Origin of the sequence: Streptomyces rubiginosohelvolus (assembly GCF_014649875.1) — a bacterium.
Lineage (GTDB): Bacteria > Actinomycetota > Actinomycetes > Streptomycetales > Streptomycetaceae > Streptomyces > Streptomyces rubiginosohelvolus.
In genome coordinates this window covers 18,818-76,488 of the sequence record NZ_BMTW01000007.1, presented here as the reverse complement: position 1 = coordinate 76,488, position 57,671 = coordinate 18,818, and the positions used below count along the sequence as shown (strand labels likewise).

Sequence of the window (57,671 nt, the reverse complement as noted above, 5' to 3'; positions counted from 1 at the left end):
GCCCACCCGAGCGCCGCCCCCACGCCCCCGCCCGCCCGGCCCACGGGGCCCGCACCCGCGCCCCGTAACCGCCTCTTCCGGCACCCGCACTCCCAGGTCCTGGACTGGGTGCGGGCGAACCCCGACGACCCGCGCCGCCCGGTCATCGAGTCCCGGATCGCGGAGCGGCCCGCCGCCGTCTGGTTCGCCGCCCACAACCCCGTCGAGATAGCCGGGCAGGTCCGTGCGGTCACCCGGGGCGCGGCCGCCGCGGGCAGGACCCCGGTGCTCGTCCCGTACGCGATACCCGACCGGGACTGCGGCGGCGCGTCCCGGGGCGGCGCCCCGGACCTCGCGGCGTACGACGCGTGGATACGGGAGTTCGCCCAGGGGCTCGGCGCGGGGGCGGCGATCGTGATCCTGGAACCGGACGCCATCGCCCTCTCCGACTGCCTCACCGCCCCCGAACGCGCCGCCCGCTTCGCCTCACTGGCCCGCGCCGGCCGCACCCTGCGCACCGCCAACCCGCGGGCCCGGGTCTACTTCGACGGCGGCCACTCGGGCTGGCACACCCCCGCGAAACAGGCCGCCGCGCTGCGGGCCGCCGGAGCGGCCACCAACGGCGACGGCATCTTCACCAACGTGGCCAACTTCCACCGCACCGCGGACGAGACCGCCTACGCCCGCCGGGTCCTCGCCGCACTCGGCGGCCCGGCCGGCCTCGGCGCGGTGGTCGACACCAGCCGCAACGGCAACGGCGCGCCCGCCGCCGGTAAGTGGTGCGACCCGGCGGGCCGGGCGCTGGGGCAGCCCCCGACGACGCGCACCGGTGAGTCCCGGATCGACGCGTACCTGTGGGTGAAGCTGCCGGGGGAGTCGGACGGCTGCTCGGGCGCGGCGGGTTCCTTCACGCCGGAGTACGCCTATGCCCTGGCGACCGGGTGAGCCTCCGTACGGCCTGATCCCGGGCCGCCAGGCCCGCCTCAGCCCTTCTCGGGCCCCGGCTTCTCGTCGTACGCCGACGTCCCGGCGTCCAGCAGTGGTTCCTCGGTCTTGAGGTGGGCCGGGGCGAAGGCCCGCAGCACGTGGTAGCCGGTGATCACGACGAGCGTGCCGAGCGCGATGCCGCTGAGCTCGAAGTTGTCGGTGATCTTCAGGCTGACCCCGCCGACGCCGATGATGATGCCCGCGGCGGCCGGCACGAGGTTGAGCGGATTGCGCAGGTCCACCCGGCCGTTGAGCCAGATCTGCGCGCCGAGCAGGCCGATCATCCCGTACAGGATCACGGTGATCCCGCCGAGCACCCCGCCCGGGATCGCGGCGACGACCGCGCCGAACTTGGGGCACAGGCCGAAGAGCAGGGCGAAGCAGGCGGCGGCCCAGTAGGCGGCCGTGGAGTAGACGCGGGTGGCGGCCATCACGCCGATGTTCTCGGAGTACGTGGTGTTGGGCGGCCCGCCCACGGCGGTGGAGAGCATGGAGGCCGCGCCGTCCGCCGCGATGGCGGTGCCGAGCTTGTCGTCCAGCGGGTCGCCGGTCATCTCGCCGACGGCCTTGACGTGCCCGGCGTTCTCCGCGACCAGCGCGATCACCACGGGCAGCGCCACCAGGATCGCCGACCACTCGAAGGCGGGCGCGTGGAAGGACGGCAGCCCGATCCAGTCGGCCTGGCCGACGGCCGAGAGGTCCAGGCGCCAGTGGTCGACGGCCTCCGCCCCGCCGGCCGGGGAGTGGATCTTCCCGAAGACCAGGTCCAGCACCCAGGACAGCACGTACCCGAAGACCAGCCCCAGGAAGATCGCGATCCGGGAGAGGAAGCCGCGCAGGCACACCACGGCGAGGCCGGTGAACAGCATCACCGCCAGCGCCGTCCACTGGTCCTGCGGCCAGTACGTCGAGGCGGTCACCGGCGCCAGGTTGAAGCCGATCAGCATCACGACCGCGCCCGTCACCACCGGCGGCATCGCCGCGTGGATGATCCGCGCACCGAACCGCTGCACGGCCAGACCCACCAGGAACAGGGCCGCGCCGACCACCAGCACCGCGCCCGTCACGGTCGCGCTGTCCCCGCCGCTCGCCCGGATCGTGGCCGCGACGCCGACGAAGGAGAGCGAGCAGCCCAGATAGCTGGGCACCCGGCCCTTGGTCGCCAGCAGGAAGATCGCGGTCGCGACACCGGACATCATGATCGCGAGGTTCGGGTCCAGGCCCATCAGGACCGGGGCGACGAACGACGCTCCGAACATCGCGACGACGTGCTGGGCGCCGAGCCCGAACGTACGGGGCCAGGTGAGCCGTTCGTCGGGGCGGACCACCGCCCCGGGCGCGGGGGTCTTCCCGTCGCCGTGCAAGGTCCAGCGCACGCCGAGGCTCATGGTTGCTCCCTGAAGGTCTGCTCGGTGTGCCGACCGGTCTGCGAGCCGGGGTTCGGTGTTCACCTGCGGAAAAGATCAGCGCCATGGTAATGGTGCGCCCGGTGGCGGCCGCGCGGAGGTCACCCACCGCGCGTGCCGCCGAGTCAGGCCCGTACGTGAGCGGTCTCCTCGTCGCGTACGCCGTTCCCGTCGCGTATGCCGCTTCCGTCCCGCCCCGCGTCAGCTCCCGTGCAGTCGCGCGGCTCCGCGTCAGCTTCCGGCCGCGCTCTTCGTCGTCGTACTCTCGCCGACCGCCGAGCCGGTGACCTTCCGGTCGGCCGACCGGAGCACCCCCGCGCCCAGCACCAGTCCGAAGGCCAGCACCGTCACCACGCCGAACGACACCACCAGCGAGGTCGCCTCGGCCAGCGAGCCGATCGCCGAGGGGGCGATCAGACCGGAGGTGTACGTGATGGTGGCGACGCCCGCGATGGCCTGGCTCGGGTTCGGCCCGCTGCGCCCCGCCGCGGCGAAGGCCAGCGGGACCACGACCGCCACGCCGAGGCCCAGCAGCCCGAAGCCGCACATCGCGGCCGCGGGGGAGGGCGAGAACACGACCAGCAGCCCGCCCGCGGTGGCCATCACTCCGCCGGTCCGCACCGTGCGGACCGCGCCGAACCGGTCGACGATCCGGTCCCCTGCGATCCTGGCCACCGCCATCATCAGGGCGAACGCCGTGGTGGACGCGGCCGCGAGACCGTCCGAACTGTCCAGGACGTCCCGCAGGTAGACCGCCGACCAGTCCAGGCTGGCCCCCTCGGCGAACACCGCGCAGAACCCGACCGCCCCGATGATCAGCGCCGACTTCGGCGGCAGCGTGAACCGCGGCGGAGGCTCCTCGTCCGGGCTGCTCTGGATGTCGAGGACGTCCCGGCAGGCGATCAGGCCCAGCGCCGTGAGTACCAGGGCCGCGACGAGATGGTGCGTCCGGGCGTCGGTCGCGGTGTGGGCCGCGACCGTGCCCGCCGCCGAGCCGACCAGCGCGCCCACGCTCCACATGCCGTGCAGCCCCGACATGATCGACTTGTCGAGACGGTTCTCCACCTCGACGCCCAGCGCGTTCATGGCCACGTCGGACATCCCCGCCGTCGCCCCGTAGACGAACAGCGCGGCGCAGAGGGTGAGCAGGTTCGGTGCCAGCGCGGGCAGGATCAGCGCCAGCGTCCACAGTGCCAGCAACCCCCGCAGCGCGGTCCGGGCGCCGAAGCGGTGGCTGATCCGGCCCGCCAGCGGCATCGCGATCGACGCGCCGATCGCCGGGAAGGCCAGCGCCAGGCCGAGCTGACCCGCGCTCACCCCGGCGTGGTCCTGGATCCACGGCACCCGGGTCGCGAAGCTGCCGGTCACCGCCCCGTGGACGGTGAAGACCGCGGCGACGGCGATCCGCGCCCGTTTCACCTGCTGTGTGCTGTAGACCGTGACGGTCGAGTCCTTCGTCATGCCGTCGAGCCCCTCCCCTGGGAATCCTCGGACGCCGGCCGTTCCGGCGCATCCGGCGCTTCCGCGCGACGATGCGTGGCGTAAACTATCAGGAACCCTGCCTGATAAATAGTCGTTTCTCATCGGCCCGGAAGCGGCCGGAAAGCGGCGGGGCGGCCATCTGGAAGGATCCCGGTATGCCCGCATCTCCGAGCACGGCTCGGGCCATCAACGACCGGCTCGCCCTGCGGCTGCTCCAGCAGGACGGCCCGCTGACGGCCACCCAGCTCAAGACGCTGACCGGACTCTCCCGGCCCACCGTCGCCGACCTCGTCGAACGGCTCCGCGGCGCCGGTCTGATCGAGGTCGTCGGCGAGTCCGGAGCCGTCCGCCGCGGCCCCAACGCCAAGCTGTACGGGATCGTCGCCGACCGGGCCCATCTCGCCGCCCTCGACGTGCGCCTCGGCAGCGTCAGCGTGGTCGTCACCGATCTGCTGGGGGCGACGCTCGCCGAGGACTCGCTGCCCATCGGCAGCGACACCGGCACCGGACCGGCCGTTGAGCGGGCCGCCGGCCTCCTGGAGCGCACCGCCCGCGCGGCCGGGTCCGTTCCCCTGCACAGCGTCGGCATCGGTGCCCCGGGCCTGATCGACCCGGCCACCGGCGAACTCCGCGACAGCTCCGGCCTGCCCGCCTGGCACCGGGGCCTGGTCCGGGAACTCCAGCGACGGCTCCCGGCCACCGTCCTGGTGGAGAACGAGACCAACCTCGCGGCCGTCGCGGAGCACCGGGAGGGCGCCGCCCACGACCGGGAGACCTTCGTCCTGCTCTGGCTCGGCCAAGGGATCGGGGCCGCCGTGATGCTGGACGGCAAGCTGCGTCAGGGGGCGTCCGGCGGCGCGGGGGAGATCGGCTTCCTTCCGGTCCCCGGGGTGAGCGGGCTGCCCTCGGCGGTCAACTGCGAGGGCGGATTCCACTCCCTGGCCGGCTCCGGCGCGCTGTGCGAACTCGCCGCCGCGCACGGACTCGTGGACCGCGGGACCGTGACCGAGGGCCAGGAGGAGGCGGCCGCCGTGGACGCCGTGCGGGCCGCTCTGGAGGCGGGGGAGGCGGGCGAGCCCTTCCTGAAGGAGGTCGCCGACCGCCTCGCCCTCGGGTCCGCCGCCGTCGTCTCGGTGCTCGACCCCGGCTGTGTACTGCTCGCGGGTGCCGTCGGCCATGCGGGCGGGGCCGCCCTCGCCGCCCGGGTCGAGGAGCGGCTGGCCACGATGTCGCCGCTGCGCACCGAGGTCCGCGCCGGTTCGCTGGGCGACGGGGCCGTGCTGCGCGGTGCGCTGCTCACCGCCCGGGACGCGGCGCAGGACGCGCTGTTCGCCCCGGAGGGCTGACGCCCAGGAACTCGGCTCAGGCCGGGTGCCGGTGGCGGCGGTCGAGGAACTCCTCGAACGTCACGGTTCCCCCGGCGTGTTCGGGTGCCAGATGGTCACCGCGCCGGTAGCCCGCGTACGCCTGGCCCGCCAGCCGGACCGGCACCACCCGCCGCCTGCGCCCGGTGGCTCGCAGGTACGCCCCGGCGAGGTCGGTCAGCGTACGGACCTCGGGGCCGCCCAGGTCGGGCACCCGGCCCGCCGGTCCGGCGAGCGCCAGGGCGGCCAGCCGGCCGGCGACCTCGCCGCTGTCGACGGGCTGGAGCGACACCCCGGCGGGCACCGGCAGGACGGGCAGCCTGGCCGCGCCGGACAGGATGCGCAGGGCCAGGTCGTGGAACTGCGTGGTCCGCAGGATCGTCGCGCCGAGCCCGGAGTCCTCGATCATCCGCTCGACCCTGTGCTTGACCGTGTAGTAGCCCAGTGGCAGCCGGTCCACGCCCACGATCGAGATGTAGACGAGGTGCGGCGTCCCGGCCCGCTTTGCCGCGTTGATGAGGAAGCCGGCCGCCCGGTCGTCGCCGCCGCGCGGGGTGGAGGCACAGTGGACGATCACGTCCGCGTCCTCGACCGCCGCGTCCAGGCCCTGGCCGTCGCGCAGATCGACGGCGTACGAGGGGGAGCGGCGGCTGAGCCCCCGGACGTCGGCCCCTTCCGTGCGGAGCCGCTCTGCGACCTGCCGGCCGAGGGTTCCGGTGGCGCCGGTGACCAGAATCGTCGTCATGGGGCCAGCCTGCCAGAGCGCGGTCCGGCCCGGCGGCGACCGGAGGAGAACCGCAGGGCCCGGCGTGAGCGGGAAGAGCCGCTCACGCCGGGCCGGACGCTACGGGAAGGATCAGCAGGCGCCGAGGTCCTTCCAGACGCCCCACTCACCGGTGGTGCCGGGCTTCTCGCCCTTCGTCCACCAGGACGCCTTCCACTGACGGCCGTCCTGGCTGACGGTGGAGCCGCCGCCGTACTCGGTGGCCGCGTTCCACGCCGGGGCCGTGCAACTGCCGCCCGGCTGCGTCGGGGTCGGGGTGGGCGTCGGGCCGGTCGGGGTCGGGGTCGGCGTCGGGTTGGTCCCGGTGCCGGGCTCGACCACCGTGGTGCCGCGGGCCAGGTCACCGGCGAGGGAGTAGGACTTCCCGCCGAAGGTCACGGTCCAGTTCGACGGGGTGGAGGTGGGCAGGTAGTAGACGAAGTCCAGCTCGACCGAGGCGCCGGGGGCCAGGCTCTGCCAGGCCGGGAGCTTCAGCGAGACGCGGTTGTAGTCGCCCTTCAGGCCGCCGATGTTGTTGGCCGCCGTGTGGTCGCTGCGGATGATCGTCGTGCCGAAGCCGGACTGGTCCTTGGCGTTGGCCGGGGCGGAGGTGGAGTAGTCGAACTGGAACTCCGTACCGCCGGGCAGCGTGGCCTGGGTCCGGTTGGTGATCTTCAGCTTGGGGCTGATCGGGTAGTTGGAGTCGCCCAGCGGGAACTGCCCGAAGGAGACGTCGATGTTGAGCGCCTCGGCCGGCAGGGCGGTCGTGGCGCGCTTCGCGCCGTACGGGGTGGCCGACTTGAACGCGTCGTACATCGCGGTCGTCAGCGTGGAGCCCGTCTCGTACTGGCCCTTCGCCGCGTTCCACTGGTAGTCGCCCGCCAGCTCCCAGATCATCGTGCCGCCGATGCCCTTGTCCACGACGTAGTCGGCCTTGGCCTTCACCGACTGCTCGTCCTCGGTGGAGAGGAACACCTTCTTCTCGGCGTTCCACAGCCACGGCGCGACCAGCGTGGAGTCGTACTTACGGGCGTACGTGCCGGTCAGCTTGGTGTTCGCGGGGAAGCCGTAGTCGGTGACGTAATCCCCGACGATGCCCTTCTCCAGGTTCTTCGCGTGCCACATCGGGTTGGAACCGGCGGGCGATTCCTTGCCGTTGGTGTCCTTGTCGTGCCACAGGTTGTCGATGCCGACCGCGCCGTCACCGCACTTGGTCAGCCCCGCGCCGGCCGGGCAGTCGGTCGTGGCCGCCTTGCCCCACAGGCCGTCGGTGCCGCCCTGCACGTTCTTGAAGCCGCGGGTGTAGTACGGCAGGCCGATGTTGATGCGGCCGGCCGGCATCGAGCCGCGGAAGTAGTGGTAGGCCCAGTCGGTGTTGAGGTAGCCGAGGCCGCCGTACTGCGAGGTGGTGTAGACGCCCGCCTGCGCCAGCTCGTTGTCCTTGCCGTCGTCGAACAGCGAGGCGTTGGGCCCGACGTACTCGTTCCAGGCGCCGTGCAGGTCGTAGGACATGATGTTGACGTAGTCCAGGTACTTCTGCATCTGGTACGTCTCCATGCCCCGCAGCAGATAGCCGGAGGAGGGGGCGGCGACGGTCAGCAGGTAGTGCTTGCCGTCGGCCTCGCCCGCGCGGTCGAGCTTCTCGCGCAGCGTCTTCATCAGGGCGTCGTAACCCTTGACCAGGCCCGCGCGGCGGCCGTTGGCCAGCGTGTGGTCCAGCGGGTTGCCCGCGTCCTTCATCGTGGTGGCGTACTCGTAGTCGATGTCGACGCCGTTGAAGCCGTACTTCTTGATGAAGGAGACGGCCGAGTCGGCGAAGGTGTTGATGCCCGCCTGGTTGACCGAGCCGTCGGCGTTGGTCGCCATCGAGTAGAAGCCGCCCGAGTCGACGCGCTTGCCGTCGGGGCCGAAGTAGCCGCCGGTCTCGGCCCAACCGCCCACGGAGACCAGGGTCTTCACGTTCGGGTGCTGCTTCTTGTACTTCGTCAGCAGGTTGAAGTGCCCCTTGTAGGGGAGCGTCGGGTCCATCTCCGCGCCTGCGACACCGGGCCAGGTCATTCCGGTGGAGGCGTTGTCGGCGCTGTCCGGGCCGACCGAGAGCTTGTTGGAGCCGTCGACGTGCGCGAAGGCGTAGTTGAGGTGCGTGACCTTGTCCCACGGGATGTCCGGGACGAGGTAGGCGTCCTTGCCGTCCTTGCCGGTACGCCAGTTGGTGAAGTAGCCGATGACGCGCCGCTGGTGGTCGGCGCCCATCTTCTCGCGTCCGTCGGCGTCGTAGACGGAGCAGTACGGGACGTTGACGCCGGGGGTCTGGTAAAGCCCGTCGGGGCGACAGGAGTTCTGGTCGGCGGCGGCCGAGGGGCCTGCGGCGAGCGAACTCAGCAGCAGCCCGGCGACGGCGGCGCCGGCGGCGAGGAGCGTGGCTCTCGCTCGGGTGGGGGACAGCATGTGGTCGTTCCTCCTGGGGAGGTCGGCAGAACACAACTGGCGAAAAGGGGGTGGGTCTGTCGGGGTCCCGGTGTGCGCCCACCGTGGGACCGAACCTCGGAGGTGACGCAGAGATTAAGAGGACTAGACCAGTGCGTCAATAGGTATGGACCTTTAAGGCTCAACTTCGTGAATGACTACGTTGTCGCGTTCGTCCCGACGGGAACGCGCCACGCTTTCCGTGACGCGGCGTGACGCGATCCGCGAATCCTGTGACCCAGCCCACAGTGCTCACCTGCATGGCCGAGAGACGTCCGTGGCAGACTGGTTCCGTACCAGTAGCAGCGCACTCCGGGGTCGGTGCAATTCCGAACCGGCGGTTACAGTCCGCGACCCGTCCGCAGCCAGCGGCCGGTTGACCAGGTGAAATTCCTGGACCGACGGTTAAAGTCCGGATGGGAGGCAGTGCGCGGCGGTTTGTCATCGGTACGCCGCCGTCGGCGGGCGCATGGCCGGGAATCTCCCGGGACGCCATGCGTTCCTGGCGTTTCCCGTCCTCGGGTTCGCGGCGTTCTCGCTGGTGATCCGCTTTCTCTGTCGTCATCGACAGGCCCCGGAGTCCGTGCCCGAAGAGGCAGGAGGACCCGGTGGACACCGCAGCCGACATCACCGCCATGCGCCGAGCGATCGCGCTCGCCCCCCGCGGTCTCGGCTCCACCAGCCCCAATCCGGTCGTCGGATGTGTGATCACCGACGCCGCCGGAGCCGTGGCCGGTGAAGGCTTCCATCAGCGCGCCGGAGGGCCGCACGCCGAGGTCCACGCCCTGCGCGCGGCCGGCGACCGGGCCCGCGGCGGCACCGCCTACGTCACCCTCGAACCCTGTAACCACACCGGCCGCACCGGCCCCTGCGCCCAGGCACTCCTCGACGCCGGGATCAGCCGTGTCGTGTACGCGGTCGGCGACCCGAACCCGCAGGCCACGGGCGGCGCCGACACCCTGCGCGCGGCCGGTGTCCAGGTGGAGCAGGGACTCCTCACCGACGAGGCCGAGGCGGGCAACGCCGCCTGGCTGACCTCGGTGCGCCTCGGGCGGCCGTACGTCCTGTGGAAGTACGCCGCGACCCTCGACGGCCGCATCGCCGCCGCCGACGCCACCAGCCGCTGGATCACCTCGTCCCAGGCCCGCGCCGACGTGCACCGGCTGCGCGCCGAGGCCGACGCCGTGCTCGTCGGCTCCGGCACCGCCCGCACCGACGACCCCCAGCTGGGCGTACGCGGCATCGACGGCGCCACCCAGCCGCTGCGGGTCGTCGTCGACACGAACGCCACCGCCGTGAAGCCCGGCGCCCGGGTCCTGGACGCCACCGCGCCCACCCTGGTCGCCGTCGCCGACGACGCCCAGGCCGGTCACCTCCCCGAGGCCGCCGTCCTGCGGCTGCCCCGCGCCGCCACCGGCCCCGGCCTCGACCTCGACGCCCTCCTCGAAGCCCTGCACACCCGGGGCGTCCGCTCCGTACTCCTCGAAGGCGGCCCCACCCTCGCGGGCGCCTTCGTCGCCGCCGGAAAGGTCGACAAGGTCGTCGGCTATCTCGCCCCGGTCCTGCTCGGCGCGGGCCCCGCCGCCCTCGCCGACGCCGGAATCTCCACCATCTCCCAGGCGTTGCGCCTCGATGTGACCGAGACCGTGCCGATCGGCCCCGATCTGCGGGTCACCGCCGTCCCCGCCCCTGCTCGGAAGGGAAACTGAGTGTTCACCGGAATTGTCGAAGAACTGGGTGAGGTCACCGCCGTCGAGCAGCTGGCCGACGCCTCCCGCTTCCGGCTGCGCGGCCCCCTCGTCACCGAGGGCGCGAAGCACGGCGACTCCATCGCGGTGAACGGCGTCTGCCTCACCGTCGTGGACACCGGCGACGGTGAGTTCACCGCCGACGTGATGGCCGAGACGCTGAAGCGCTCCAGCCTCGGCGCGCTCGCCCCCGGCTCCCGGGTCAACCTGGAGCGCCCGATGGCGCTCGGCGGCCGGCTCGGCGGACACCTCGTCCAGGGCCATGTGGACGGCACCGGCACCATCCTGGAGCGCACCCCCTCCGAGCACTGGGAGATCGTCAAGGTCTCCCTGCCGCCCGAGCTGACCCGGTACGTCGTGGAGAAGGGCTCCATCACCGTCGACGGCGTCAGCCTGACCGTGGTGGACGCGGCGGCCGACTTCTTCACCATCAGCCTCATCCCCACCACCCTCGCCCTGACCACGCTCGGCCACAAGCAGCCCGGTGACCCGGTCAACCTGGAAGTGGACGTCATCGCCAAGTACGTCGAGCGGATGCTCGGCGACCGGGCCGGACAGGACCCGCGATGAACGCCGCGTCCTGGCTCAACTCCGAGGCCTTCACCGTGTTCGGCCAGCACATCAAGTGGTCGGACATGATCGGCAACATCATCGGCCTGATCGCCCTGGCCCTCGGCTGGCGGCGCTCCATCTGGACCTGGCCCGCCCAACTGCTCTCCGGCGCCATCCTCCTGGTCGCCTTCGCCTCCGCACACCTCTCCGGCAGCGCGGGCAAGCAGCTGGTCGTCATCGTCGTCGCCCTGTGGGGCTGGTGGTCCTGGAACCGGGGCAGGCAGCAGGCCCAGGACGGCTCCATCGCCGTCCGCTTCGCCACCTGGCGCGAGCGCGGCGTGCTGATCGGCGCCGCCGCCATCGGCACCCTCGCCGTGGGCGGCCTGTTCACCGCCTTCCCGTCGCTCTCCTGGGACCCGTGGCCGGACGCGTACATCTTCGTCGGCACCGTCGTCGCGATGTACGCCCAGGCCAAGGGCATGGTCGAGTTCTGGTTCGCCTGGCTGCTGGTCGACCTGGTCGGCGTCCCGCTGAACTTCGCCAACGGCTTCGCCTTCTCCGGCTTCGTCTACATCATCTACGGCGCCCTCGTCCTGTGGGGCATGCGCGACTGGTGGCTGCGTACGCGGACACCCGCTCTGGAAGGAGCCACGGCATGACTGCTCAGCCCACCTGGCTGCACCCCGACCACGACCCGCTCCCCGAGAACCTCTCCCTGGACCCGGTCGAGCAGGCCATCCGTGACATCGCCGCCGGCCGGCCCGTCGTCGTCGTGGACGACGAGGACCGCGAGAACGAGGGCGACCTCGTCATCGCCGCCGAGAAGGCCACCCCCGAGATCGTCGCCTTCATGATGAGCGAGTGCCGCGGCCTGATCTGCGCGCCCATGGAGAGCGACGAGCTGGAACGCCTCGAACTCCCGCAGATGGTCGAGGACAACACCGAGTCGATGCAGACCGCCTTCACGGTCTCCGTCGACGCCTCCGCCGCCCACGGCGTCACCACGGGCATCTCCGCCGCCGACCGCGCCACCACCCTGCGGATGCTCGCGGGCGGCGTCGCGGGACCCGGCGACTTCGTCCGGCCCGGCCACATCTTCCCGCTGCGCGCCCGCTCCGGCGGCGTCCTCGTCCGCAACGGCCACACCGAGGCCGCCGTCGACCTCGCCCGGCTCGCCGGACTGCGCCCCGCCGGGGCCATCGTCGAGATCGCAGGCGAGGACGGGGTGATGCTCCGGCTGCCCGAGCTGGTCCCCTTCGCCCGCAAGCACGGCCTGACGATCATCTCCATCGAGGACCTGATCGCCTACCGCCGCAGCAACGAGCCGACCGTCCGCCGCGAGGCGCAGACCCGGCTGCCCACCGCGTTCGGCGACTTCACCGCGTACGGCTACCGCTCCATCGCCGACGGCGTCGAGCACGTCGCCCTGGTCCACGGCGACATCGGCGACGGCGAGGACGTCCTCGTCCGCATCCACTCCGAGTGCCTGACCGGCGACATCTTCCAGTCCCAGCGCTGCGACTGCGGCCCCCAGTTGCACGCCTCCATGCGGCGCATCACGGAAGCGGGCCGGGGCGTCGTCGTCTACCTCCGCGGCCACGAGGGACGCGGCATCGGCCTGCTCTCCAAGCTCCGCGCGTACGAACTCCAGGAGCGCGGCGTCGACACCCTCGACGCCAACCTGGAGCTCGGCCTGCCCGCCGACGCCCGCGACTACGCGGCGGGCGCCCGGATCCTCAAGGACCTCGGCGTCACCAGCCTGCGGCTGATGACCAACAACCCCGAGAAGACCGCGGCCGTCGTCCGCCACGGACTCGCCGTCACCGGCCGCGAGCCCATGCCCGTCCAGGCGGGCGAGCACAATCTGCGCTACCTGCGCACCAAGCGCGACCGTATGGGCCACGATCTGCCGTGGCTCGACGGAACCCCGGCGTCGACCTGCGCCAACCAGTAACGAACACCTCGTCACCAGCAACAGGAGAAACATGAGCGGCAAGGGTGCACCCGAACTGTCCGTACGCAACTGCGGCGACCTGCGCGTGGCCGTGATCGCGGCCCAGTGGCACGAGAAGGTCATGGACGGACTCGTCGACGGCGCGCTGCGCGCCCTGCACGAGCTGGGCATCGACGAGCCGACCCTGCTCCGGGTCCCCGGCTCCTTCGAGCTGCCCGTCGTCGCCAAGGTGCTCGCCGGACGCGGCTACGACGCGATCGTCGCCCTCGGCGTGGTCATCCGCGGCGGCACCCCACACTTCGAGTACGTCTCCCAGGGCGTCACCCTCGGCCTCACCCAGGTCACCGTGGACACCGGTGTTCCCGTCGGCTTCGGCGTACTGACCTGCGACACCGAGGAGCAGGCGCTCGACCGGGCCGGCCTCGAAGGGTCCAACGAGGACAAGGGGCACGAAGCGGTCACCGCGGCCGTCGCCACCGCGGCCACGCTGCGGACCGTCAGCGAACCCTGGCGCTGAGTGCGCCCCGGCGACCCCGTATTCTGAGGACCATCATGGCCAACAAAACCTTCGAAGAGCTCTTCACCGAGCTCCAGCTCAAGGCCGCCGAGGGCGACCCCGCGACCTCCCGCACCGCCGAACTGGTGGACAAGGGCGTCCATGCCATCGGCAAGAAGGTCGTCGAGGAGGCCGCCGAGGTCTGGATGGCCGCCGAGTACGAGGGCAAGGAAGCCGCCGCCGAGGAGATCTCCCAGCTGCTGTACCACGTCCAGGTGATGATGGTCGCCCGCGGGATCTCGCTCGACGACGTCTACGCCCATCTCTGAGCACACCCCGCCCGTCCCACAACCCCTTCGCACAAAGGAAACCTGACCTCATGCTGCGCATCGCCGTCCCCAACAAGGGTGCAATCTCCGGGCCTGCGATGGCGATGCTCCATGAGGCGGGCTACCGGCAGCGCAAGGAGTCGAAGGAACTGGTCCTCGTCGACCCGACGAACGAGGTCGAGTTCTTCTACCTGCGGCCGCGCGACATCGCGATCTACGTCAGTTCCGGCAAGCTGGACATCGGCATCACCGGACGCGACCTGCTGCTGGACTCGGGGGCGGACGCCGAGGAGATCCTCCAGCTCGGCTTCGCCCGCTCCACCTTCCGCTACGCCACGAAGCCCGGCACGGCCACCGGCCCCAAGGACTTCACCGGCATGACGATCGCCACGTCCTACGAGGGCATCGTCGCCAAGCACCTGGCCGACGAGGGCGTCGACGCCTCCGTCGTGCACCTCGACGGCGCCGTCGAGACCGCCATCGAGCTCGGCGTCGCCCAGATCATCGCCGACGTCGTCGAGACCGGCACCAGCATGCGCAACGCGGGCCTGGAGATCATCGGCGAGCCGATCATGAAGTCGGAAGCCGTGGTGATCCGCCGCACCGGCGCCCCCGCCGACGACCCCAAGGTGCAGCAGTTCCTCCGCCGCCTCCAGGGCGTCCTGGTCGCCCGGTCCTACGTGATGATGGACTACGACTGCCGCGTCGAGCACCTGGAGCGCGCCGTCGCCCTCACCCCGGGCCTGGAGTCGCCGACCATCTCCCCGCTGCACCACGAGGGCTGGGTCGCCGTCCGCTCCATGGTCGCCGCCAAGGAGGCCCAGCGGATCATGGACGACCTGTACGAGCTCGGCGCCCGCGCCATCCTCACCACGGCCATCCACGCCTGCCGCCTCTGACGGCCCCGGCCGCCCGCACCTCCCGAGAGAAGACCCCGATGTCCGCGCCCAGGCCCGAACTCCCCACCCTGCCGGTCACCTTCCGGCCCACCCTCACCCGGGTGGTCCTGCTGAGCGTGGGCCTGGCGATGTTCCTCGTCATCACCGTCGTCGCGCTGATGCTGGAGCGGCTCAACCCGGGGGAGCGGGCCAGCTTCGTCTTCGTCGCCGCGCTGTTCTTCGGCGTCCTGGCCCTGCTCAGCAGGCCCCGGGTCGCCGCCGACGACACCGGGGTCACCGTCGTCAACCTCACCCGGACCCGCAGGCTGGCCTGGGAGGAGATCCTCCGCGTCAACCTGCGCTCCGGCGACCCCTGGGTCTTCCTCGACCTCAGCGACGGCACCAGCCTGCCCGCCCTCGGCATCCAGCCCGGTCTGGCCAAGGAGCAGGCCATCCGCGACGCCCGCGCCCTGCGCTCCCTCGCCGAGGCGCGCGGCGGCGGCGACGACACTCCCGCCGGCGGCTGAGCCGCTGCCCGGCACGGGGCCTTCTTGTCTACTCTGGTGGGCGGCGGCGCCCCGTGCGCCCCGCCCCGCCCGTACCACGGCCCCACCGGGCCCGCGGGGTTCTTCCTGCGACCCAAGGAGTGACTCCCTCCAGCAATGGACGGATCGTCCGGTAGTACCTGCGCCGCCCCTTCCTCGGAGGCGGCGGCCTCATGACCACCCCCCTGCTGCTCCTCGCGGCGGCCTTCCTCCTCATCCTCGCCAACGGCTTCTTCGTGGCAGCCGAATTCGGGCTCGTCACCGTGGACCGGCCGGACGCCGAACGAGCCGCCGCCGAGGGCGACCGACGGGCCCGTACCGTCGTCCGCGCCCTGCGCGAACTCTCCTTCCAGCTCTCCGGCACCCAGCTCGGCATCACCATCACCTCCCTGGTGGTGGGCATGCTCGCCGAACCGGCCCTCGCCCAGCTGCTCGCCGGACCGCTCACGGCCACCGGACTGCCCGCGGGGGCCGTCTCCGGTGTCGCGGTCGCCGTCGGGATGCTGCTGGCCTCCGCCGTCCAGATGATCGTCGGTGAACTCGTGCCGAAGAACTGGGCGGTCTCCCGGCCGCTCCAGGTGGCCCGCTTCGTCGCCGGACCGCAGGCCCGCTTCGCGGCCCTCCTGCGACCGGCCATCACCCTCCTCAACGCCCTGGCCAACCGGCTGGTCCGCCTCTTCGGGGTCGAGCCCACCGACGAACTGGCCTCCGCCCGCACCCCGGGCGAACTGGTCTCCCTCGCCCGGCACTCCGCCGAGGCCGGGGCCCTGGAACAGGACACCGCCGACCTCTTCGTCCGGACCCTCTCGCTGGCCGGACTCACCGCCCAGCACGTCATGACCCCCCGGGTGAAGGTCAGCGCCCTGCACTCCTCCGCCACCGCCGAGGACGTCCTCAACCTCACCCGCGCCACCGGCCTCTCCCGCTTCCCGGTCTACCGGGACCGCATCGACGAGGTCATCGGCATGGTCCACCTCAAGGACGCCCTCGCCGTCCCCGCCCACGAGCGCCTGCGCACCCCGGCCGGCCGGATCGCCGTCGCCCCGCTCCTGGTGCCCGGCACCCTGCCGGTGGAACACCTGCTGCGGCGGCTGCGCCACGAACAGCCGATAGCCGTGGTCGTCGACGAGTACGGCGGCACCGCCGGTGTCGTCACGCTGGAGGACATCATCGAGGAGCTCGTCGGCGAGGTCCGCGACGAGCACGACGCCGAAGGGGACGGCCGCCCCGAGCTGACCGCCGCCACCGCCGAGGACGGCCGCCCCGCGTGGGACGCCGAGGGCAGCTGCCGGGTCCACACCCTGCGCCGCAGCGGCCTGGACGTCCCCGACGGACCGTACGAGACCGTCGCCGGGCTCGTCGCGGAACTCCTCGGCCGCATCCCCGCCCCCGGCGACCGGGCCGAACTCCCCGGCTGGCGGATCACCGTCCGCCAGGTCGGCCACAACCGCGCCGAACGCGTCCGGTTCACCCGGACGGGCGACCCGCTGCCGGAACCGGCCGCACCGGGGCTGCTGGAGGCCGCGCGATGAGCCTGCTCCAACTCCTCCTCGCCGCCCTCCTCGTGCTGGCGAACGGCTTCTTCGTCGGCGCGGAGTTCGCCCTTGTCTCGGTCCGCCGCAGCCAGATCGAACCGCTGGCCGCGAAGGGGTCCGGCCGGGCCCGCACCGTCCTGCACGGCCTGGAGAACCTGCCGCAGATGATGGCCGCCGCCCAGTTCGGCATCACCGTCTGCTCGCTCACCCTCGGAGCCGTCGCCGAGCCGACCGTCGCCCACCTCCTGGAGCCGGTCTTCCACGCGGCGCACGTCCCCGACGGGCTCGTCCACCCCCTCGGCTTCGCCCTCGCGCTGCTGTCCGTGGTCGTCCTGCACCTGGTCATCGGCGAGATGGTCCCGAAGAACCTCGCGATGGCGGCGCCCGAGCGGACCGCGCTGTGGCTGAGCCCCGGCCTGGTCGCCTTCGCCCGGCTCTGCCGCCCGGTCACCACCGCGCTCGGCGCCTGCGCCGGTCTGGTGCTGCGGCTCTTCGGCGTCGAGCCGAAGGACGAGGTGGAGGCCGTCTTCACCAGTCAGCAGCTCAACCGGCTGGTCGAGGACTCCGGACAGGCCGGCCTCCTCGGACCGGAGGCGGCGACGCGCCTGGAGGACGCCCTCGAACTGGGCAGCAGGCCCGTCGCGGACGTCCTGCTGGAGCGGGCGTCCCTGGTCACCGTCGACCCGTCGGTGACCCCGCGCCGGATCGAGGAGCTGACGGTACGCACCGGCTTCTCCCGCTTCCCGGTCTGCGCTGAGGGCGGCGGCCCCTTCATGGGCTACCTCCACGTCAAGGACGTCCTGGAGCTGGAGGACGCCGACCGCGCGGTCCCGCAGCAGATCTGGCGTCCGATGGCGACCGTACGGGCCGAACTCCCGCTGGACGACGCCCTGACCGTGATGCGCCGCGCCGCGACGCACCTGGCCCAGGTCGCCGACGGATCGGGCCGGGTCCTCGGCCTGGTCGCGATGGAGGACGTGCTGGAGACGCTGGTGGGGGAGGTACGCGACCCGGCCCACCGGGTGGTGTCCGTGCCCCGCCGTACGGTGGACGTCCCCGGGACACCGGGACGGCCGCCTTCCGGGGCCCTGGTGCACTGAGACGGCCTTCGTGCGCTGAGCCGGTGTGAGGGCCGGGCCGGGAGCGAACGCTCCCGGCCCGGCCCTCACACCGCGCCCGGCTCCTGCTTGCCCCGGCCCACCGCACCGCGCCCCGACAGCACTTCGCCGTAGGCCTGCATCAGATCCGCCAGCCGCAGCGTCGACAGGTCCTCCCGGGTCAGCTCGCCCGCGTAGCCGGAGAGCCGCAGATCACGGTAGGCGCAGCTCTTCTCGTACAGCGTCCGCAGGAAACGGCCGTTGCCCAGCTCGTCGATCCACCCCTGGTCCACCACATGGCCGCTGATGGAGCGCAGCTCGTCCACCGCCTCCTCGTCCCACACGTCGTCGTTCTCAGCGGCCAGGACACTGCCGATCGCGGTGAGTTCGAGCGGCCGGTAGCTGGGGAAGTCGACCCGGGTGGTGAACCGGGAGGAGAGCCCCGGGTTGGTGGCGAGCAGCCGGTCCATGCCCTCCGGATACCCCGCGAGGATGACGACGAGATGGTCCCGGTTGTCCTCGGCCCGCTTGAGGAGCACCTGCAACGCCTCGTCGCCGTACGCGTCGCCCTTGCTGTAACCGGAGTTGGCCAGGCTGTACGCCTCGTCGACGAACAGCACCCCGCCGAGCGCCGAGTCGATCAGCTCGTTCGCCTTCACCGCCGTCTGGCCCAGGAACTCCCCGACCAGATCCGAGCGCTGGGCCTCGACCAGATGATCGCCGCCGAGCAGCCCGAGGGCGTAGAAGACCCGGCCCAGGATGCGGGCCACCGTGGTCTTGCCGGTGCCGGAGGGCCCGGAGAAGACGAAGTGGCGCTTCGGCGGCTGCACGGGCAGCCCCTGCTCGGCCCGCAGCCGGGCCATGTTCAACTGCGCCGACAGCGCCTTGACCTGCCGCTTGACCGGCTCCAGGCCGACCATCCGCTCCAGCTGCGCCAGCGCCTCGGCCAGCAGGACCGGATCGCTGGGCCCGGCCGGGAAGGGCGGCGGCTTGCGGGTCCTGGTGCGCCGGGCCCCCTCGACGGGAACGGGCGGACCGGGGAGCGGATCGTCGCCGAGCAGCCCCGCCTCGCTCACCGGCCAGGACTCGCGCCCGTCCGCCAGATCGGTGCCGAGCAGCGCGTCGCCCTCCGGCTGGGCCTCCGCCCCCGCGCCCCCGGAACCGGTCAGGGACACGGCGGCCAGATCCGCCGACTCGTCGAACCCGTCGCCCTCCACGAGCGCCGCCAGCCGGGCGGAGGTGTCCATGAACGCCGGGTCCACCCGGTGCACCGCCCGGTACAGCGGCAGGGCGGCGGCGCTGCGGCCGGTGCCCTCATGGGCCCGCGCCAGCCAGTACCGCAGCTCCTTGCGCTGCGGCTGCTCGCTGCGACAGCGCATCAGCGCGGCCGACAGCAGCGGCTCCGCCTGCCCGAACATCTCCAGCCGCACCCGGGCCATCCCGCCGAACAGACCCGCCTCGATGCCCAGCATCGGATCGTCGACGAGCTGCTCGGTGCAGCGCACCAACTGCTCCCAGTCCTTGACCAGATACGAGCGGCAGGCGTGCAGGAACCGCACCTGCGGGTCCGTGTCCACCGGCGGCAGACCGGCCAACGCCCGGTCCAGCTCGGGCACATGGCGTCCGTCCAGCCAGTGCGAGGCGTGCGCCAGCAGCAGATCGCGCGGGCTCTCCAGCACCGGCTGCACCCACCAGCCCAGCCAGTACCAGGAGTTGAGCGTACGGCGGTGGCGGGCGCGCTGCTCGCCGAAGCGGTCGCGGTGCCGGTACATGCGTAACAGGGCCGTGGTGGTGTCGATGCGCAGCGCGTGGAGGCCGAGCCAGCCGTCCGCCATGCCGGGATCGAACCGCACCGCGGCTCTGAACTCCTCCTCGGCCTGCGGGTAGGCGCCCATCGTGTAGGCGTCCAGGCCACGCAGCCAGGCGAGGTCGGCGGGGGCTCCAGCGCCCTGTGTGCCGATGTCCATCAGGTCCCCCACAAACCGTGCCCCCAGGATGTCCCGCCCGCACAGCATGCCCACCTGAGCGTGCTGAATCACGGCGTGGAGGAAGGGAATTGACCACACCGAGGTGCATCGTACCCGCGCACAGGGGGAGTGACGGCGCAACGGCCGACCCTCAGGGGTGGTCACCGAGGGTGAGTGGATCGCTCTGTGTAGTCGCCGGAGCGGTGCGGCGAGCACAGAGCGAAGCCCCCGATCACGGGGGAACAACCGGGGGCTTCGCGTCTGCGGGGGCTCCGAAAAGCCGCACAATGAGAACGTAAGACCAGTAAGGCCCGCCGGTCAAGCGGAGTTGAGGCTCTTCTGAGCTGATTTCCGACTGCTCAGTATGGTGCGGCACCCTGGCTACGGTATGTGACGTTCCGGTTCGCTCCCGCTGTCGCCCGGGGCCCCGGCAGCCACGCGTACCCCTCGGGCAACTGGCGTACCAGCGCGTCGGCGTACGGCCGGGAGGGGTCGCCCGCGAAGTGCCGTTCCTCGGCGAGCGTCCATCCGTCCCAGAACCCGGTGAGCCCGGCCCCGTCCCGGCGCCGACCCCGCTCCCAGGACGTCTCCCGGTCCAGCTCCATCCAGCACAGCGCCGCCAGCCACGGCCGCACCTCCCGGCGTCCCGCACCGACCCCCTCCACCAGCACCACCGGGGCCGGCTCCAGGGCCCGCGCCGGCCCGAAGCGGCGCTCCGTCCAGTCGTACGGGGCATAGCGGGCGCGCTCGCCGCGCGAGAGCGGCAGGAGCACCTGTTCCCGCAGCCGCCCCGTCCAGCCGAACAGCTCCTCGTGCGTGGCGAGATCGTCCAGATGGAGGACCGGAGCACCGCCCAGCGCCGTCGCGAGGCGGGCGGCGAAGGTGCTCTTGCCCGAACCGGCGTGTCCGTCGACCGCGACGAGCCGGACCGGTCCGCAGGAGGGGGGCAGTGCGGCGAGGTCATCGGCGTGGCGGGCCAGGTCGTCCATGGCCCCAGGGTACGTTCCGGCACGCGGGCACCGGGGAACCGCCGCAGGTCATGCCAGTGGTCCAGACCCATATTGGTTCGGCGGCGACCGCCGAACCGCTGGCCCGATCCGCCCCGGAGCCGGGATAGTTGGCGAACCGCACGGCATCCCCACCGCACCGAACCGCACGGCATCCGCAGACCACCTTCCGCATCCGACCGGGGGTCACGACCATGACCAGTCCGACTTCGCGCAGAACCGTTCTGACCGCCGCGCTCGGCGCGGCGGCGTCCGCCGGCACGGTGGCCGCCTCCGCCGCGCCCTCGTCCGCCGCCCCGTCCTCGCCCGCAGGCCCCTCCGCACCCCCGGCGGCCCTCGTGGACAACCGCTTCTGGCACACCTACACCGACTGGCGCTGCGGCACCGGCGACGGCACCCGGATCCTCCCCGGCGCCCGCCCCGGCCTGGTGATCGCCACCCCGGCCGGCCGCGTCGACCACACCGACCCGCACACCGGGGAGACGGCCGCCTGGGACTACGCCACCTGGACCTCGCCCGTCCACCGCTCCGCCGTCCCGGCCACCGAGGTGATCGCCTCCTGGAACGCCCGTACGCCGGCCGGCACCTGGATCCAGGTCGAGCTGAGCGGCCGGTACGCCGACGGCACGGCGACCCCCTGGTTCGTGATGGGCCGCTGGGCGGCGGGCGACGGCGACATCCGGCGTACCTCCGTCGACGGCCAGGGCGACCCGCGCAGCACCGTGTGGACGGACACCCTCTCGGTCGACGACCCGGCGAGCGGCGTACGCCTGGTCTCCTTCCGGCTGCGGCTGACGCTGTACCGCGCCCCCGGCAGCCGCCTCACGCCGACCGTGTGGCGGGTCGGCGCGATGGCCTCCGACGTGCCCGACCGCTTCACCGTGCCCGAGACCGCCCCCGGCCCGGCCCGCGAACTGCCCGTGCCCCGCTACTCGCAGAACATCCACATCGGGCAGTACCCCGAGTACGACAACGGCGGCGAGGCGTGGTGCAGCCCCACCTCCTCACAGATGATCATCGAGTACTGGGGCCGCAAGCCCACCGCGGAGGACCTCGCCTGGGTCAAGCCCGGCCTGCCCGACCCCCAGGTCTGCCACGCCGCCCGCAACACCTACGACTACCAGTACGGGGGCTGCGGCAACTGGCCGTTCAACGCCGCCTACGCCGCCACGTACCGCGACATGAACGCCGTCGTCACCCGGCTCGGCTCGCTCACCGACGTGGAGCGGCTGGTCCGCGCCGGAATCCCCGTCATCACCTCCCAGTCCTTCCTGAAGGAAGAGCTGACCGGCGCCGGGTACGGCACGTCGGGCCACCTGATGACGGTCATCGGCTTCACCCCCGAGGGCGACGTCATCGCGAACGACCCCGCGTCACCCGACAACGACGCGGTACGCCGGGTCTACCGCCGGCGCGAGTTCGAGAACATCTGGCTCAGGACCAAGCGGTACGACGCGGAGGGGAAGGTCATGAGCGGGACGGGCGGGGTGTGTTACGTGTACTGGCCCGACCGGCCCGCGCCGAGCCGGCAACGCGTGCTGCGGTCGCTCGGGCTGCTGTGACCTCCGGTCTTCTGTGACCTCGCGCGGAGCCGCTGGAGAGGGAAACCGCCCGAACCGCCTGCCCGCGATGATCAGGGGATGCCAGAGTCGGGGCATGCGCAGAGACGAGGCAGGCGTCCAGGAATCCGTCACCGACCTGGCCGGGCAGCGGCGGAGAGCCACGCAGGGGGGAGCGTTCCCCGTGCGGCTCGGCCCCTGCCCGGACGGGCCGGGGCTCACGGTGACCGCGATCGCCGGGGTTCCGGCGCAGCCGGGGCCGGGGGCACGCGCGGGCGGTGGTCCGGCATGGCCACAGGACCTGGCCGTGCCGGACGGGACCGAGCCGCGCGCCCTGGCCTGGTGGAAGGCCGCCGACCCGGCGTGGCGCCCGGCCGAAGCGGCGCTCGCGGCGGCCGAGGACGCGCGGGTGATCCTCCCCGACGGCCCGGAGTACGAGGAGCTGCGGGGATGGCTGAAGGAGCGTGACGTCCCGTACCGCGTCAGCCGCTACTGGGAAGAGGCCGAGCAGGTCGGCACGGTGAACGACACCGGCGGTCGTACGGAGTTGGTCACGGCCGGTCCGCAGGGCGCGGCCCCTGCGGCGGGGCCCTGGGCGGTCGCGGCCCGGGACGCCTTCGCCGCCCAGTGGGACGGGTTGGAGGAGCTGCCGGAGGGCGACGCCGACACCTACGTGCCCGTCGGCGCCCTGGTGCCGGCGGACTGGGCGGAGCTGCTGCCGCATCCGTCGTTCAACCCGGTCCAGGCCGCCGCCGTCCCGGTGGTGCTGGAGGGCCAGGGGCATCTGGTCGTCGTGGCGCCGACGGGCGCGGGAAAGACCCCGATCGGGATGGTCGCGGCGCTGGAGGCGTACGCCCGCGGGCGCAAGGCGGCCTGGCTGGTGCCGCAGCGCTCCCTCACCGACGAACTCGACCGTGAGCTCCAGCTCTGGCGGAGCCGTGGACTGCGGGTGGTGCGCCTGACCGGCGAGGCCGCGGTGGACACGGAGCTGATCCGGTCCGCCGACGTCTGGGTGGCCACGACCGAGAAGTTCGAGGCGATCTGCCGCGCGGGCTCGCTGCGGGACGCCCTCGCGGAGGTCGGCTGCCTGGTGGTGGACGAGATCCATCTGCTCGGCGACCCGACGCGCGGAGCCGTACTGGAGGCGCTGCTCGCCCGCGTCCGGGAGGACAGCGCGGGCACCCGCATCGTCGGCCTGTCCGCGACGGTCGCCAACGCGGAGGAGGTGGCCCGGTGGCTGGGCGCCCGCCTGGTCCGCACGACCTGGCGCGCGACCCGGCTCACCTGGCAGCTGCCCCTCCTGGACCCGGTCGACGAGACGGACTGGGCGGCGCGGGCCGCTGTCCGTACCGGCGCCGCCGTGCGGATCGCCCGGCAGGTCACCGATGACGGCGGCAGCGTCCTCGTCTTCTGCGGGAGCAAGCGCCGGGTGCGGTCGACGGCGCTCGCGCTGGCCGCCGACCGGGGCGTCTCCACCGTCGGCGTGGACGCGGACGACGCCGAAGCCGTGGAGCGGCTGTGCACCGGGGCCGGGGTGCGGCTGCACTACCGGGACTGGCCGTACAAGCGGGAGGCCGAACAGGCCTTCCGGGCCCGCGAGGCGGATGTCCTGGTCGCCACCTCCACGGTGGCGGCGGGCGTCAATCTGCCCGCCCGCGCGGTGATCGTCAGTGACACCACCCTCGGCATGGACCGTGTCGAGGTGTCGATGGTCCAGCAGATGTTCGGCCGCGCCGGGCGTATCGGCGCCGGAGAGCGCGAGGGCTGGGCGTTCCTGCTCACCGACCCGGCGGAGCGGGCCCACTGGCAGGCCAGGCTGGCCGCCGGATACACCGTGCGGTCGCGCCTGGCCGACCACGTGGCCGACCATCTCCTCGCCGAGGCCGTGCAGCAGCGGCTGGCGACTCTCGAAGAGGCGGAGAGCTGGTGGGCCGGGACGTTCGCCGCGTACCAGGGCCACGACAGCGTCGAACCGCTGCACGAGGCGGCGAAGTTCCTCGCCTCGGTGGGCTGTCTGCGGCCCGCTGCCGACGAGGACTGCCTGGAGCCCAGCGCGCTGGGCCGGCTGACCAGCCGCTTCATGGTCGACGCCGTGCTCGCCGACGACCTGGCGACGGCACTGCGGCACGCCCCGGTCCCCGACGACCCGCTCGCCGCCGAGAACCTGCTCGCGGACCTGCTCAGCACCTGCCTGCCCGTACTCGAACAGGCGCCGTTCACCGAGCGGGCGAAGGCGGCCCTGCGCGCGGCCCTGCGGGAGACCGGACGGGCGGCCGACGAGCCGGACGCCCCCTGGGGGCCGGCCCCCGCGGAGGCACCGGCGCAGGCCGAGGACGAGCAGCGGCCCCGGGCCGGAGACCTCGCCCGCGCGGTCCTGCTCCTCGCGGCCCACCGGCCCGCCCTCTTCCGCGGCCGCCCCGCGTACGTCCTGGGCATCCCCGTGGACTCCATGACCGGCATCCTGGAGGAGGCCCAGCGCTACCTGGCCTGGCTCGGTGCGCAGGGCCCCCTCGGTACGGTCCACCCGTGGGTGGCCGTCGTCGCCGCCGACCTCTCGCTGCGCATCCGCTGGCGCACCCTCGGGGCCGGCCGAGGATCCGGACGCCTCCTCTGGATGTGCGAGCGCATGGCCACGCCCCCGCTCGCGCCCGGCCTCGTCCCCCGCATGTGGAAGGCGGCCCGGGCCCGCGGCATCGACGCGCCCGACTGGAACGGCACGACGCCGCCGGGCGACTGCGCCATCTCCCGGGACGGCTATCGCGCTCTCCTCGCGGAGCGGGTCACCGGAACCCGCCTCGCCCTCCAGGGCGAAGAAGTACGCGTCTGGGCCCCGCCTGGGGCGGCGATCCGCCTGTGGAGCGGGGCGACCACGACGCTGCACATCGCCGACGGCGAGGAGACCACACTGCTCGTGCCGCCCGCCGGCCCGGCCGGCGCGGGCGACGGATGCCGGGGCGCGGCCGTCTTCACCCGTGGCGACCGGCTGGCGTCGGGATGGCTCGGAACGTACGCGGCGCTGCACGCCTGACCCGGGCGGCCGCGGCCGGACCGGATCTGAGCAAAGCGCCCCCGGCGTAACGGAGTTGCCAGAGGGGCGCGCTAGGTTGAACGCGTGACCGACATAGAATCGCGCATCGACACCACCCGGCCGCACACCGCCCGCATTTGGAACTACTGGACCGGCGGCAAGGACAACTATCCGGTCGACCGGGCGGCGGGTGACGAGATCCGGGCGCTGCACCCCGGGATCGGCGCTTACGCGAAGGCGGACCGGCTGTTCCTGGGGCGGGCGGTGCGCCATCTGGCCGAGCAGGAGGGCATCACGCAGTTCCTGGACATCGGGACGGGGCTGCCCAGCGCCGACAACACCCACGAGGTGGCCCAGCGCGTGGCCCCCGACGCCCGGGTCGTGTACGTGGACAACGACCCGCTCGTCCTGGCACACGCCCAGGCGCTGCTGGTCGGGACGCCCGAGGGGCGCATCGACTACCTGGACGCCGATCTGCGGGACGTCGACGACATCCTGGCCGCGGCGGCGAAGACGCTCGACTTCTCGCAGCCGGTGGCGCTGATGCTGCTCGGCGTCGTCATCTTCATCGAGGACGACGAGCAGTCGTACGCGATCGTTCGCCGGCTCATGGACGCGCTCGCGCCCGGCAGCCACCTCGTCCTGTCCCACACGGTCACGCACCCCGACATGCCGGACGTCGACGAGGCGGTGGCGTTCTGGAACGAGCACGGCACCCCGAAGCTCACGCAGCGCACCCCGGACGCCGTCGCGCGCTACTTCGACGGCCTGGAACTGCTGGAGCCCGGGGTGGTGTCGTGCTCCGCGTGGCGGGCTCCGACGCCTACACCGGACGTCGCGATGTACGCGGGCGTCGGCCGCAAGTGACGGCTCGTTCCCGGGGCCGGCGTTCCTCGCCGCCGGCCCCGGGAGCCTCACCCCGTCACCGTCAGGCGGTACGTCGTCGGCGCACCGCCCCCACCACCGCGTCGACCACCAGGAACCCGGCCAGGGTCACCCCCAGGACCGGCAGCGCCCAGCCCAGGGCCGCCACGGCCGGGATGCCCAGGACGAGGGCGGGCAGCGGGATCCGCCGCCACGCCCCGCGCTCGGGGGCCTTGCCGACCGGCGCGGGCCGGTCGCCCCGGGTGGGCCGCCGCTGCCACCACATGCGGTAACCCCAGACGATCACCGCGGTCAGACCGAGGGCGATCAGCGCCAGCACGATCTGGTTGACGACCCCGAACAGCACCCCCATGTGGCCCTGCACGCCCAGCTTGCTGAGCTTGTTGAGGGCCGGGTGGTCGGCCCAGCGGGTGCGCGAGGTGATCTCGCCGCTCGTCGTGTCCACGGCCACCCGGTCGTAGTGCACCGGCCAGGTGTTGTCGGTCTGCGCCACGACCCACGCGCTCGCCGCGTCCGCCGGGGGCGTCACCTCCACGATCCCGCCGAGGCCCGCGCCCCGGGCCGCCGCCAGGGCCGCGTCGAAGTCCGCCGGATCGGCGTCGGCGGTCGCTCCGCCGGAACCGCCGTGCCCGGCGTGCTCCGAGTGGTCCTCGCCAGGGGCATCGGCGCCCGGCAGCGCCGTGTCCAGGGCCGGGGCGTTGCCGTTCGCCGCGTCCAGCAGCCGCCCGAACCGCTCGCCGCCGTAGTTCGACCAGGTGAGGCCCGTGGCGCTCAGGAACAGCAGCCCCAGCGCCAGCCACACCCCGGTGGCCGCGTGCCAGCTGCGGGTCCGCCGTACCCCCTTGGCCGTACGGTCCGGGAGCAGCACGCCCCGGGCGGATTTGGCGCGCAGGCCCCGGGCGCGGCCGAGCCACAGCACCAGGCCGCCCACGACGGCCACCCACAGCCAGCTCGCGGCGACCTCGGAGTAGAGGCGGCCGGTCTCGCCGAGGTGGAGATTGCGGTGCAGGTCGTCGAGCCAGGTGGTGAGCGGTGTCGACCCGAACCAGGTCGTCAGCTCGCCCCGCACCTCGGCGGTGTACGGGTCGACGAACACCGTGCGCTGGTTCTCGCCCAGCTCCGGCACCGCGAGCACCACCCGGGTGGTGTCCTCGGGGCCCGGCGGGGTGATCACCGACGCCAGGGTGCCCTCGGGGTACGCGGCCCGCGCGGCGGCGATCTGCTCGGCCAGCGGGCGCACCTCGTCGCCGACCCGGTCGACCCGGAGCTGGTCGCCGTAGACGAGCCGGTCGAGCTGGGGCGTCAGCGTGTAGGCCAGCCCGGTCAGCGCGGCCACCAGCAGGAAGGGGGCGACGAGCACCCCGGCGTAGAAGTGCAGCCGGACCAGGAGATGCCGCACTTCCGCCCAGGAGCGGGCCGGGCGCGGCCGCCCGGACGAGGCTTTCGCGGGGCCGCCCGGTCTCCCGGTGGCCGGATCCTGGGCCTTCCCTTCCTGCTCGTTCTGCTCTTCCTCGTTCTGCGGTATTTCTTCGGTTCTGTGGGACACGGATGCTCCTCGGAGGGCGGACGGTGACGGACGCGCGCCCGACGGCTCCCGCACGCATGCCTCATGGACGCCGGAGCGGTTCCGGCGTCGGGGCAGGTGAGGGGAGAGGTCAGGCGGAGGCCGCCACGGGCGGCCCGCGCCGGCACCGGGACCGGGCGAGGAGCGCCCCGAACCGGATCCGCACCACCACCGGCGGCACCGGGCGCGACCGGGGCGGGCAGGGGAGCGACGGGGCGGACCGGAGGACGACGCGCGGGGCGAGCAGCGCGCCGAGGCGGCGCAGCACCCGCTCCCCGTACAGCACGCAGAGGGCCGACCCCAGCGTGGCCGCCGCGTGGGCCAGGATCATGCCGGCGTCCATGGCATGCGTGGCCCCGGGGTCCCCGGACGCCCCGGTCATGTGGTGCTGGGGCCCGTGCCCGTGCCCGGCGGGCATCCCGGGGTGCGTGCCGCCACCGGGCGCAGGGAGGAAGTGGAACGCGTTGTGCAGGGCGAACTGGGTCGCCCCGAGCGCCAGGACCACGACGTCGAAGCGCCGCTTCCGCCCGCCGAGCAGCAGGGCGCCCTGCAGGGTCAGGGCGAGGAACAGGACCGCGAGCACCCCCGCGCCGGGCAGCCGCCCGCCCGCCGCGACGTGGCTCGCGGCACCGAGGGCCAGGCACGCCGAGCCGCAGAGCAGGCCCCTGGCCGCTCGCCTCGGCAGGCCGCCCGGTGCACGCATGGAGACAAGGTAGCTGGGGCGTGTCGTTCGGATCAGGTCGGGCTCGCGGGCCCCGGCACGCGCATCTGCGGCGTTGTCGTCAATCACCAACGCTCCGCGTTGCCTCAATCCTCCGCCTTGCAGCTGCACGCACCGGACCCCGCTCCCTGATCCGACCTGATCCGAACGACACGCCCCAGGCACCTCAGAAGGCTCGGCGGGGGGTGCGGCGTGCGGCTCGGTGCCGCGGTCTCTTCCCATGGGGCAGTAGTCGGCCGGATGGCCGAAAAAGTTCCCGCAGTGTCCGGATCCGGAAAAGAGCCCGGCACCGAGCCGGTGCCCGAGACCCGACCCCGCAGGCCGACCGCAGTCCCGGCCACCCCGCGAGGTCTCGGCCCCCCGCCGGGAACTCAGCCCTCGTGCTTCTTCCCGGCGGCCACGGCGGCCCGCTCCAGCCGCTCCCGGTGGCCTGCCCAGTACGCGGCGTCGCCCGGCGGGACGCTGGTGTTGGCCTGGTTCATCCCGACGGCCCCGTCGATGAGTTCGCGCAGGATGTCCGCGTGTCCGGCGTGCCGGTGCGTATCGCCGGTCACGCGGACGACGGCGTGCAGCAGCGTCACGTCGTCGCGGCCGGCCGGCCACCAGGGCACCCGGCCGACCGTGTCCAGCTCCAGCGCGTCGAGCGTCGCGTCCGCGTGCGCCCACGCCCGCCGGTAGAGGCCCACGATCTGCTCGCGCGACTCCTCGGGGGTGGCCCACATGTCCGCGTTGGCCTCGGCGCCCTCCGCGACCCAGGGCAGCGCCTCTCCGGATGGCCGCCCGAAGGTGTCGCCGAGGTAGCCGAGTTCGACGCTCGCCACATGCTTGACCAGGCCCAGCAGATTGGTGCCGGTGGGCGTGAGGGGGCGGCGGATGTCGTACTCCGAGAGCCCGTCGAGCTTCCAGAGCAGGGCGTCACGGGCGTTCTGCAGGTAGAGACGGAGGATGTCCTTGGGGGCTGATGCGTTCATGGACCCAGCATGTCGGGCCCCCCGACCGGGTTCACCGGGATTTCGCGGGCCGGGTCTCCGGAGCGGCACGCTGTGGCGTCGCCCACAGCGGACCCCGGCGCCGCGCCCCCCGCGCGGCGGCTTTTCCGTGCCGTGACGGGGGAGCGGTACCGCTCCCGTCGCCCGGGCCACATCGCGCCGTGACCGGGATCTCGTTCTGTCCGGGCCCGGGCGCTGGCACGCTGGTCGGGTCACCAGGGGGCGGGGCCCCTGCCGCAGCCGTACGAAGAGCGAGACGCCCATGACCGCGACCAGCGCCGCAGGAAACGCCCACCACGCCCGCCGGGCCCGTACCGGTGGCCCCGAGGACGGCTCGAAGCTGATGGAGCACATCGCCGGCTGGGCCTTCGTCGTCGTGTTCGCGATGCTCGTCACCCAGATCGGCCTGCTCTAGGCCTGCTGGGAGAACTGCCGACGGAAACGGCTGTGGGGGGTGGCGAACCGCCACCCCCCACAGCCGCGCGGCCGGCTAGTCGATCGCCTGGATCAGCTCGCCGTTCGTCGTGTCACCGCTCAGCTCCCAGAAGAACGTGCCGCCGAGGCCCTGCTCGTTCTTGTAGGTCATCTTGGTGCCGATGGTCTCCGGGGTGTCGTAGCTCCACCAGTTGCTCCCGCAGTGCGCGTACGCCGTGCCCGCGACCTTGCCCGTGGCCGGGCAGCTGTCCTTGAGGACCTTGTAGTCCTCGATGCCCGCCTCGTACGTACCCGGCGCGGCGCCCGTCGCGCTGCCGCCCGGCTCGGACTGCGTGACGCCGGTCCAGCCGCGGCCGTAGAAACCGATGCCCAGCAGCAGCTTCTCCGACGGGATGCCCAGCCCCTTCAGCTTGGAGATCGCGGCGTCGGAGTTGAAGCCCTCCGACGGGATGCCCGGGTAGGAGGTCAGCGGGGAGTGCGGGGCCGTCGGGCCCTGCGCCGCGAACGCGCCGAAGAAGTCGTACGTCATCGGCAGGTACCAGTCGAGGTGCTTCGCCGCCCCCGCGTAGTCCACCGCGTCGATCTTGCCGCCGTCGGAGCCGTCCGCGGTGATCGCCGAGGTGATCAGGTTGTCGTTCCCGAAGGCCTTGCGCAGCTCGCCCAGCAGGTTGCCGTACGCGTCGCGGCCGCTGGTGTCACAGGTGAGCCCGCAGGCGTTGGGGTACTCCCAGTCGATGTCGATGCCGTCGAAGACATCGGCCCAGCGGGTGTCCTCCACCAGGTCGTAGCAGGACTTCGCGAACGCGGCCGGGTTCTGCGCGGCCTCACCGAAGCCGCCGGACCAGCTCCAGCCGCCGAAGGACCACAGGACCTTGAGGTCGGGGTGGAGCTTCTTCAGCTTGCGCAACTGGTTGAAGTTGCCCCGCAGTTCCTGGTCCCAGGTGTCGGCGACCCCGTCGACCGACTCCTCGGCGGTGTAGGCCTTCTCGTAGTCGGCGTAGGAGTCGCCGATCTGGCACTTGCCGCCGGTCACGTTGCCGAAGGCGTAGTTGATGTGGGTCAGCTTGTCCGCGGAACCCGACGTCTCGATGTTCTTGACGTGGTAATTGCGGTCGTACGTACCCCAGTTGGTGAAGTATCCGATCACCTTGCCGCCCGCGGCGGCCGTGGGGGCGGCCTCCTTCGCGGCGGCGGCTTCGGGCCGGGCGGTGGGGGTCGCGCCGGCCGGGGACGTGCCCGCGACGCCGAGCAGGGTGGCGCCGAGGGCCGCCGTACAGGCGGCCGCGGCGAGCGCCCGGAGCCGGGCGCGGGGACGGTGCAGCGTGAGCATCGTGGCTCCTCGTGGGGGAGGGCTGGTGCGTGGGGGGTGCTGGCCGAACTCCGGGCAGGTGCGCCCGGTTTGACATGAACGCGGTTGGCGTTGGGGGGAACCGTAGAAGGACTAGACCACTTGGGTCAATGGTTCGGACCAATTCACTGATCGTTTCCGCCCTCTTCACGCCTCCGACCTGCCCTTTGCCCCCGTGACGGAAGGCGTCCGATCGGGCATACTCAACCCGCCACAGCCGATGACCGCGCCACCCGTGACCCGGGAGGGCAGGATCGGCTGCGCAGTCTGTTTTTCCCGGGATCACCTCCGGGAGATCACCCGGCGGCGCCTCTCCCACCCCGAGCGCGCGACCGCCGCAACGCCCGACAGGGAGGAGAGCGCCGTCATGTCCGACCGTGCCCCGCAGCCGGTGGAACGCCGTCTGCCCACCGAGGAGTCCCGGCAGCTCGTCGCGCTCGTCCGCGACATCGTGTCCAAGGAGATCGCTCCCCGGGCGGCCGAGGAGGAGGAAGCGGGCGTCTTCCCCCGCGAGGTCTTCACCCTCCTGTCCGAGTCCGGACTCCTCGGACTCCCGTACGGCTCCGACCACGGCGGCGGTGACCAGCCCTACGAGGTCTACCTCCAGGTCCTGGAGGAACTGGCCGCCGCCCGGCTCACCGTGGGACTCGGCGTCAGCGTCCACTCCCTCGCCTGCCACGCACTCGCCGGATACGGCACCGACGAGCAGCGGGCCGCGCACCTCCCGGCGATGCTCTCCGGCGGCCTGCTGGGCGCCTACTGCCTCTCCGAGCCCGCCTCCGGCTCCGACGCCGCCTCGCTGCGCACCAAGGCCGTACGGGACGGGGACGACTGGGTCATCACCGGGACCAAGGCGTGGATCACCCACGGCGGGGTCGCGGACTTCTGCACCGTGCTGGCCAGGACCGGCGTCGAGGGTGCCCGCGGCATCACGGCCTTCCTCGTCCCCGGCGACGCCGAGGGGCTGAACGCCGCTCTCCCCGAGAAGAAGATGGGGATGAAGGGCTCGCCCACCGCCCAGCTCCACTTCGACGGCGTACGGGTCGGCGACGACCGGCGCATCGGCGAGGAGGGCCAGGGCTTCGCCATCGCCCTGTCCGCCCTCGACTCCGGGCGGCTCGGCATCGCCGCGTGTGCCATCGGGGTCGCCCAGGCCGCCCTGGACGAGGCCGTCCGCTACGCCACCGACCGGCGCCAGTTCGGCCGCCCCATCGCGGACTTCCAGGGGCTGCGGTTCATGCTCGCCGACATGGCCACCCAGATCGAGGCCGGCCGGGCGCTGTATCTGGAGGCGGCACGCCTGCGGGACGCGGGGGAGCCCTTCTCCCGGCAGGCCGCCATGGCGAAGCTGTTCTGCACGGACGCGGCCATGCGGGTGACCACCGACGCCGTCCAGGTGCTCGGGGGGTACGGCTACACGCTCGACTTCCCGGCCGAACGGCTGATGCGCGAGGCGAAGGTGCTCCAGATCGTGGAGGGCACCAACCAGATTCAGCGCATGGTCATCGCACGCCACCTCGCGGGTCCCGAGACGCGCTGAACCGCAGCGGTCCCTCCGACCATGCGGGGAGGGCCGCGGCCTGGGTCCACTCCGGGTCGCGGCGCCCCGGCACGGTTCTGCCGGCGCTCTCCCACTGTCTGAGCAGCGCGCTGTAGATCGGTGGATCCACGGGGGCGCCCATGGGCGAGTTCCCCGTGGAGCGGGGCAGCGGCCGAGCGGGTGCTCCCGGCTGCGGAACCGATTCTTCTGGGGCGGGTGCGGCGAGCCGGCGGCGACCCGTACCGAGTGGTGAATGCAGCGTGGTCATACGGGGCCAACGCCGTGGGGCGGGCCGGGGTCACTGCCCCGCCGATTCGAGCGCCCGTTCGCGGGGGCCCACGAACCGGGCCTGCGGGCGGGGAGCCGCGGGCACCACGGCGGCGGGCCGTCGTGGTGCTGGGCAGGGCGTACGGGGTGCGGGTCAGGCGGCCTCGCGCCGCATCCGCGGCACGCGCAGCGGGCGGGAACCGGGACCTCCGGCGTGCGAGAAGGGCTGCATCCGCCAGTCGAGGCCCTGGGGGAGCGTCAGCAGCAGCCCGGCCTCCTGCTCCTGGAGCTCCAGCGTCTCGTCCGCGGGCCGGGCCTCGCTCGCGCCGCGGCCGGTCCCGGCGCAGACGGTGAGCACGAAGGGGTTCCACGGTGTGGGGCACCGGGCGTGCTCCGGCAGGACGTCCTCGTCGGCCAGCAGCGCGATGGGCTGGGCGCAGTCCGGGCAGATCACCCGGACCATCTCGAACATGTCGTACGCGTCAAAGCCGTCGTCGTCCGGATCGACAGGCTCCGGTTCGGTACGTTCGGTGAGCTTCAGGCTCTGCATGGAAATTCCCCCCTCGGGTGGGCCGACAAGGCGACACGGCCTCGGCCACAGCAAGCACTTCCCGCCGCGCGTGGCCGATAACCGCGAGGCGGCCCGCAACCGACCCGCGAACCTGTGGCGTTCGTCACATGCCGCCCGCAGGTGCCGTTCCGTGAGCCGCGCGACTGTGCCGAGCGGTGCCCGGGGCCATAGGTTGATCCGCATGGAGGAGCTGGACCGTCAGATCGTTGAGTTGCTCGTCAAGGACGGGCGGATGAGCTACACCGACCTGGGCAAGGCCACGGGCCTGTCCACGTCGGCGGTTCATCAGCGTGTCCGCAGGCTGGAGCAGCGCGGGGTGATCCGCGGCTATGCCGCGGTCGTCGACCCCGAGGCCGTCGGGCTGCCCCTCACCGCGTTCATCTCGGTGAAGCCGTTCGACCCGAGCGCCCCCGACGACATCGCCGAACGGCTCGCCGGGGTGCCCGAACTGGAGGCCTGCCACAGCGTCGCCGGAGACGAGAACTACATCCTCAAGGTGCGGGTGGCGACCCCGCTGGAGCTGGAGCACCTGCTCACCCGGATCCGTACGCTCGCCGGCGTGTCCACCCGGACCACCGTCGTCCTGTCCACCCCGTACGAGGCCCGGCCGCCGCGGATCTGAAGCCGCGGAGCCCCGGGGTCGGGTCCGGGACCCCGTCCCTCCGGAGGGGGCCGCGGTCCGGGCGGCCGTCGCCAGGCGCGAGACTGGTCCCATGAGCCAGAGCACCGCCCCCCAGAGCACCCCCGACCACCGCACCGTCCTGTTGCGCGGCGGAGACGTCCACAGCCCCGCCGACCCGTTCGCCACCGCGATGGTCGTCGAACGCGGGCACGTCGCCTGGGTGGGGTCCGAAGGGGCCGCCGACGCCTTCGCGAGCGGTGTGGACGAGGTGGTCGACCTCGAAGGCGCCCTGGTCACCCCGGCGTTCACCGACGCCCATGTGCACACCACCGCCACCGGACTGGCCCTGACCGGGCTCGACCTCTCGGGCGCCCGCACCCTGTCCGAGGCGCTCGGCCTCGTCCGGGCGTTCGGCCGCGGCCGCGCCCCCGGGGATGTCCTGCTCGGACACGGCTGGGACGCCGCCCGCTGGCCCGAGCGGCGGCACCCCTCGCGCGCCGAGCTCGACGAGGCGGCCGGCGGCCGGGCCCTCTACCTGCCCCGCATCGACGTGCACTCCGCGGTCGTCACGACGGCCCTGCTGGACCTGGTCCCCGGCGTCACCGCGATGAGCGGGTATCACCCGGACGGGCCGCTGACCGGCGACGCCCACCATGCGGTGCGGGCCGCCGCCCACAACGCGCTCCCGGCCGCCCAGCGGGCCGCCGCCCAGCGCGCCGCCCTCGACCACGCCGCCTCCCTCGGCATCGGCAGCGTCCACGAGTGCGGCGGGCCCGAGATCTCCGACGAGGAGGACTTCACCGCGCTCCTCGCCCTCGCCGCCGAGCGGCCCGGCCCCCGAGTCTTCGGCTTGTGGGCCGAGGAGATCGCGGACGAGAAGGACGCCCGTCGCATCCGCGAACTCGGCGCGATCGGCGCGGCCGGAGACCTGTTCGTCGACGGCTCCCTCGGCTCGCACACCGCCTGCCTCCACCAGCCCTACACGGACGCCCCGCACACCGGCACCGCCCACCTGGACGCCGCCCGGATCGCCGCCCATGTCACCGCCTGCACCGAGGCGGGCCTCCAGGCGGGCTTCCACGCCATCGGCGACGCAGCGGTCACCGCCGTGGTGGACGGGGTCAGGGCCGCCGCCGGGACGCTCGGCCTCGACCGGATCCGGGCAGCCCGGCACCGCGTCGAACACGCCGAGATGCTCACCCCCGAGACGATCGCCGCCTTCGCGGAGCTGGGCCTCACCGCCTCCGTCCAGCCCGCTTTCGACGCCGCCTGGGGCGGCCCGGACGGCATGTACGCCGACCGCCTCGGCGCGGAGCGGGCCGCCTCCCTCAACCCGTACGCCGCGCTGCTGCGCGCCGGAGTGCCGCTCGCCTTCGGCTCCGACAGCCCCGTCACCCCGCTCGACCCCTGGGGCACCGTGCGGGCCGCCGCCCACCACCGCACCCCGGAGCACCGCGTCTCGGTCCGCGCCGGGTTCACCGCCCACACCCGGGGCGGCTGGCGCGCCATCGGTCGCGACGACGCGGGCCTCCTGGTGCCCGGCGCCCCCGCCGACTACGCCGTCTGGCGGAGCTCCGAACTGCTGGTCCAGGCCCCCGACGACCGGGTCGCCCGCTGGTCCACCGACCCCCGGTCCGGCACGCCCGGCCTGCCGGACCTGACGCCCGGCGCCGACCTCCCCGTCTGCCTGCGGACCGTGGTCCTCGGACAAACGGTCTACGTGCGACCGAACGAGTGACGTCGGGACATTTCGTACCGCCGATCGATGGCCCGATCACCGGTCCACGACCTGCGCCCCTTCGGCACTGACCAGGCCATTTCGCAAAAAGTCGCAGGTCGCACAGGTGTTGACAGAAAGCGCCCACGGGCCGGTAGGTTCGGCCGGGTCCACCACAGGACGTCCGACCGGTTAAACCTCCACGCAGTCGTCGAACGCCGCTGGGTCATGAGGCGGTGTGCCGCACCGGCGCACCACCGCTGACAGCCAGGTTCAGCGCCCGCGCCTCGGGGGCGAGGGAAGGATTCAGCCGGCGGAGGGTGGGATCCGGGTGGGGCCCGGACGTTCAGTAGACAACGGCTTTCGGTCGACCCGCAGCCAGCGGGTCCCAGGTCGGCCCGAAGGGCGCCGGGCCCCGATCCGCAGTTCCCCCGTGGGGGCGCGACCTTCCGGCCGGTGCGCTGGATATGGTGTCCCCCTGTGTTCGGACTCTAAGGGGCAGTAGTGAACGACGGCGGTCAGAGGCAGTTCGGCCCGCTCGGCAAGGTTCTGGTGATCATTCCGACCTACAACGAGGTCGAGAACATCAAGCCGATCGTCGACCGGGTGCGCACCGCCGTCCCGGACGCCGACATCCTGGTGGCCGACGACAACAGCCCCGACGGCACCGGCAAGGCGGCCGACGAGATCGCGGCGGCCGACGACCAGGTCCACGTCCTGCACCGCAAGGGCAAGGAAGGGCTCGGCGCCGCCTACCTCGCGGGCTTCGCCTGGGGCTCCGAGCACGGCTACGGCGTCCTCGTCGAGATGGACGCCGACGGCTCCCACCAGCCCGAGGAGCTGCCCCGGCTGCTCACCGCGCTCAAGGGCGCCGACCTGGTCCTGGGCTCCCGCTGGGTGCCCGGCGGCCGCGTGGTCAACTGGCCCAAGAGCCGCGAGGTCATCTCGCGCGGCGGCAGCCTCTACTCCCGGCTCGCCCTCGGCCTCTCCGTCCGGGACGTCACCGGCGGCTACCGCGCCTTCCGCACCGAGACGCTGAACGGCCTCGGGCTCGGCGAGGTCGCCTCGCAGGGCTACTGCTTCCAGGTGGACCTCGCCCGCCGCGCGGTCGAGGCGGGCTATCACGTGGTCGAGGTCCCCATCACCTTCGTCGACCGGGAGATCGGCGACTCGAAGATGAGCCGGGACATCCTCGTCGAGGCGCTCTGGCGGGTCACCGGCTGGGGCATCACCTCCCGCGCGAACAAGGTCCTGGGCCGCAAGACCCTCTGACACCCCGGGGCCCGCGGCCGAGGGCGGCGCCGGGACCCGCGCCCGGTTGCCCGCCAGGCCGGTCCGCTTCATGATCACCCTCTTACGCCGATTGCACGCCGTTACGGGCACACTGGGGGCATGACGACCGGCACTCCGCCCCCGACCCGTCCCCGGCGCTCGCGCGCCCGTAGATTCCTGCCGCTGGCCCTGGCCGCCTGGCTGGTCCTGGAGATCTGGCTCCTGACCCTGGTCGCCTCGGCCGCGGGCGGCCTCACGGTCCTGCTGATCCTGGTGGCCGGAGCCGTGCTCGGCGCCGTGGTCATCAAGAGCGCCGGCCGGCGCGCCTTCAAGAACCTCACCGAGACCCTCCAGCAGATGCCGGGACAGCCCGGCGCCCCCGCCACGCCGCCGGAGGCCCCCGCGGGCGGCAAGGGCACCCGGGGCAACGGGCTGCTGATGCTGGGCGGGCTGCTGCTCCTGATCCCCGGACTGATCTCGGACGCGGCCGGACTGCTCCTGCTGGTCCCGCCGGTGCGCACCATGATCAGCCGTTACGCGGAGCGCTCGCTCGAACGCCGGATGCGGGCCGCGACGCCCGGCAGCCTGGGGGACGCGTTCCAGCAGGCCCGGATGCACCGCCCGGACGGAAAGGTCGTCCAGGGCGAGGTCATCCGCGATGACGGCCCCCGGGCGTCCGGCGGGCCCGACGACGACCCCCAGGGGCCTCGCCCGCCCCTCACGCCCTGAGGGCGCGTACGCACAAGAGCCGCGGGCCGTGACACATGTTCTGTGTCACGGCCCGCGGCTCTTGGTGCTGTGCTGCTGTGCGGTGCGGTGCTACGCGGTCAGGCAGACTTCCTGCTGTCCCGCGGGTGCACGGCGATGTTCATGGCTCCGGAACGGAGAACCGCCAGCCTCTCGGCCAGCACCTCTTCCAGCTCCTCGCGGGTGCGCCGCTCCATGAGCATGTCCCAGTGCGTGCGCGCCGGCTTGCCCTTCTTCTCTTCGGGGCCGTCCCCGTCCACCAGGAGTGCCTGGGCGCCGCACGCCTTGCACTCCCACTCCGGCGGAATCTCTGCCTCTACCGAGAACGGCATCTCAAATCGATGTCCGTTCTGGCATGCGTACTCCACCGCCTGGCGCGGGGCCAGATCGATGCCGCGGTCCGTCTCGTAGCTGGTAACCACAAGTCGCGTGCCGCGGAGAGCTCGCTCACTCATGAATCGTGCCTCCCGGGCTTGTCGCCCACAGGACAAAATGTCGCTGTCGTCGTCATCCGGTCAACGTCCGGTCGGCGGTAAAGATTCCCGTTGCGGGTCATACGTCGCCCGTCGTGCCGCTGCTTTATCTGGGTTGAGTACCCGCCCATGCCCGGTTTGTCACCTCTGGTGGATGTTGTCACTCAACGGTTGAGCCGTTTCCACTGGCAGTAACGGTCCTCCGGGCAGGCCAAAGACGTATACTACCGGCCTTTGACTTCAACGTCTAAATCCGTTCCGGCACGGGGTTGCCCGCGGCCTCCACCGCACGCCTCACCGGGACCCGCGCGAGCAGCACCGCGCCCAGGGCGAAGAACGCCACCAGCGAGATGATCGCGTCCCGGTAGCTGCCGGTCAGCTGGTACGCCAGACCGAACACCAGGGGCCCCAGCCAGCTCAGTCCGCGGTCGCTCATCTCGTACGCGGAGAAGTACTCCGCCTCCTTGCCGCGCGGCACCAGATGCGAGAACAGCGACCGGGACAGGGCCTGGCTCCCGCCCAGCACCAGGCCGATCGCCGCCGCAAGGACGAAGAAGAACACCGGCGCGTCGGCGGGCAGCAGATAGGCGGAGAGCAGGATCAGGGTCCACACGATCAGCGATCCCAGAATCGTGCGCTTCGCGCCGTACGTCCGGGCGAGCCGCCCCATGCCGAGCGCCCCCGCCACCGCCAGGATCTGCACCAGCAGCACCGCGACGATCAGCGTCGTCTGGTCCAGGCCCAGCTCCTCGGAGCCGTACAGCGAGGCCTGCGAGATCACCGTCTGGATCCCGTCGTTGTAGACGAGATAGGCCAGCAGGAACGAGAGCGTGAGCGGGTGGCGCCGCATGTCGCGCAGGGTGGCCCGCAGCTGCTTCCAGCCGGAGCCGACCGCCCCCTCGCCGTCCGGCCGCACCCGGCGGTCGCGCAGCCGGCGCAGCGGTACGAGGGTGAACGCGCCCCACCACACACCGGCCGAGGCCAGACAGATCCGCACCGCGTCGGACTCCGCGAGGCCGAAGGAGTCGTGGCCGGTGTACAGGATCAGGTTGAGGACCAGGACGAGGGCGCCCGAGGTGTAGCCGAAGGCCCAGCCGCGCGAGGAGACCGCGTCGCGCTCCTCCGGCTCGGAGATCTGCGGCAGATACGCGTTGTACAGAACCATCGACACGGAGATCGACGCGTTCGCCACGATCAGCAGGAACGCGCCCAGCAGGTAGCGGTGGCCGTCCAGGAAGAACATCCCGGCCGTCGCCGCCGCCCCGGTGTACGCGGCCGCCGCCAGCAGCGGCTTCTTGCGCCCCGTACAGTCCGCCGCCGCGCCCACGATCGGCATCAGGATCACGGCCACCACGATGGACGCGGAGACGGAGTACGCGAACAGCGAGCCCGCGCGCACGGGTATGCCCAGCGGGTGCACGAAACCGTCCGGGTCCGCCGCGGCCTTGGCGATCGACGTCAGATACGGACCGAGGAAGACGGTCAGCACGCTGGTGGAGTAGACGGAGCACGCGAAGTCGTAGAAGTACCAGCCCTGCTGCTCACGCTTGCGGGCGGCGGCCGTCGTGCCGTCCGGAGGCTGCCCCGGCGGATCGGCCTTCCCCGCTGTCCCCGTGCTCATCCCGCGTCCCCTCGCTCGTCCCCGGTGGACGTGGACGGACCGGGCGTCAGGACCAGGCCCCCCGCTCGCTCAGCACCGTACGCAGCGTCTCGATGTGATCGGTCATGATGCCATCCACTCCGAGGTCCAGGAGCGCCGCCATCCGCTCCGGTTCGTTCACCGTCCAGACGTGCACCTGGAGTCCCAGCGCGTGCGCGGTGCGGACGAAGCGGGCGTCCACCACCGGGACGGGGCCCTGCCGCTCGGGGACCTGGGCGCACACCGCACCCGCCCGCAGCGGCGCCGGGATCCCGTACGAACGCAGCCGCAGCGCCAGAACGCCCCGCACCCCGTACGACGTGGCCAGCCGGGGGCCCGCCAGGCGCTGTGCGCGGGCCACTCGCGCCTCCGAGAACGAGCCGACACAGATCCGGTCCCAGGCATCGGTCCGGCGGATCAGCCCGAGCAGCGGCTCCAGCGCCGATTCGGCCTTAAGGTCCACGTTCCAGCGGGCCTCGGGGAACTCCTCCAGCAGCTCCTCGAAGAGCGGGAGCGGTTCACTGCCGCCGACCCGCGCCCGGCTCACCTCGCTCCAGGGCAGCTCGGCGATCCGGCCCCGGGCGTCGGTGACCCGGTCCAGCGTCGCGTCGTGGAAGGCGACCAGCCGGCCGTCCGCCGTGGTGTGGACATCGGTCTCGAAGTAGCGGTAGCCCGCGTCCGACGCCCGGCGGAAGGCGGTCACGGTGTTCTCCACACCGTCCGCCGCCCCGCCGCGATGGGCGAAGGCGATCGGCGTCGGGTGGTCGAGATAGGGGTGGCTCGGATTCACTGCGGCAGTATGGCCTGCCCGGACGTCGGAGCGGCAACGGGCCCGGAACCGGCGGCCGGCGCGGGGGTGGACGGCTCGCCCGAGGCGACGACGGCACCCGGGCCGGAAGCCTCGGGGAGCGCGAACAGCCGCAGGAAGAGCTGGGCCAGCGGGCCGATGGCCAGCGCGTACAGCACCGTGCCCGCCCCCAGCGAACCGCCCAGCAGGAAGCCGGTCACCACGACCGCCACCTCGATGGCCGTGCGGACCAGCCGGATCGAGCGGCCGGTGATCTGGTTCAGCCCGGTCATCAGGCCGTCCCGGGGACCGGGGCCGAACCGGGCCGCGATGTACAGCCCGGTCGCCACACCGTTGAGGACGATGCCGAGCACCATCACCGGGATGCGGACGCCGAGCGCGTCCAGATCGCCGACCACCGCGAGCGTCCCGTCCATCGCCAGACCGACCACGAAGACGTTCGAGACGGTGCCGAGCCCCGGCCGCTGCCGCAGCGGGATCCACAGGAGCAGCACCACCGCCCCCACGATGATCGACACCACGCCGATCGAGATCCCGGTCCGCTCCGCGAGGCCCTGGTGCAGCACACCCCACGGCTCCAGACCCAGCCCCGCGCGCACCAGGAGTGCCGAGCTCGCCCCGTACAGCGCCAGACCGACGTACAGCTGGACCAGCCGCCGGGGGAGATGAGTGGTGCTCCGGTCGGTGGTCCTGGCCACGTTGTGCCCCCTGATGTAGTGGTGGTGGACTGCTTCATGTCACTCTGTGGCAGGGGATCGGCCACCAACTATGGCCAATTCGAGGAAGGTGGACTGATTTCGATGGCGCAGTGGACATCGACGGTGGGAGCGGCCCAGCTCGCCCGGCAGCTCCGGTCGCAGCAGGCCCGGCCCACCGGACCTGGCGGCCGCAAGCCGCCCGCTTACCGCGCGCTCGCCGACGGCGTACGGCTGCTCGTCCTGGAAGGCCGCGTTCCGGTCGCCGCCCGGCTCCCCGCCGAACGCGAACTGGCCCTCGCGCTGTCGGTGAGCCGTACGACCGTCGCCGCCGCCTACGAGGCCCTGCGCGCCGAAGGCTTCCTGGAGTCCCGGCGCGGCGCGGGCAGCTGGACCGCCGTCCCGGCCGGCAACCCGCTGCCCGCCCGCGGCCTCGAACCGCTGCCGCCGGAGTCGCTCGGTTCGATGATCGACCTGGGCTGCGCGGCCCTGCCCGCGCCCGAGCCCTGGCTGACCCGGGCGGTCCAGGGGGCGCTGGAGGAACTGCCGCCGTACGCCCACACGCACGGCGACTACCCGGCCGGACTGCCCGCCCTGCGGCAGATGATCGCCGACCGCTACACCGCCCTCGGCATCCCGACCATGCCCGAACAGATCATGGTCACCACCGGCGCGATGGGCGCCATCGACGCGATCTGCCACCTCTTCGCCGGCCGCGGCGAACGGATCGCGGTCGAGTCCCCCAGTTACGCCAACATCCTCCAGCTGATGCGCGAGACCGGCGCCCGCCTCGTCCCGGTCGCGATGCAGGAGGGGCTCGGCGGCTGGGACATGAACCGCTGGCGCCAGGTGCTGCGGGACGCCGCGCCCCGGCTCGCCTATGTGGTCGCCGACTTCCACAACCCCACCGGCGCGCTCGCCGACGAGCAGCAGCGCCGCGACCTGGTGGAGGCGGCCCGGTCCGCCGGAACGGTCCTGGTCGTCGACGAGACCATGAACGAACTCCGCCTGGACGCCGACATCGACATGCCGCGCCGGGTCTGCGCCTTCGACCCGGCCGGCAGCACGGTCCTGACCGTCGGATCGGCCAGCAAGGCCTTCTGGGCCGGCATGCGCATCGGCTGGGTGCGCGCGGCCCCGGACGTCATCCGCAGCCTGGTCGCCGCCCGCGCCTACGCCGACATGGGCACGCCCGTCCTGGAACAGCTCGCCATCAACTGGCTCATGGGCACCGGCGGCTGGGAACAGGCCGTCGAGGTCCGGCGGAGCCAGGCGCGGGAGAACCGGGACGCCCTGGTCGAGGCGGTGCGCCGGGAGCTGCCGGACTGGGAGTTCACCGTGCCGCGCGGCGGGCTGACGCTGTGGGTGCGCACCGGCGGCATCTCCGGGTCGCGGCTGGCCGTGGCGGGCGAGCGCGTCGGCGTCCGGGTGCCGTCGGGCCCCCGCTTCGGGGTCGACGGGGCCTTCGAGGGCTATGTACGGCTGCCGTTCACGGTGAGCGGGCCGGTCGCCGACGAGGCGGCCGTACGCCTGGCCGCTGCGGTGGACCTGGTGCGCTCCGGGGCGGGTGCGGGGGCCGACACCCCGCGTTCCTTCGTGGCCTGAGGACCGGTACGACGGCGGCGGGCGGGGAGCGGGCCATCAGGCCCGCTCCCCGCCCGCCGTGCTGTTCGCGTGCGCCGGATCAGCTCTCGGCGCCGGCCGGCTGCGCCTTCGCCAGCGGCTCGGCCGGCCGTGCCTCGGTGACCATCGCCTCCACCGGAACGGCCGCCGTCTCCGCGGCCACGGGCACCGGCGCCGTCGCCGGACCCTCGTCGGCGGGCTCCGGCACGGGCGCCGCCTCCATCGCCTCGCCCCGGCCGGGCAGCAGGTCGAGCACCGCCTGCCGGTGCGCGTCGCTCGTGGCGTCGTCGTACGGGTCCGGGGTGGCGGGCACCTGGAGCCGCAGGACCGGGCCCGCGCCCAGCCGGACGTAACCGCGGCCCGCGGGGACCTCGGGCGGCGGAGTGGTGTGCGGTCCGGCGCCGAGGACGGCCTCGATCTGCTCCGGGAAGGCCGTCCCGAGGACGGCGCGGGCGCGGGTGTGGGTCCGGACGGTCTCGGTGAGGGTGTCCAGCGCGTCGAACTGCTCGGCCAGCACGACGGTGACCTGGGCCGCCCGGCCGTGCCGCAACGGGATCCGCAGCAGCTCCTGCGGGTCGGGCCTGCCGTCGGCCGCCGCGAGATGACCGAGGACACCGGGGCGGTCCAGCAGAATCCACAGCGGGCGGCGGATGTCGTCCGGCGCCGGGCGGCCGCTCTGGCGGGCCAGGTTGGCGGTGATCAGGCGGCGCTCCGTCTCGTGCGCCGCCCACTCCAGGGTGGCCAGCGCCCCGCCGAGGCCGGACTCCACGGCGAGGACGCCGTTCCTGCCGGTGAGAGCGGCGTACTCACCGCTCCCGCCGCCGTCGACGATGATCACGTCACCGTTCTGGAGGGCCTGCAGGGCGATCGAGCGGACCAGGGTCGTGGTGCCGCCGCCGGGCTGTCCGACGGCCAGCAGATGCGGTTCGGTGGAGCGGCCGCCGGTCCGCCAGACGACCGGCGAGGCGTCCACCGTGGTGTCGCCGTCGCGCACGGGGACGGTGCGCGAGACGGAGTCCGGGTCGGTGAAGCCGAGGACCGTCTCGCCGGGCGCGGCGACGAAGCGCTGGGCGGCGATCGTCGTGGGGAGGGCGTCCAGCACGGTCATGACGAGGCGATTGGCCTCCTCGTCCCAGCCGAAGTGGTACTCGCGGCCCCGGCCGGACTTGGTGTGGAGCAGTTGCTCGATCCGGGAGCGGGCGGCTGCCTCGCCGTCCGTGAAGTACGCCGGGTAGGAGATCCGGAGGCTGGTGAGCCGCCCGTCCTGATCGAAGGCGTACCCGTCGAAGGCCTTCGTCCAGTCGCCTCCGTGGGCGAAGAGCGGATCGGGGTCGTCGGCCGTGGAGAAGTACGGCACGAGCGCCTCGTACAGCGACCGCAGGCGCGCGGTCTCCGACTCGTCGGGCCCGGTCCGCACGGGGGTCCGCTCCCGCCCCTTCCACGCGGCAGCGCCCATCACCGTGATCAGGGCCAGGATCGGCCCGTACGGGACGAGCGCCACCACCAGCACGCAGGCCGCGCCGAGGAACAGCTTGGGACCACGCCGTTCCTTGGGGGTGGCGACCCACTTCTGCCGGCCCGACACGGCCAGCAGCCGCAGTCCGCGGACCACCGTGATCAGCGGATGGAGGACATCGGTGGCACTGTCGGCGGCCGTGCGCGCGATCTCTCTGCTGCGAGTGATCGAAGCGCTGCCGCTGCTCAGAATGCGGGGGAGTGGTCGCCGGGCCACGTCGGTCTCCTGAAGGGGTGGGAGCGGTTGCGGAGCGTCAGAACTTGATCCCGCCCAGCAGGCCGGCGAGGCTCGCCCCGCCCGCCGTGATGCTCGGTGCGATGGCGGTGCCGGCCAGGTAGAAGCCGAACAGGGCACAGACGATGGCGTGGGATGCCTTGAGCCCGTCCTTCTTGAAGAACAGGAAGACGATGATGGCGAGCAGTACCACGCCCGAGATGGAAAGGATCATGAGCGGTTCTCTCCTGGTTGAAGGGGACAGTCACCATGAGTCCTTCCAGGATCACGGGAAGTATCTATACGACAAAAGGTGCAATCGAGTGAATATCCCGCGCTTTCACTTGACTGGCTCACAGAAGTCGGCCCCCGGGGAGCGGCATCACCCGGTCCGTGCCGGGCAGGGATCAGCCGCGGTGATCCCTTGCCGCATCCGGGCCGGGTCATGTCGGCCCGGGAGCAGTACCCTGTCGATTCACTCGTACGGCCCCCCGCCGTACTCCCCACCAGGTCAACCACGGCGGTGAGCAGCCGTGGCAGCAGTCGAAGGAAGGCGGCCCGTCCCGATGAGCGAAACCCCCGATCCCGAGGTGGTCGAGCTGGCGACCAAGGTCTTCGACCTGGCCCGCACCGGCGACACCGAGGCACTCACGGCGTACGTCGAGGCCGGAGTCCCCGCCAACCTCACCAACGACCGGGGTGACACGCTGCTGATGCTCGCCGCCTACCACGGGCACGCCGCCACGGTCGCCGCCCTCGTCGCCCGCGAGGCCGACCCGGACCGGGCCAACGACCGGGGCCAGACCCCGCTGGCCGGAGCCGTCTTCAAGGGCGAGGACGCCGTCATCGACGCGCTGCTCGCCGCCGGCGCCGACCCGGCCGCCGGAACACCGTCCGCGCTGGACACGGCCCGGATGTTCGGCAAGTCCGACCTGCTGGAACGCTTCGGTGCGCGGTGAGACGGCGGCGGGGGCGCCGCTGGGCGCGTCCGCCGTGGGCTTCGCTGACCGGTCCGTCGTAAATGTGGTCGCGGTGGCGAAATGGCTGGGTCATCATGACGTCGCGGGCCCGCTCAGGGCCACCGACGAGAGGCAGAGGAAGATGCTCTACACCAGGCGAAAGACGGCGGTCGGCCGATCATGTCACTGCGCGGCGTAGCGGTGTCCCCCGGACACCCCCACGTGCCGAGAGGCACGGGGCACTGCACAGTCCCGGTTGCGTCGACAGCTTGATGTGAGGCTTTCTCCCATGTTCGATCCGTTCATAGCGCCGAGCGGCACCCTGCTCGGCCTGCTGCAGAGGGGCCGCGGCGACGGCACGCTCCACGCGCTCGCCGCACCACGCCCCGAGGCCCTCGCGGCCCTCAACCACTGCGTCGTGAGCGACCCCCGCCACGACTGGCAGGTGGAGAACCGCTCCCTCTACTACGCGCGCCTCTACCTCGACCTCGACGGCGGTATCGAGGAGATCGAGCGGCACCTCGCCGATCCCGACGACCACATCGATACCGACGACTCCCGCACCGGTCTGGCGCTCTCCGTCCTCGGCCACCTCGCCTCCTACGGACGCGACGACGCCCTGGCCCTGCTCCGCCGCTACGCGACGACCGGCGCCAACTGGACCTGGGCCCTGGACGAGCTGGCCCTGCGCGACGACGACGCCGGCCTGCGCTCCCTCGCGCTGCCCGTCCTCGCCCGCTTCCCGGCCACCGACGAGGGCGCGGCCGACCTCGCCGCCGCCGTACGCGACTCGTTCGAGCCGCGACCCTGGCGCCTGTGGGCCGACGACCCGCGCGAAGCGGTCGGCGCCCGCGTCCGGGCCGCCGGCGAACAGGGCTCGTTCGACCGATGGCAGCGCCAGATGCGCCCCGGGGGTCCCCGCCCCGGCTGGAGCGTCCAGGCCGTCTTCGACTGGGCCCAGCAGGCCCTGGAACGCGGCAGCGAACTGCACGTCCCCGCGGCCCGCTGCCTCACCGCCGTCGCCGGACCCGACGACCTTCCCCAGATCGTCGAGGCCGCCCGCAGCGGCCCCGAAGGCGCCCGCTGCGCCGCCCTGCACTACCTCGCGGAGGCCGGCGAACCCGTCGTCCTCGACCTCATCGAGGCCGCGGCCCTCAGCCCCTCCCTCACCGTCGCCCACACGGCCATCGCCGCCTTCGAGCGGATGACCGGCGACGACGCCGTCGAGCGGGCCAGGCGCTGGGCCCATCGCCCCGACGCACTCGGCGCCTCCGCCGCCGGAGTGCTCGCCTGCCGAGGCACCGCCCAGGACGCTCCCCAAGTCCTCGGCGCGCTCCGGGAGGCCGTACGCGGAGACGGACCCGACGCCCCCCTGCTGTGGACCCTCGTCGACGGAGCCGGCCGCCTCGGCATCGCCTGCGCCGCCCCCGTCCTGCGCCACGTCTACCGCGAGACGTCCTCCTCGCACCTGCGGGGCAGGGCCGCCCGCGCTCTGGCCGCCACCGACCCGTCCTTCGCGACCGGATTCGCGGTGGAGTGCCTCTGGGACTGCGAGGAGACCACCCGCGAGGTGGCCGCCCTGCACGCCGAGACCGGCGACATCCGCGTCGCCGAACGCCTGCGCCGCCTCGCCGCCGACCCGGCCGAGGAGGCCGAGGTCCAGACGGCGGTGCGCAGCCGGATCGGGCCGGACGCGTCGGCCGTCTGAGGCGGATCGGGCCGGACGAGCGCCTTTCGCACCCGCGGGCCTCCTGCCTGCGGGTGCGGGGCCCGCAGACTTCTTCCTGCGGCCTCCCGCCCACGGGCACAGAATGGCGCCATGACCGGACGCTGGGAGTTCTGGATCGACCGGGGCGGCACCTTCACCGACATCGTGGGCCGCCGCCCCGACGGCCGGCTCATCACCCGCAAGCTCCTCTCCCACGACCCCGGCCGCTACGACGACGCGGCCGTCGCCGGAATCCGGCTGCTCCTCGGCCTGGACCCCGGCGAACCGGTGCCCGCCGACCGGGTCGCCGCCGTCCGGATGGGCACCACCGTCGCCACCAACGCCCTGCTGGAGCGGCGGGGCGAACCGACCGTCCTGCTGATCACCGAGGGCTTCCGGGACGCGCTGCGGATCGCGTACCAGAACCGGCCGCGCCTCTTCGACCGGCACATCGTCCTGCCCGAGTCCGTCCACGAGCGCGTGATCGAGGTCCCCGAACGTATCGACGCCCACGGCGGCACCGTACGGCCCCTGGAGCTCGGCCCCGTACGCGAACAGCTGCGCGCCGCCCACGCCGAGGGACTGCGCAGCGCCGCCGTCGTCCTGATGCACGGCTACCGCCACCCCGCCCACGAACGGGCCGTCGCCGAGGCGGCCCGGGAGGCGGGCTTCACCCAGGTCAGCAGCTCCCACGAGGTCAGCCCGCTGATCAGGCTCGTCCCCCGGGGCGACACCACGGTCGTCGACGCCTACCTCTCACCCGTCCTCGGCCGGTACGTCGACGAGGTCGCCGCCCGCCTCGACGGGATCCGGCTGATGTTCCTCCAGTCCAACGGCGGCCTGCGCGAAGCCGCCCGCTTCCGCGGCAAGGACGCCGTCCTCTCCGGACCGGCCGGCGGCGTCGTCGGCATGGTCCGCACTTCGCAGCAGGCCGGTCACGACCGGGTCATCGGCTTCGACATGGGCGGCACCTCCACCGATGTGTCGCACTACGCCGGGGAGTTCGAACGCGAGCTGGGAACCCAGGTCGCCGGGGTCCGGATGCGCGCCCCGATGATGAGCATCCACACCGTCGCGGCCGGCGGCGGCTCCGTCCTGCACTTCGACGGCAGCCGTTACCGCGTCGGCCCCGACTCGGCCGGCGCGGACCCCGGCCCCGCCTGCTACCGCCGGGGCGGCCCCCTCACCGTCACCGACGCCAACGTGATGCTCGGCCGCGTCCAGCCCGCCCACTTCCCGGCGGTCTTCGGCGCGGACGGCGACCTTCCCCTCGACGCCGACCACGTACGCGCGGAGTTCACGGAGCTCGCCGACGAGGTGGGGCGCGCCACCGGACAGCGGCCGGACGAGGCCGAGGTGGCGGCGGGCTTCCTGGAGATCGCCGTGCTCAACATGGCCAACGCCGTCAAGAAGATCTCCGTGCAGCGCGGCCACGACGTCACCCGCTACGCCCTCACCGGCTTCGGCGGCGCGGGCGGCCAGCACGTCTGCGCGGTCGCCGACGCGCTGGGCATCGACACCGTCCTCGTGCCCCCGCTCGCCGGGGTGCTCTCCGCGTACGGCATCGGCCTGGCCGACGCGACCGCGATGCGCGAACAGTCGGTGGAGGAACAGCTCGACGCGGCCTGCCGGGAGCGGGTGGAGCGGCTCTGCGCCGAGCTGGCCGACCGTACCCGCGAAGCCCTGCGCGCCGACGGAGTGCCCGAATCCGCGATCACCACCCGGGCCCGGATCCTGCTGCGGTACGCGGGGACGGACGCGGCGCTTCCGGTGGACCTGGACACGGAGGCCGCCATGGCCGAGGCGTTCGCGGCCGCCCACCGGGCCCGGTTCGGCTTCACGATGGACAAGCCCGTCGTCGTCGAGACGGTCTCGGTGGAAGCCACCGGGGTCACGGACGCCACGGGGACCGCCGAATCGGCCGACGGCATCCAGCCCGCCACCGGCTCCGGCCCCGACTCCCACGACGCCCCGCCGCCCCCGGCCGACACCGTGGACCTGTACGCGGAGGGGCGGTGGCAGCGCGCCCCGCTCCACCGGCGGGCGGACCTGCCCGTCGGCGCCACCGTCACCGGGCCCGCGATCGTCGCGGAGGACGACGCCACCACCGTCGTCGACCCCGGCTGGCAGGCCGAAGCGGCCCCCACCGGACATCTCGTCCTCACCCGCAGCACCCCCCGCCCCGAACGCACCGCCGTCGGTACCCGGGTCGACCCGGTGCTGCTGGAGGTCTTCAACAGCCTCTTCATGTCGATCGCCGAGCAGATGGGCGTCCGGCTGGAGAACACCGCCCACTCCGTCAACATCAAGGAACGCCTCGACTTCTCCTGCGCCCTGTTCGACGCCGAGGGCAACCTGATCGCCAACGCCCCGCACATCCCGGTCCATCTCGGCTCCATGGGGGAGTCCATCAAGGAGGTGCTCCGGCGGAACGAGGGCACCCTGCGCCCCGGCGACGTGTACGCCGTCAACGACCCGTACCACGGCGGCACCCACCTGCCCGACGTCACCGTGGTCACGCCCGTCTTCGACGAGGGGAAGCTCCGGTTCCTGGTCGCCTCGCGCGGCCACCACGCCGAGATCGGCGGCATCACCCCCGGCTCCATGCCCGCCTTCAGCCGGACGATCCACGAGGAGGGCGTCCTCTTCGACAACTGGCCGCTCGTCCGCGACGGCCGGCTGCGTGAGGAGGAGACCCGGGAACTGCTCGCCGCCGCCCCGTACCCCTCCCGCTCCCCGGACACCAACCTCGCCGACCTGCGCGCCCAGATCGCCGCCAACGAGAAGGGCATCGCCGAACTGCGGCGGATGACCGACCAGTTCGGGGCCGACGTCGTGGACGCCTACATGGGGCACGTCCAGGACAACGCCGAGGAGTCCGTACGCCGCATCGTCGCCGGACTGCACGACGGCCACTGCCGCTACGAGACCGACAGCGGGGCCGTGATCCAGGTCCGCCTCACCGTGGACCGGGACGCCCGCAGCGCCCACCTCGACTTCACCGGAACCTCCCCCCAGCAGCCCGGCAACGCCAACGCGCCCCGCTCCGTCGTCATGGCCGCCGTCCTCTACGTCTTCCGCACCCTCGTCGGAGCGGACATCCCGCTCAACAGCGGCTGCCTGAAACCCCTCGACGTGACCATTCCGCCCGGCTCGATGCTCGACCCCAGCTACCCGGCGGCGACCGTCGCGGGCAACGTGGAGACCTCCCAGGCGGTCACCGGAGCCCTGTACGGGGCGATCGGCGGCCAGGCCGAGGGCTCGGGGACCATGAACAACCTCACCTTCGGCAACGACCACGTCCAGTACTACGAGACGATCGCCAGCGGCTCCGGAGCGGGGGACGGCTTCGACGGCGCCGACGCCGTACAGACCCATATGACCAACTCCCGGCTCACCGACCCCGAGATCCTGGAGTGGCGGCTTCCGGTCCGCCTGGAGTCCTTCGCCGTACGGGAGGACGGCGGGGGAACGGGCCGGTGGCACGGCGGCCACGGCGTCGAGCGCCGCATCCGCTTCCTGGAACCCGTCACCATCGCCCTGCTCTCCGGCCACCGCCGCGTCCCGCCGTACGGAGCGGACGGCGGGGAGCCGGGAGCGCCCGGGGAGCAGTACATCGAGCGGGCGGGCGGCGAGGCGGTCCCGCTGAAGGGCTGCGACACCGCCGAACTGGAGGCCGGAGACGTGCTCGTGGTGCGCACACCGGGCGGCGGGGGCTACGGCCCCGCAGGGTCGTAGCCCCCCGTACGGGACCGGTCGCATAAACGCCGTTTCGACCGTTGTCAGTGCGAGGACCTAATCTGTCCCACGTGACTTCGCCTGCCAACACGGACACCGCTGCGCCGCAGCTCAGCGCGGGGCCGCGGCCTGCCCCGGGGCCCGCCGCCGACGAGGGGCTCTCGCGGCGGCTGCGCGCGCTGGCGTGCACGGCGCCGCTGCACGACCTGGACGTCCGCAAGGCGAATCTGGCCGGCGAGTACACGGTGTACGCGATGGCGGAGGTCGCCCTCGCCGCGATCGACCACGTCACGCTCAACATGGACTTCGACACCGGGGCCGACCACGACCAGATAGTGGCCAGGCTGCTGCCCCGCGTCGCCGCCCAGGCCCCCGGCCGCCCCGTCGCCGAGCACGAACGGGTCGCCCGCTGGGTCCTGGAGAACCTGATCAACGTCGGCAGCGTCGACCGGGGCTTCCGCGCGGTCTACGGCACCTTCAACACCGACGGGGTCTACGTCCGCCGCGACTACGACTTCAAGCTGATCGAAGAGGTCCCCGGTTACGGCGGCACGGTCTACCTCCGCGCCACCGACGAAGCGGTCAACGTCCTCGTCGGCGCGCTGGACACCGATGTCACCAGCGCCCAGATCGCCGCCGAGGTCAAGCTGGAGGTCCTCATCAGCCGGGGCCGCCTCGCCGACGCCCAGCTCGCCGCCGAACAGGCCCGCTACCGCACCGTGCAGTACGCCGAGACCCTGCGCCGCACCCTGGAGGCCACCCGGCGCAACGTCCGCGCCGTCGACTGGCTCCACACCGTCCCGGACATGATCGCCGAGGCCCTCGACCACGTGGCCGACCGCTACCGCCACGAGAACGCGATCCTCACCAACATCCGCAAGGCCCGCGACGAGGCCGAGGACCCCGAGCACAAGCGCCGGGCCGCCGAGCTCGTCGACATCGTCAAGGACTGCATCCGCCGCCACACCCAGCTCCAGTCCCGGCTGCTGGAGGCGGGGCCCCTCTTCCGCGCCGAGCAGGACCGGCAGGCCTTCGCCCCGCCCGCCCCCCACGCGGGCCTCGACCTGTACGGGCAGCTCCTCGCCCCGCTCCTCCCGCTCCCCGTCGAGCAGTCCACCCGGGCCACCGACGCCTTCTTCGCCCACGGCACCGGACTGCGCACCCCCACCTCCGTACGGGTCGGGGACCTGGTCGACCTGCTGCTCACCCCGCCCCTGGAGCGCGAGCACCTGGGCGCGGAGATGCCCGAGCCCGATCTGATCGCCACCCCCGACGACAGCCGGTTCAGCGAGGAGCAGCTCGCCCGCGCCATGACCCTGCTCGACCTGGAGCACGACGCCCCGCGCCGGCTCTCCGGACTGCTCGCCGAGGCCCGCCGCACCGGCGACACCGACCTGCCGTACCTGGTCGCCCTGCTCGCCGTCCACGCCGCCAGCCCGCCCGTCGGCACCGCCTACCGCCAGGGCGAGCGGCGCCTGCTCTTCGCCGTGGACGACGGTGCGGAGCTGGACGACCCGGAGTTCGGCGGTGCCGACCTCATCGTGGGCACCGCGTTGCTGGACGCCGTGGGCATGGCCGCCGACCGCCAGGAGGCCTCGTGACCTGCCCCGCCCGCACCGCGCCCGCCGTCTCTTCCGTCGCGGCCGGCCCCGCCCGCCTCTCGCACCCGCACCCGCACCGCATCCGTACCGAGGAGTCCCAGCCGTGAGCGACCACGACGCCGAGCACCCCGACGCGTGGACCGAGCCCTCCACGGCGTCCGGGCCCGACTCCGCGCACAGCTCTCCGCACACCAGCTCTCCGCACACCGCCGAGCCGGCCGGACATACCCCCGTCACCCCGGCCGACGCCGCCGACGCCGCCCGTCTGGTCTCCTTCGGGCTCCAGCCCAAGCTGCTGCCCGCCCGTGACGCCGAATACGCCGACCTCCTGCGGCGCTACCGGGAGGAGAGCGCCTTCGCCCGGCTCGCCGACGCCGTCGCGACCGGCCTCGGCCTCGTCGTCCTGGAGGTCTCCCCGCGCGCCGGGATGGCCGTCACGGCGGGCGAGGACTCCGTCTTCGCCGTCCGCATGGGCGACTACGCCCGCCGCGCCTCCTCCGACGCCGCCGACCGCTTCCTGCACGGCCTCGCCCACCTCGCCGTCGCCGCCCTCGCCTTCCCCCGTCCCGAGGACCTCGCCGACGACGCGTACATCGGCCGCATCACGGTCAACGGCGTGGACGCCTTCGTACGCCAGGCCTGCCGACGGCTGGAGGAGCGTGCCGAGGAGCAGGGCGACAACACCGACCCCGTCAGCGACACTCCCGGGCTCGAAGCCGGCTGGCGGATCTACGCCCGCCGCAGCGCCACCGGCGCCACCAAGGACGCCCGCCGGCTCGCCGGATCCACCACCGGCATCATCGGCAAGGCCGTCGCCTTTCTCACCGACTCCGGCTTCCTCCAGCGCACCGGCGACGACGCGGGCGGCGCCTACCGAACCACCGCCCGCTACCAGCTCCAGGTCCGTGACCTGGCGGGCAGCGCCGCCATGGCCGAACTGCTGGAGCTCGGCGTCGTCCCCGTCACCGACGGCTCCGCCACCCTGCTGCCGCCGCCCGACCCCGACAGCGTGGAGCTGGCCGCCGACGCGGGCCTGCCCTTCCACTCCTGACCCCGACCGACCCGCACACCCCCCGCCGCTTCACCCCCGCTCACCGAACGACGAGAGTCCGCCGCCATGTACGAGTTGTCCCGGGTCCGCCTCTACTCCATCGGGCCTGCCGGTGCGCGCTACGCCGACACCGTCCTCGACCTGCGCGGCGTCGGCGCACCCGTCCCCAACCCCGCGCCCGCCCAGGCGGAGTTCTTCGAGGACGAGCCGGTCGGTCCGCCCCGCCGCCCCGCGCCCGCGGGCGTCCTCTTCCTGGAGAACGGCGGCGGCAAGTCCGTCCTGCTCAAGCTGATCTTCTCGGTGATGCTCCCCGGCCACCGCAACACTCTCGGCGGGGCCAGCTCCGGCGTCCTGCGCAAGTTCCTCCTCGCCGACGACTGCGGGCACGTCGCCCTGGAGTGGCAGCACACCCTCACCGGTGAGTGCGTCGTCGTGGGCAAGGTCAGCGAATGGCGGGGCCGCCAGGTCTCCAACGACCCGCGCAAGTTCGCCGAGGCCTGGTATTCGTTCCGCCCAGGACCCGGGCTCAGTCTGGACAGCCTGCCCGTCGCCGAGGCCTCCGCCGTGGGCCGCCCCGCCGAAGGCGTCTCCGGCGCCCGCGGCAGGCGGCGCACCATGAAGGGCTTCCGCGACGCGCTGACGGACGCGGGCAAGTTCTACGCGCACCTCGACGTGCACTGGGAAGAGATCCACGACCGCTGGAACGAACACCTCGGCGACCTCGGCCTCGACCCCGAACTCTTCCGCTACCAGCGCGAGATGAACGCCGACGAGGGCGAGGCCGCCGGTCTCTTCGCGGTGAAGAAGGACTCCGACTTCACCGACCTCCTGCTGCGCGCCGTCACCGACACCCGCGACACCGACGGCCTCGCCGACCTGGTCAGCGGCTTCGGCAACAAACTGGGCCGCCGCGCCGAGCTGACCGCCGAACGCGACTTCACCGCCGGCTCCGTCGACCTCCTCGGCCGGATCGTCGAGGCCACCGACACCCGCACCCGGGCCCGAGACATCCACGCCGGGGCCGAACGACGCACCCGCACCCTGGCCCGCCGCCTCTCCGCCCGCGCCGCCCAGGAGCGCGGCCGCACCGCCGAGCTGGCCGAACGCGTCACCGCCGCCGCCCACACCGTCACCGAAGCCGAGACCACCCGGGGCCGCCGCGCCCTGATCGCCGCCGAACTGGCCTACCGGCACGCCTCACTGGCCCTCACCGCGGCCGAGAAGAGTGCCGCCGCCGGACGCAAGGAGCTGGTCGAGGCCCGCACCCTGCATGCCGCCTGGCAGGCCGCCGAAGCAGTCCTGCGCCACCGCGCCGCCGCCGACCGCTCGGCCAGGGTCGCCGCCGCCATCCGCGAGGCCGAACGCGATGCCGCCCCCGCCCTCGCCGCCCGCTCCGCCGCCGCCACCGACCTCGTCCGCGCCCTGCACAAGGCCGCCGAGGAGGGCGAACGCCTCGCCAACGAGGAGGAGGAGCGCTCCGACACCCTCCAGGCCACCGGCGAACGCGCCCACCGCGACGCCACGGTCGCCGCCACCGAGGCCCAGCGCGCCCGCAGCGAGGCCGGACATCTGCGCCAGCGCCTCGCCGAGGTCGGCCAGGAGACCGCCGAAGCCGTTCGGGCCGGCTGGCTCGACGACACCGCTCCCGACGCCGACCCCGCCCGCGCGGCCCTCGCCGCCAGCGACGCCGAACAGTCCGCCGTCGCCGCCTGGGACACCGCCCGCGAAGCCGCCCGCTCCGCCGCCGACACCGCCCGTGAGGCGGCCGCCGCCGAGAGCCGCGCCGAACTGGCCGCCGCCCGCGCCGCCGACGGCGCCAAGGCCGCTGAGCGGGTTTACGAGGACGAGTACCTGGCCGCCGCGTCGATCGCCGCCGACCCGCGCCTCGCGGACCTGCTCGGCCTGCCCTCGGGCACCGGCGTCCCGCACCCCCGCCGGGAGTCCGGCGACGGGACGCCGGGCCAGGACCAGGGCACCGCCCGCACCACCCCCACCGGCGACGACGCCACGACGACCGGCCACCGGAGCGACGGCACGGGCACCGCGCCCGACGCCTCCCCGGACCGCGCCGTCGCCCTCGCCGACCAGCCCATCGCCCAGCAGCCCCTGAACGCCGAGGAGTTCGACCGCAGCGCCGACGAACTGCGCGACCTCCTCGACCAGTCCGTCGCCGCCGCCGAACGCCGCCTCTTCGACCTGCGCACCGCCGCCGCCGACGACGCCCGCATCCTCGGCGCCCTCGGCGAGGGCGGGCTGCTGCCGCCCGGCCCCGACGTCCTGGCCACCGTCGAATATCTCGGCGAGCACGGCATCCCCGCCCTGCCCGGCTGGCGCTACCTCGCCCAGGCCGTCGACCCGGCCGACCACGCCGCCGTCCTCGCCGCCCGCCCCGAACTCGTCGACGGCGTCGTCATCACCGACCCCGACGCCCACACCCGGGCCCGCGAAGTCCTCGCGGGTGCCGCCCTGCTGCCCCGCTCGGCCGTCGCCGTCGGCACCGCCGCCGCTCTCCTCGCCCCCGTCCCGGCCCCCGGCACCGGCTCCGAGTCCGCGAGCGACGGCGTCTTCCTCGTCCCGCCGAACCCGGCCATGCACGACGAACACGCCGCCGACGAGGAGCGCCACGCGCTGCGCAGCCGTGCCGCCGCCCGCGACGAGGACATCAGGACGCTGGCCGCCCGCCTCTCCGGCGACCGCGCCCTCGCCTCCCGGATCGGCTCCTGGCGTGCCGACTGCCCGCCCGGCATGCTCGCCGAACTGGCCGAGGCCGCCGCCACCGCCCGTACGGCAGCCGAGAGCGCCGAAGCCGTCCTCGCCGAGGCCCGCACCGCCCGCGCCGAGGCCGACGAGGCCGCCGCCGACACCGCCCGGGTCCGCGACGAGCGCCAGGAGGCCGCCCAGCGGGCCCGCCGCGCCGCCGACGCCCTCGCGGGACTCGCCCACCGGCTTCGCGAGCGCTCCGGCTGGCAGGCCCGCCTGCGCGAACTGGTCGACGAGGCCGCCGAGTCCGAGGCCCGCGCAGCCGTCTGCCTCGACCTCGCCCGCGCTGCCGACGAGGACCGCCGCGCCGCCCAGCGCGCCGGGGACGACGCCCGCCGCACCGCCCGCGCCCTGCGGGCCGAACGCGCCGAGATCGCTGGCGTCCCCGAAGTCCTCCCCGAGGAGGACGAGTCGAAGGCCCGCACCGCGCTGCCCACCCTGCGCGAGGCCTACCGGGCCGCGTCCCAGCTGTACGAGAAGGTCGGCGTCGGCGCCGACCTGCGCGCCGAACAGGCCCGCGCCGAGAGCGACGAGAGCGCCGCCCTGGCCGAGCTGGACCGCCTCACCAACAAGGTCCGCACCCGCGCCGCCCAGCTCCTGGAGGGCACCGACGGAGCCGACGGCCCGTCCCGCCAGGCCGCCGCCGCCCGCGCCGAAGCACACGTCCAGCTCCTGGAGACCCGCGCCTCCACCGCCAGCGAGCACCTGGGCCGGCTGCGCGGCGAGGCCGAACGGCTCGCCCCCGACGACGAACGCCCCCACCACACCGACCTGCCGGACGACCTGGTCCCGGCCGACGCCGAAGGGGCCCAGGCCCTCCTGCGTACCGCCAACGCCGAACTGGCCGACGCGACCGCCACCCTGGACACCGCCCGCGCCGCCCACAGCGAGCTGCTGCACGCCCACCGCACCGCCGAGGACTCCGCCGGCGGCTTCGACGAGACCGCGGCCCTCCTGCGGGACCTCCTGCGCGACCACGGCGCGGAGGAGGGCACCGAGGACCCCGACCCGTACCCCGGCACTCTGGAGGAGGCCCGGCAGTCCGCCGCCGAGTCCCGCCGCTCCCT

At 73.2% G+C, this 57,671-nt stretch carries 45 protein-coding genes and 1 riboswitch (1 of these 46 cut by a window edge); of the genes, 28 read left to right on the top strand and 17 right to left on the bottom strand.

Annotated elements, in window-relative coordinates; genetic code table 11:
- Positions 1-924: the 3' portion of a glycoside hydrolase family 6 protein gene (locus tag IE134_RS17700; protein ID WP_189431023.1), read on the top strand. 279 nt of this gene lie to the left of the window's left edge; 924 of the gene's 1,203 nt are visible here — the last part of the coding sequence; the start codon falls outside the window, past its left edge; it ends in the stop codon at positions 922-924.
- Between the two features lie 38 nt (positions 925-962).
- Here the strand turns inward: IE134_RS17700 and IE134_RS17695 are convergent, their stop codons facing one another.
- Together IE134_RS17695 and IE134_RS17690 are read right to left on the bottom strand one after the other, a co-directional pair.
- Positions 963-2,354, bottom strand: a complete 1,392-nt coding sequence (locus tag IE134_RS17695; protein WP_098017006.1) for a uracil-xanthine permease family protein — start codon at positions 2,352-2,354, stop codon at positions 963-965.
- Between the two features lie 249 nt (positions 2,355-2,603).
- Positions 2,604-3,833: an MFS transporter gene (locus IE134_RS17690; RefSeq protein ID WP_189431020.1), complete on the bottom strand. Its 1,230-nt coding sequence runs from the start codon at positions 3,831-3,833 to the stop codon at positions 2,604-2,606.
- A gap of 176 nt (positions 3,834-4,009) precedes the next feature.
- Between IE134_RS17690 and IE134_RS17685 the strand changes: the two genes are divergently transcribed.
- Positions 4,010-5,200 carry an ROK family transcriptional regulator gene (locus IE134_RS17685; RefSeq protein ID WP_189431017.1) on the top strand — a complete coding sequence of 397 codons (1,191 nt, stop codon included), beginning with the start codon at positions 4,010-4,012 and terminating at the stop codon, positions 5,198-5,200.
- A 16-nt stretch (positions 5,201-5,216) separates the two neighbouring features.
- Here the strand turns inward: IE134_RS17685 and IE134_RS17680 are convergent, their stop codons facing one another.
- Positions 5,217-5,963: an SDR family oxidoreductase gene (locus IE134_RS17680; RefSeq protein WP_189431015.1), complete on the bottom strand. Its 747-nt coding sequence runs from the start codon at positions 5,961-5,963 to the stop codon at positions 5,217-5,219.
- A gap of 111 nt (positions 5,964-6,074) precedes the next feature.
- The gene (locus IE134_RS17675; RefSeq protein ID WP_189431012.1) at positions 6,075-8,429 is read right to left on the bottom strand and encodes a chitinase C-terminal domain-containing protein; all 2,355 of its coding nucleotides are present in this window, start codon (positions 8,427-8,429) and stop codon (positions 6,075-6,077) included.
- A 321-nt stretch (positions 8,430-8,750) separates the two neighbouring features.
- Positions 8,751-8,881, top strand: a riboswitch (FMN riboswitch).
- Positions 8,882-9,055: 174 nt separating this feature from the next.
- On the opposite strand from IE134_RS17675, the gene ribD reads away from it, so the two are divergent.
- From ribD to IE134_RS17625, 10 genes are all read left to right on the top strand, one after another.
- Positions 9,056-10,156 carry a bifunctional diaminohydroxyphosphoribosylaminopyrimidine deaminase/5-amino-6-(5-phosphoribosylamino)uracil reductase RibD gene (gene ribD, locus IE134_RS17670; RefSeq protein WP_098017003.1) on the top strand — a complete coding sequence of 367 codons (1,101 nt, stop codon included), beginning with the start codon at positions 9,056-9,058 and terminating at the stop codon, positions 10,154-10,156.
- Positions 10,157-10,765 carry a riboflavin synthase gene (locus tag IE134_RS17665; RefSeq protein WP_097986709.1) on the top strand — a complete coding sequence of 203 codons (609 nt, stop codon included), beginning with the start codon at positions 10,157-10,159 and terminating at the stop codon, positions 10,763-10,765.
- Positions 10,762-11,406, top strand: a complete 645-nt coding sequence (locus IE134_RS17660) for a nicotinamide mononucleotide transporter family protein (protein ID WP_030722465.1) — start codon at positions 10,762-10,764, stop codon at positions 11,404-11,406. The genes IE134_RS17665 and IE134_RS17660 overlap by 4 nt, the downstream gene beginning before the upstream one ends.
- Positions 11,403-12,701, top strand: a complete 1,299-nt coding sequence (locus IE134_RS17655) for a bifunctional 3,4-dihydroxy-2-butanone-4-phosphate synthase/GTP cyclohydrolase II (protein ID WP_030722468.1) — start codon at positions 11,403-11,405, stop codon at positions 12,699-12,701. Before IE134_RS17660 ends, IE134_RS17655 begins: the two co-directional genes overlap by 4 nt.
- 31 nt (positions 12,702-12,732) lie before the next feature.
- Entirely contained in the window at positions 12,733-13,218 is a 486-nt protein-coding gene (ribH, locus tag IE134_RS17650; RefSeq protein ID WP_003970409.1) for a 6,7-dimethyl-8-ribityllumazine synthase, read from the top strand.
- A gap of 35 nt (positions 13,219-13,253) precedes the next feature.
- Positions 13,254-13,526, top strand: coding sequence for a phosphoribosyl-ATP diphosphatase (locus IE134_RS17645; RefSeq protein WP_003970410.1), 273 nt, complete (start codon positions 13,254-13,256; stop codon positions 13,524-13,526).
- Positions 13,527-13,576: 50 nt separating this feature from the next.
- The gene (hisG, locus tag IE134_RS17640) at positions 13,577-14,425 is read left to right on the top strand and encodes an ATP phosphoribosyltransferase (protein ID WP_006123138.1); all 849 of its coding nucleotides are present in this window, start codon (positions 13,577-13,579) and stop codon (positions 14,423-14,425) included.
- Positions 14,426-14,463: 38 nt separating this feature from the next.
- Positions 14,464-14,931, top strand: a complete 468-nt coding sequence (locus IE134_RS17635; RefSeq protein ID WP_030722475.1) for a PH domain-containing protein — start codon at positions 14,464-14,466, stop codon at positions 14,929-14,931.
- Positions 14,932-15,122: 191 nt separating this feature from the next.
- A complete protein-coding gene (locus IE134_RS17630; RefSeq protein WP_030722478.1) occupies positions 15,123-16,481 on the top strand; it encodes a hemolysin family protein in 1,359 nt (452 codons plus the stop codon).
- Complete coding sequence (locus IE134_RS17625; protein ID WP_030722481.1) at positions 16,478-17,584, top strand: hemolysin family protein; 1,107 nt, start codon at positions 16,478-16,480, stop codon at positions 17,582-17,584. The genes IE134_RS17630 and IE134_RS17625 overlap by 4 nt, the downstream gene beginning before the upstream one ends.
- Before the next feature lie 65 nt (positions 17,585-17,649).
- Here IE134_RS17625 and IE134_RS17620 read toward each other — a convergent pair whose 3' ends face one another.
- Together IE134_RS17620 and IE134_RS17615 are read right to left on the bottom strand one after the other, a co-directional pair.
- Positions 17,650-19,548 (bottom strand): AAA family ATPase, encoded by a 1,899-nt coding sequence (locus IE134_RS17620; RefSeq protein ID WP_189431009.1) that lies wholly within the window; start codon positions 19,546-19,548, stop codon positions 17,650-17,652.
- A 359-nt stretch (positions 19,549-19,907) separates the two neighbouring features.
- Positions 19,908-20,537 carry a uridine kinase family protein gene (locus tag IE134_RS17615; protein ID WP_030722489.1) on the bottom strand — a complete coding sequence of 210 codons (630 nt, stop codon included), beginning with the start codon at positions 20,535-20,537 and terminating at the stop codon, positions 19,908-19,910.
- 212 nt (positions 20,538-20,749) lie between these two features.
- Here IE134_RS17615 and IE134_RS17610 point away from each other — a divergent pair, with 212 nt between their 5' ends.
- The 3 genes from IE134_RS17610 to IE134_RS17600 all read left to right on the top strand — a co-directional run bounded on the left by IE134_RS17610 (position 20,750) and on the right by IE134_RS17600 (position 26,009).
- Positions 20,750-22,117 carry a C39 family peptidase gene (locus IE134_RS17610; RefSeq protein ID WP_189431006.1) on the top strand — a complete coding sequence of 456 codons (1,368 nt, stop codon included), beginning with the start codon at positions 20,750-20,752 and terminating at the stop codon, positions 22,115-22,117.
- A gap of 94 nt (positions 22,118-22,211) precedes the next feature.
- Entirely contained in the window at positions 22,212-25,142 is a 2,931-nt protein-coding gene (locus tag IE134_RS17605; protein WP_229823638.1) for a DEAD/DEAH box helicase, read from the top strand.
- A gap of 84 nt (positions 25,143-25,226) precedes the next feature.
- Positions 25,227-26,009: an SAM-dependent methyltransferase gene (locus IE134_RS17600; RefSeq protein WP_030722497.1), complete on the top strand. Its 783-nt coding sequence runs from the start codon at positions 25,227-25,229 to the stop codon at positions 26,007-26,009.
- 61 nt (positions 26,010-26,070) lie between these two features.
- Here IE134_RS17600 and IE134_RS17595 read toward each other — a convergent pair whose 3' ends face one another.
- The 3 genes from IE134_RS17595 to IE134_RS17585 form a co-directional block, all read right to left on the bottom strand.
- Positions 26,071-27,573 carry a PepSY-associated TM helix domain-containing protein gene (locus tag IE134_RS17595; RefSeq protein WP_030722501.1) on the bottom strand — a complete coding sequence of 501 codons (1,503 nt, stop codon included), beginning with the start codon at positions 27,571-27,573 and terminating at the stop codon, positions 26,071-26,073.
- A 109-nt stretch (positions 27,574-27,682) separates the two neighbouring features.
- Positions 27,683-28,174: a hypothetical protein gene (locus tag IE134_RS17590; protein WP_030722503.1), complete on the bottom strand. Its 492-nt coding sequence runs from the start codon at positions 28,172-28,174 to the stop codon at positions 27,683-27,685.
- Between the two features lie 509 nt (positions 28,175-28,683).
- Positions 28,684-29,283, bottom strand: a complete 600-nt coding sequence (locus tag IE134_RS17585) for a DinB family protein (RefSeq protein WP_098016995.1) — start codon at positions 29,281-29,283, stop codon at positions 28,684-28,686.
- A 280-nt stretch (positions 29,284-29,563) separates the two neighbouring features.
- Between IE134_RS17585 and IE134_RS17580 the strand changes: the two genes are divergently transcribed.
- Positions 29,564-29,716, top strand: a complete 153-nt coding sequence (locus tag IE134_RS17580) for an SCO1431 family membrane protein (protein ID WP_106429802.1) — start codon at positions 29,564-29,566, stop codon at positions 29,714-29,716.
- A 75-nt stretch (positions 29,717-29,791) separates the two neighbouring features.
- Here IE134_RS17580 and IE134_RS17575 read toward each other — a convergent pair whose 3' ends face one another.
- The gene (locus tag IE134_RS17575; RefSeq protein ID WP_030722508.1) at positions 29,792-31,066 is read right to left on the bottom strand and encodes a glycoside hydrolase family 18 protein; all 1,275 of its coding nucleotides are present in this window, start codon (positions 31,064-31,066) and stop codon (positions 29,792-29,794) included.
- Between the two features lie 385 nt (positions 31,067-31,451).
- On the opposite strand from IE134_RS17575, the gene IE134_RS17570 reads away from it, so the two are divergent.
- Complete coding sequence (locus IE134_RS17570) at positions 31,452-32,624, top strand: acyl-CoA dehydrogenase family protein (protein WP_098016994.1); 1,173 nt, start codon at positions 31,452-31,454, stop codon at positions 32,622-32,624.
- Positions 32,625-33,045: 421 nt separating this feature from the next.
- Here the strand turns inward: IE134_RS17570 and IE134_RS17565 are convergent, their stop codons facing one another.
- A complete protein-coding gene (locus tag IE134_RS17565) occupies positions 33,046-33,441 on the bottom strand; it encodes a hypothetical protein (protein WP_032787867.1) in 396 nt (131 codons plus the stop codon).
- A 202-nt stretch (positions 33,442-33,643) separates the two neighbouring features.
- Between IE134_RS17565 and IE134_RS17560 the strand changes: the two genes are divergently transcribed.
- The 4 genes from IE134_RS17560 (at position 33,644) to fxsA (ending at position 37,802) form a co-directional block, all read left to right on the top strand.
- Complete coding sequence (locus tag IE134_RS17560; protein WP_010057405.1) at positions 33,644-34,084, top strand: Lrp/AsnC family transcriptional regulator; 441 nt, start codon at positions 33,644-33,646, stop codon at positions 34,082-34,084.
- A gap of 91 nt (positions 34,085-34,175) precedes the next feature.
- On the top strand, positions 34,176-35,822 hold the full coding sequence (locus tag IE134_RS17555; RefSeq protein WP_126932292.1) for an amidohydrolase: 1,647 nt from the start codon (positions 34,176-34,178) through the stop codon (positions 35,820-35,822).
- A 483-nt stretch (positions 35,823-36,305) separates the two neighbouring features.
- A complete protein-coding gene (locus IE134_RS17550) occupies positions 36,306-37,073 on the top strand; it encodes a polyprenol monophosphomannose synthase (RefSeq protein ID WP_030722520.1) in 768 nt (255 codons plus the stop codon).
- A 120-nt stretch (positions 37,074-37,193) separates the two neighbouring features.
- Positions 37,194-37,802, top strand: a complete 609-nt coding sequence (fxsA, locus tag IE134_RS17545) for an FxsA family membrane protein (RefSeq protein ID WP_030722523.1) — start codon at positions 37,194-37,196, stop codon at positions 37,800-37,802.
- 98 nt (positions 37,803-37,900) lie between these two features.
- Here fxsA and IE134_RS17540 read toward each other — a convergent pair whose 3' ends face one another.
- The 4 genes from IE134_RS17540 to yczE form a co-directional block, all read right to left on the bottom strand.
- Positions 37,901-38,275 (bottom strand): RNA polymerase-binding protein RbpA, encoded by a 375-nt coding sequence (locus IE134_RS17540; protein ID WP_003959706.1) that lies wholly within the window; start codon positions 38,273-38,275, stop codon positions 37,901-37,903.
- A gap of 265 nt (positions 38,276-38,540) precedes the next feature.
- Positions 38,541-39,914, bottom strand: coding sequence for an MFS transporter (locus IE134_RS17535; protein ID WP_189431003.1), 1,374 nt, complete (start codon positions 39,912-39,914; stop codon positions 38,541-38,543).
- A gap of 46 nt (positions 39,915-39,960) precedes the next feature.
- Positions 39,961-40,722, bottom strand: a complete 762-nt coding sequence (locus IE134_RS17530; protein ID WP_030722532.1) for a glycerophosphodiester phosphodiesterase family protein — start codon at positions 40,720-40,722, stop codon at positions 39,961-39,963.
- On the bottom strand, positions 40,719-41,438 hold the full coding sequence (gene yczE, locus IE134_RS17525; RefSeq protein ID WP_030722535.1) for a membrane protein YczE: 720 nt from the start codon (positions 41,436-41,438) through the stop codon (positions 40,719-40,721). Before yczE ends, IE134_RS17530 begins: the two co-directional genes overlap by 4 nt.
- 102 nt (positions 41,439-41,540) lie before the next feature.
- Between yczE and IE134_RS17520 the strand changes: the two genes are divergently transcribed.
- Positions 41,541-43,040: an SCO1417 family PLP biosynthesis transcription factor gene (locus tag IE134_RS17520; protein ID WP_030722537.1), complete on the top strand. Its 1,500-nt coding sequence runs from the start codon at positions 41,541-41,543 to the stop codon at positions 43,038-43,040.
- 79 nt (positions 43,041-43,119) lie between these two features.
- Here the strand turns inward: IE134_RS17520 and IE134_RS17515 are convergent, their stop codons facing one another.
- The gene (locus IE134_RS17515) at positions 43,120-44,790 is read right to left on the bottom strand and encodes a hypothetical protein (protein ID WP_098895098.1); all 1,671 of its coding nucleotides are present in this window, start codon (positions 44,788-44,790) and stop codon (positions 43,120-43,122) included.
- 37 nt (positions 44,791-44,827) lie between these two features.
- Entirely contained in the window at positions 44,828-45,022 is a 195-nt protein-coding gene (locus IE134_RS17510) for a hypothetical protein (RefSeq protein WP_006123109.1), read from the bottom strand.
- A 331-nt stretch (positions 45,023-45,353) separates the two neighbouring features.
- On the opposite strand from IE134_RS17510, the gene IE134_RS17505 reads away from it, so the two are divergent.
- The 6 genes from IE134_RS17505 to IE134_RS17480 form a co-directional block, all read left to right on the top strand.
- The gene (locus IE134_RS17505) at positions 45,354-45,746 is read left to right on the top strand and encodes an ankyrin repeat domain-containing protein (RefSeq protein ID WP_010057417.1); all 393 of its coding nucleotides are present in this window, start codon (positions 45,354-45,356) and stop codon (positions 45,744-45,746) included.
- A 289-nt stretch (positions 45,747-46,035) separates the two neighbouring features.
- Entirely contained in the window at positions 46,036-47,454 is a 1,419-nt protein-coding gene (locus IE134_RS17500; protein ID WP_030722542.1) for a HEAT repeat domain-containing protein, read from the top strand.
- A gap of 111 nt (positions 47,455-47,565) precedes the next feature.
- On the top strand, positions 47,566-51,192 hold the full coding sequence (locus IE134_RS17495) for a hydantoinase B/oxoprolinase family protein (RefSeq protein ID WP_189431000.1): 3,627 nt from the start codon (positions 47,566-47,568) through the stop codon (positions 51,190-51,192).
- A 71-nt stretch (positions 51,193-51,263) separates the two neighbouring features.
- On the top strand, positions 51,264-52,793 hold the full coding sequence (locus IE134_RS17490; RefSeq protein WP_097975514.1) for a hypothetical protein: 1,530 nt from the start codon (positions 51,264-51,266) through the stop codon (positions 52,791-52,793).
- Positions 52,794-52,896: 103 nt separating this feature from the next.
- Complete coding sequence (locus IE134_RS17485) at positions 52,897-53,844, top strand: hypothetical protein (protein ID WP_098020492.1); 948 nt, start codon at positions 52,897-52,899, stop codon at positions 53,842-53,844.
- A 66-nt stretch (positions 53,845-53,910) separates the two neighbouring features.
- A partial coding sequence (locus IE134_RS17480; protein WP_229823637.1) for a hypothetical protein occupies positions 53,911-57,671 on the top strand: 3,761 nt, incomplete at its 3' end.

Excerpts from the sequence above, each read along its gene's own strand:
- IE134_RS17690 (WP_189431020.1), bottom strand. The coding sequence starts at position 3,833 with ATGACGAAGGACTCGACCGTCACGGTCTACAGCACACAGCAGGTGAAA.
- IE134_RS17555 (WP_126932292.1), top strand. The coding sequence starts at position 34,176 with ATGAGCCAGAGCACCGCCCCCCAGAGCACCCCCGACCACCGCACCGTC.
- IE134_RS17625 (WP_030722481.1), top strand. The coding sequence starts at position 16,478 with ATGAGCCTGCTCCAACTCCTCCTCGCCGCCCTCCTCGTGCTGGCGAAC.
- IE134_RS17655 (WP_030722468.1), top strand. The coding sequence starts at position 11,403 with ATGACTGCTCAGCCCACCTGGCTGCACCCCGACCACGACCCGCTCCCC.
- IE134_RS17675 (WP_189431012.1), bottom strand. The coding sequence starts at position 8,429 with ATGCTGTCCCCCACCCGAGCGAGAGCCACGCTCCTCGCCGCCGGCGCC.
- IE134_RS17630 (WP_030722478.1), top strand. The coding sequence starts at position 15,123 with ATGACCACCCCCCTGCTGCTCCTCGCGGCGGCCTTCCTCCTCATCCTC.
- IE134_RS17540 (WP_003959706.1), bottom strand. The coding sequence starts at position 38,275 with ATGAGTGAGCGAGCTCTCCGCGGCACGCGACTTGTGGTTACCAGCTAC.
- fxsA (WP_030722523.1), top strand. The coding sequence starts at position 37,194 with ATGACGACCGGCACTCCGCCCCCGACCCGTCCCCGGCGCTCGCGCGCC.
- IE134_RS17615 (WP_030722489.1), bottom strand. The coding sequence starts at position 20,537 with ATGGACGACCTGGCCCGCCACGCCGATGACCTCGCCGCACTGCCCCCC.
- IE134_RS17565 (WP_032787867.1), bottom strand. The coding sequence starts at position 33,441 with ATGCAGAGCCTGAAGCTCACCGAACGTACCGAACCGGAGCCTGTCGAT.
- IE134_RS17535 (WP_189431003.1), bottom strand. The coding sequence starts at position 39,914 with ATGAGCACGGGGACAGCGGGGAAGGCCGATCCGCCGGGGCAGCCTCCG.
- IE134_RS17520 (WP_030722537.1), top strand. The coding sequence starts at position 41,541 with ATGGCGCAGTGGACATCGACGGTGGGAGCGGCCCAGCTCGCCCGGCAG.
- IE134_RS17635 (WP_030722475.1), top strand. The coding sequence starts at position 14,464 with ATGTCCGCGCCCAGGCCCGAACTCCCCACCCTGCCGGTCACCTTCCGG.
- IE134_RS17505 (WP_010057417.1), top strand. The coding sequence starts at position 45,354 with ATGAGCGAAACCCCCGATCCCGAGGTGGTCGAGCTGGCGACCAAGGTC.
- IE134_RS17495 (WP_189431000.1), top strand. The coding sequence starts at position 47,566 with ATGACCGGACGCTGGGAGTTCTGGATCGACCGGGGCGGCACCTTCACC.
- IE134_RS17500 (WP_030722542.1), top strand. The coding sequence starts at position 46,036 with ATGTTCGATCCGTTCATAGCGCCGAGCGGCACCCTGCTCGGCCTGCTG.
- hisG (WP_006123138.1), top strand. The coding sequence starts at position 13,577 with ATGCTGCGCATCGCCGTCCCCAACAAGGGTGCAATCTCCGGGCCTGCG.
- IE134_RS17510 (WP_006123109.1), bottom strand. The coding sequence starts at position 45,022 with ATGATCCTTTCCATCTCGGGCGTGGTACTGCTCGCCATCATCGTCTTC.
- IE134_RS17605 (WP_229823638.1), top strand. The coding sequence starts at position 22,212 with ATGCGCAGAGACGAGGCAGGCGTCCAGGAATCCGTCACCGACCTGGCC.
- IE134_RS17560 (WP_010057405.1), top strand. The coding sequence starts at position 33,644 with ATGGAGGAGCTGGACCGTCAGATCGTTGAGTTGCTCGTCAAGGACGGG.
- IE134_RS17660 (WP_030722465.1), top strand. The coding sequence starts at position 10,762 with ATGAACGCCGCGTCCTGGCTCAACTCCGAGGCCTTCACCGTGTTCGGC.
- IE134_RS17610 (WP_189431006.1), top strand. The coding sequence starts at position 20,750 with ATGACCAGTCCGACTTCGCGCAGAACCGTTCTGACCGCCGCGCTCGGC.
- IE134_RS17620 (WP_189431009.1), bottom strand. The coding sequence starts at position 19,548 with ATGGACATCGGCACACAGGGCGCTGGAGCCCCCGCCGACCTCGCCTGG.
- IE134_RS17645 (WP_003970410.1), top strand. The coding sequence starts at position 13,254 with ATGGCCAACAAAACCTTCGAAGAGCTCTTCACCGAGCTCCAGCTCAAG.
- IE134_RS17680 (WP_189431015.1), bottom strand. The coding sequence starts at position 5,963 with ATGACGACGATTCTGGTCACCGGCGCCACCGGAACCCTCGGCCGGCAG.
- IE134_RS17585 (WP_098016995.1), bottom strand. The coding sequence starts at position 29,283 with ATGAACGCATCAGCCCCCAAGGACATCCTCCGTCTCTACCTGCAGAAC.
- IE134_RS17570 (WP_098016994.1), top strand. The coding sequence starts at position 31,452 with ATGTCCGACCGTGCCCCGCAGCCGGTGGAACGCCGTCTGCCCACCGAG.
- ribH (WP_003970409.1), top strand. The coding sequence starts at position 12,733 with ATGAGCGGCAAGGGTGCACCCGAACTGTCCGTACGCAACTGCGGCGAC.
- IE134_RS17695 (WP_098017006.1), bottom strand. The coding sequence starts at position 2,354 with ATGAGCCTCGGCGTGCGCTGGACCTTGCACGGCGACGGGAAGACCCCC.
- IE134_RS17685 (WP_189431017.1), top strand. The coding sequence starts at position 4,010 with ATGCCCGCATCTCCGAGCACGGCTCGGGCCATCAACGACCGGCTCGCC.
- IE134_RS17575 (WP_030722508.1), bottom strand. The coding sequence starts at position 31,066 with ATGCTCACGCTGCACCGTCCCCGCGCCCGGCTCCGGGCGCTCGCCGCG.
- IE134_RS17580 (WP_106429802.1), top strand. The coding sequence starts at position 29,564 with ATGACCGCGACCAGCGCCGCAGGAAACGCCCACCACGCCCGCCGGGCC.